Annotated in this window: 53 protein-coding genes (2 of these 53 only partly in view); 19 read left to right on the top strand and 34 right to left on the bottom strand. The window is 70.8% G+C overall.

The window, feature by feature from the left end:
* A protein-coding gene (locus DEJ47_RS36155; RefSeq protein ID WP_398339334.1) for an acyl-CoA carboxylase subunit beta crosses the window boundary here: on the bottom strand, positions 1–831 show its 5' portion. The gene continues 762 nt to the left of window position 1, outside the view; 831 of the gene's 1593 nt are visible here — the first part of the coding sequence; its start codon is at positions 829–831; its stop codon lies off the left edge, out of view.
* Positions 832–1714: 883 nt separating this feature from the next.
* Positions 1715–1927 carry an acyl-CoA carboxylase epsilon subunit gene (locus tag DEJ47_RS36150; protein ID WP_150163982.1) on the bottom strand — a complete coding sequence of 71 codons (213 nt, stop codon included), beginning with the start codon at positions 1925–1927 and terminating at the stop codon, positions 1715–1717.
* A gap of 1245 nt (positions 1928–3172) precedes the next feature.
* On the opposite strand from DEJ47_RS36150, the gene DEJ47_RS36145 reads away from it, so the two are divergent.
* Positions 3173–3793 carry a ScbR family autoregulator-binding transcription factor gene (locus DEJ47_RS36145; RefSeq protein ID WP_150163983.1) on the top strand — a complete coding sequence of 207 codons (621 nt, stop codon included), beginning with the start codon at positions 3173–3175 and terminating at the stop codon, positions 3791–3793.
* 52 nt (positions 3794–3845) lie between these two features.
* A protein-coding gene (locus tag DEJ47_RS36140; protein WP_150175327.1) for an IS5 family transposase occupies positions 3846–4765 on the top strand; the annotation gives its coding sequence in 2 pieces (ribosomal slippage) (positions 3846–4068 and positions 4068–4765; 921 coding nt in all).
* Here the strand turns inward: DEJ47_RS36140 and DEJ47_RS36135 are convergent.
* The 3 genes from DEJ47_RS36135 to DEJ47_RS36125 form a co-directional block, all read right to left on the bottom strand.
* Complete coding sequence (locus tag DEJ47_RS36135) at positions 4741–5136, bottom strand: hypothetical protein (RefSeq protein WP_223828655.1); 396 nt, start codon at positions 5134–5136, stop codon at positions 4741–4743. The genes DEJ47_RS36140 and DEJ47_RS36135 overlap by 25 nt on opposite strands.
* Before the next feature lie 1997 nt (positions 5137–7133).
* Complete coding sequence (locus DEJ47_RS36130; RefSeq protein WP_150163984.1) at positions 7134–7796, bottom strand: ScbR family autoregulator-binding transcription factor; 663 nt, start codon at positions 7794–7796, stop codon at positions 7134–7136.
* 436 nt (positions 7797–8232) lie between these two features.
* Positions 8233–9003, bottom strand: coding sequence for an HAD family hydrolase (locus DEJ47_RS36125; RefSeq protein WP_223828654.1), 771 nt, complete (start codon positions 9001–9003; stop codon positions 8233–8235).
* A 610-nt stretch (positions 9004–9613) separates the two neighbouring features.
* Between DEJ47_RS36125 and DEJ47_RS36120 the strand changes: the two genes are divergently transcribed.
* From DEJ47_RS36120 to DEJ47_RS36105, 4 genes are all read left to right on the top strand, one after another.
* Entirely contained in the window at positions 9614–10813 is a 1200-nt protein-coding gene (locus DEJ47_RS36120; RefSeq protein ID WP_150175326.1) for a ScbA/BarX family gamma-butyrolactone biosynthesis protein, read from the top strand.
* Positions 10814–11187: 374 nt separating this feature from the next.
* Positions 11188–11625: a VOC family protein gene (locus DEJ47_RS36115; protein ID WP_150175325.1), complete on the top strand. Its 438-nt coding sequence runs from the start codon at positions 11188–11190 to the stop codon at positions 11623–11625.
* A 222-nt stretch (positions 11626–11847) separates the two neighbouring features.
* Positions 11848–13014 (top strand): hypothetical protein, encoded by a 1167-nt coding sequence (locus DEJ47_RS36110; RefSeq protein WP_150175324.1) that lies wholly within the window; start codon positions 11848–11850, stop codon positions 13012–13014.
* A gap of 173 nt (positions 13015–13187) precedes the next feature.
* Positions 13188–13658: a DIP1984 family protein gene (locus DEJ47_RS36105; RefSeq protein ID WP_150175323.1), complete on the top strand. Its 471-nt coding sequence runs from the start codon at positions 13188–13190 to the stop codon at positions 13656–13658.
* A 279-nt stretch (positions 13659–13937) separates the two neighbouring features.
* Here DEJ47_RS36105 and DEJ47_RS36100 read toward each other — a convergent pair whose 3' ends face one another.
* Positions 13938–14504: a MarR family winged helix-turn-helix transcriptional regulator gene (locus tag DEJ47_RS36100; protein WP_150176115.1), complete on the bottom strand. Its 567-nt coding sequence runs from the start codon at positions 14502–14504 to the stop codon at positions 13938–13940.
* 280 nt (positions 14505–14784) lie between these two features.
* Between DEJ47_RS36100 and DEJ47_RS36095 the strand changes: the two genes are divergently transcribed.
* Together DEJ47_RS36095 and DEJ47_RS36090 are read left to right on the top strand one after the other, a co-directional pair.
* Positions 14785–15525 (top strand): SDR family NAD(P)-dependent oxidoreductase, encoded by a 741-nt coding sequence (locus DEJ47_RS36095; RefSeq protein ID WP_150175322.1) that lies wholly within the window; start codon positions 14785–14787, stop codon positions 15523–15525.
* A 204-nt stretch (positions 15526–15729) separates the two neighbouring features.
* Entirely contained in the window at positions 15730–16545 is an 816-nt protein-coding gene (locus DEJ47_RS36090) for an SAM-dependent methyltransferase (RefSeq protein ID WP_150175321.1), read from the top strand.
* 12 nt (positions 16546–16557) lie between these two features.
* Here the strand turns inward: DEJ47_RS36090 and DEJ47_RS36085 are convergent, their stop codons facing one another.
* The 10 genes from DEJ47_RS36085 to DEJ47_RS36040 form a co-directional block, all read right to left on the bottom strand.
* On the bottom strand, positions 16558–16983 hold the full coding sequence (locus DEJ47_RS36085) for a pyridoxamine 5'-phosphate oxidase family protein (RefSeq protein WP_150175320.1): 426 nt from the start codon (positions 16981–16983) through the stop codon (positions 16558–16560).
* Between the two features lie 699 nt (positions 16984–17682).
* Positions 17683–18102 carry an ATP-binding protein gene (locus DEJ47_RS36080; protein WP_150175319.1) on the bottom strand — a complete coding sequence of 140 codons (420 nt, stop codon included), beginning with the start codon at positions 18100–18102 and terminating at the stop codon, positions 17683–17685.
* Positions 18102–18983, bottom strand: coding sequence for an MEDS domain-containing protein (locus DEJ47_RS36075; protein WP_223828653.1), 882 nt, complete (start codon positions 18981–18983; stop codon positions 18102–18104). Before DEJ47_RS36075 ends, DEJ47_RS36080 begins: the two co-directional genes overlap by 1 nt.
* Positions 18984–19116: 133 nt before the next feature.
* The gene (locus DEJ47_RS36070; protein WP_150175318.1) at positions 19117–20157 is read right to left on the bottom strand and encodes a hemolysin family protein; all 1041 of its coding nucleotides are present in this window, start codon (positions 20155–20157) and stop codon (positions 19117–19119) included.
* Positions 20154–21524 (bottom strand): hemolysin family protein, encoded by a 1371-nt coding sequence (locus tag DEJ47_RS36065; RefSeq protein ID WP_150175317.1) that lies wholly within the window; start codon positions 21522–21524, stop codon positions 20154–20156. The genes DEJ47_RS36070 and DEJ47_RS36065 overlap by 4 nt, the downstream gene beginning before the upstream one ends.
* Before the next feature lie 92 nt (positions 21525–21616).
* The gene (locus DEJ47_RS36060) at positions 21617–22060 is read right to left on the bottom strand and encodes a GNAT family N-acetyltransferase (RefSeq protein WP_150175316.1); all 444 of its coding nucleotides are present in this window, start codon (positions 22058–22060) and stop codon (positions 21617–21619) included.
* Complete coding sequence (locus tag DEJ47_RS36055; RefSeq protein WP_150175315.1) at positions 22057–23265, bottom strand: acyltransferase family protein; 1209 nt, start codon at positions 23263–23265, stop codon at positions 22057–22059. Before DEJ47_RS36055 ends, DEJ47_RS36060 begins: the two co-directional genes overlap by 4 nt.
* A 311-nt stretch (positions 23266–23576) precedes the next feature.
* On the bottom strand, positions 23577–25031 hold the full coding sequence (argG, locus tag DEJ47_RS36050) for an argininosuccinate synthase (protein ID WP_150175314.1): 1455 nt from the start codon (positions 25029–25031) through the stop codon (positions 23577–23579).
* Between the two features lie 168 nt (positions 25032–25199).
* Entirely contained in the window at positions 25200–25559 is a 360-nt protein-coding gene (locus DEJ47_RS36045) for a hypothetical protein (RefSeq protein WP_202459302.1), read from the bottom strand.
* A gap of 153 nt (positions 25560–25712) precedes the next feature.
* The gene (locus tag DEJ47_RS36040; RefSeq protein ID WP_150175312.1) at positions 25713–26324 is read right to left on the bottom strand and encodes a hypothetical protein; all 612 of its coding nucleotides are present in this window, start codon (positions 26322–26324) and stop codon (positions 25713–25715) included.
* 270 nt (positions 26325–26594) lie between these two features.
* On the opposite strand from DEJ47_RS36040, the gene DEJ47_RS36035 reads away from it, so the two are divergent.
* Complete coding sequence (locus DEJ47_RS36035) at positions 26595–28598, top strand: hypothetical protein (RefSeq protein WP_150175311.1); 2004 nt, start codon at positions 26595–26597, stop codon at positions 28596–28598.
* Here the strand turns inward: DEJ47_RS36035 and DEJ47_RS36030 are convergent.
* The 5 genes from DEJ47_RS36030 to DEJ47_RS36010 all read right to left on the bottom strand — a co-directional run bounded on the left by DEJ47_RS36030 (position 28595) and on the right by DEJ47_RS36010 (position 33281).
* On the bottom strand, positions 28595–29962 hold the full coding sequence (locus DEJ47_RS36030) for an MFS transporter (RefSeq protein WP_150175310.1): 1368 nt from the start codon (positions 29960–29962) through the stop codon (positions 28595–28597). The genes DEJ47_RS36035 and DEJ47_RS36030 overlap by 4 nt on opposite strands.
* A 130-nt stretch (positions 29963–30092) precedes the next feature.
* Positions 30093–30386, bottom strand: a complete 294-nt coding sequence (locus tag DEJ47_RS36025) for an ArsR/SmtB family transcription factor (protein WP_362640673.1) — start codon at positions 30384–30386, stop codon at positions 30093–30095.
* The gene (locus DEJ47_RS37755) at positions 30296–30928 is read right to left on the bottom strand and encodes a peptidoglycan-binding domain-containing protein (protein ID WP_150175308.1); all 633 of its coding nucleotides are present in this window, start codon (positions 30926–30928) and stop codon (positions 30296–30298) included. Before DEJ47_RS37755 ends, DEJ47_RS36025 begins: the two co-directional genes overlap by 91 nt.
* A 259-nt stretch (positions 30929–31187) precedes the next feature.
* The gene (locus DEJ47_RS36015; protein WP_150175307.1) at positions 31188–32276 is read right to left on the bottom strand and encodes a methyltransferase; all 1089 of its coding nucleotides are present in this window, start codon (positions 32274–32276) and stop codon (positions 31188–31190) included.
* A 420-nt stretch (positions 32277–32696) separates the two neighbouring features.
* Positions 32697–33281 carry a TetR/AcrR family transcriptional regulator gene (locus DEJ47_RS36010; protein ID WP_150175306.1) on the bottom strand — a complete coding sequence of 195 codons (585 nt, stop codon included), beginning with the start codon at positions 33279–33281 and terminating at the stop codon, positions 32697–32699.
* Positions 33282–33647: 366 nt separating this feature from the next.
* Here DEJ47_RS36010 and DEJ47_RS36005 point away from each other — a divergent pair, with 366 nt between their 5' ends.
* Positions 33648–34649 (top strand): ABC transporter ATP-binding protein, encoded by a 1002-nt coding sequence (locus DEJ47_RS36005; protein WP_150175305.1) that lies wholly within the window; start codon positions 33648–33650, stop codon positions 34647–34649.
* On the opposite strand, the gene DEJ47_RS36000 is transcribed toward DEJ47_RS36005, so the two are convergent.
* The 7 genes from DEJ47_RS36000 to DEJ47_RS35970 form a co-directional block, all read right to left on the bottom strand.
* Positions 34624–35145 carry an SRPBCC family protein gene (locus tag DEJ47_RS36000; RefSeq protein ID WP_150175304.1) on the bottom strand — a complete coding sequence of 174 codons (522 nt, stop codon included), beginning with the start codon at positions 35143–35145 and terminating at the stop codon, positions 34624–34626. The two genes, DEJ47_RS36005 and DEJ47_RS36000, sit on opposite strands and share 26 nt — an antisense overlap.
* Before the next feature lie 30 nt (positions 35146–35175).
* Positions 35176–36405 (bottom strand): DegT/DnrJ/EryC1/StrS family aminotransferase, encoded by a 1230-nt coding sequence (locus tag DEJ47_RS35995; RefSeq protein ID WP_150175303.1) that lies wholly within the window; start codon positions 36403–36405, stop codon positions 35176–35178.
* A gap of 62 nt (positions 36406–36467) precedes the next feature.
* Entirely contained in the window at positions 36468–37565 is a 1098-nt protein-coding gene (locus tag DEJ47_RS35990; RefSeq protein ID WP_150175302.1) for a GNAT family N-acetyltransferase, read from the bottom strand.
* Positions 37566–37693: 128 nt separating this feature from the next.
* Positions 37694–38908: a serine hydrolase domain-containing protein gene (locus DEJ47_RS35985; RefSeq protein ID WP_150175301.1), complete on the bottom strand. Its 1215-nt coding sequence runs from the start codon at positions 38906–38908 to the stop codon at positions 37694–37696.
* 85 nt (positions 38909–38993) lie between these two features.
* Positions 38994–40493, bottom strand: coding sequence for a helix-turn-helix domain-containing protein (locus DEJ47_RS35980; protein WP_150175300.1), 1500 nt, complete (start codon positions 40491–40493; stop codon positions 38994–38996).
* Positions 40490–40795: a helix-turn-helix domain-containing protein gene (locus tag DEJ47_RS35975; RefSeq protein ID WP_150175299.1), complete on the bottom strand. Its 306-nt coding sequence runs from the start codon at positions 40793–40795 to the stop codon at positions 40490–40492. Before DEJ47_RS35975 ends, DEJ47_RS35980 begins: the two co-directional genes overlap by 4 nt.
* A 91-nt stretch (positions 40796–40886) precedes the next feature.
* Positions 40887–41753: a class I SAM-dependent methyltransferase gene (locus DEJ47_RS35970; RefSeq protein ID WP_150175298.1), complete on the bottom strand. Its 867-nt coding sequence runs from the start codon at positions 41751–41753 to the stop codon at positions 40887–40889.
* Between the two features lie 145 nt (positions 41754–41898).
* Between DEJ47_RS35970 and DEJ47_RS35965 the strand changes: the two genes are divergently transcribed.
* On the top strand, positions 41899–44844 hold the full coding sequence (locus DEJ47_RS35965) for a BTAD domain-containing putative transcriptional regulator (protein WP_150175297.1): 2946 nt from the start codon (positions 41899–41901) through the stop codon (positions 44842–44844).
* Positions 44845–45172: 328 nt separating this feature from the next.
* Here the strand turns inward: DEJ47_RS35965 and DEJ47_RS35960 are convergent, their stop codons facing one another.
* Positions 45173–45460 (bottom strand): hypothetical protein, encoded by a 288-nt coding sequence (locus DEJ47_RS35960; RefSeq protein ID WP_150175296.1) that lies wholly within the window; start codon positions 45458–45460, stop codon positions 45173–45175.
* 127 nt (positions 45461–45587) lie between these two features.
* Complete coding sequence (locus DEJ47_RS36690) at positions 45588–45761, bottom strand: hypothetical protein (RefSeq protein WP_165283338.1); 174 nt, start codon at positions 45759–45761, stop codon at positions 45588–45590.
* 274 nt (positions 45762–46035) lie between these two features.
* Between DEJ47_RS36690 and DEJ47_RS35955 the strand changes: the two genes are divergently transcribed.
* Positions 46036–46227, top strand: coding sequence for a DUF4236 domain-containing protein (locus DEJ47_RS35955; RefSeq protein ID WP_150175295.1), 192 nt, complete (start codon positions 46036–46038; stop codon positions 46225–46227).
* 183 nt (positions 46228–46410) lie between these two features.
* Positions 46411–47658, top strand: a complete 1248-nt coding sequence (gene thrS, locus DEJ47_RS35950) for a threonine--tRNA ligase (RefSeq protein ID WP_150175294.1) — start codon at positions 46411–46413, stop codon at positions 47656–47658.
* A 26-nt stretch (positions 47659–47684) separates the two neighbouring features.
* Here thrS and DEJ47_RS35945 read toward each other — a convergent pair whose 3' ends face one another.
* The gene (locus DEJ47_RS35945) at positions 47685–48299 is read right to left on the bottom strand and encodes a LysE/ArgO family amino acid transporter (RefSeq protein ID WP_150175293.1); all 615 of its coding nucleotides are present in this window, start codon (positions 48297–48299) and stop codon (positions 47685–47687) included.
* Positions 48300–48366: 67 nt separating this feature from the next.
* Between DEJ47_RS35945 and DEJ47_RS35940 the strand changes: the two genes are divergently transcribed.
* From DEJ47_RS35940 to DEJ47_RS35915, 6 genes are all read left to right on the top strand, one after another.
* Positions 48367–49284, top strand: coding sequence for a LysR family transcriptional regulator ArgP (locus DEJ47_RS35940; protein ID WP_150175292.1), 918 nt, complete (start codon positions 48367–48369; stop codon positions 49282–49284).
* 53 nt (positions 49285–49337) lie between these two features.
* Entirely contained in the window at positions 49338–49604 is a 267-nt protein-coding gene (locus DEJ47_RS35935; RefSeq protein WP_150175291.1) for a hypothetical protein, read from the top strand.
* 163 nt (positions 49605–49767) lie between these two features.
* Positions 49768–50574 (top strand): hypothetical protein, encoded by an 807-nt coding sequence (locus DEJ47_RS35930; RefSeq protein WP_150175290.1) that lies wholly within the window; start codon positions 49768–49770, stop codon positions 50572–50574.
* Positions 50571–51899 (top strand): APC family permease, encoded by a 1329-nt coding sequence (locus tag DEJ47_RS35925; RefSeq protein WP_150175289.1) that lies wholly within the window; start codon positions 50571–50573, stop codon positions 51897–51899. Before DEJ47_RS35930 ends, DEJ47_RS35925 begins: the two co-directional genes overlap by 4 nt.
* Positions 51896–52882, top strand: a complete 987-nt coding sequence (locus DEJ47_RS35920) for an ornithine carbamoyltransferase (protein ID WP_150175288.1) — start codon at positions 51896–51898, stop codon at positions 52880–52882. Before DEJ47_RS35925 ends, DEJ47_RS35920 begins: the two co-directional genes overlap by 4 nt.
* Positions 52879–53643: an SDR family NAD(P)-dependent oxidoreductase gene (locus tag DEJ47_RS35915; RefSeq protein ID WP_150175287.1), complete on the top strand. Its 765-nt coding sequence runs from the start codon at positions 52879–52881 to the stop codon at positions 53641–53643. Before DEJ47_RS35920 ends, DEJ47_RS35915 begins: the two co-directional genes overlap by 4 nt.
* Positions 53644–53652: 9 nt before the next feature.
* Here the strand turns inward: DEJ47_RS35915 and DEJ47_RS35910 are convergent, their stop codons facing one another.
* The 3 genes in view from DEJ47_RS35910 to DEJ47_RS35900 are tightly spaced (each overlapping or abutting the next) and all read right to left on the bottom strand, a layout consistent with a single transcriptional unit that may run on beyond the window.
* Complete coding sequence (locus tag DEJ47_RS35910) at positions 53653–54021, bottom strand: STAS domain-containing protein (protein WP_150175286.1); 369 nt, start codon at positions 54019–54021, stop codon at positions 53653–53655.
* Positions 54018–55112: a B12-binding domain-containing protein gene (locus DEJ47_RS35905; protein ID WP_150175285.1), complete on the bottom strand. Its 1095-nt coding sequence runs from the start codon at positions 55110–55112 to the stop codon at positions 54018–54020. The genes DEJ47_RS35910 and DEJ47_RS35905 overlap by 4 nt, the downstream gene beginning before the upstream one ends.
* A protein-coding gene (locus DEJ47_RS35900; RefSeq protein ID WP_161237604.1) for a PP2C family protein-serine/threonine phosphatase crosses the window boundary here: on the bottom strand, positions 55109–56658 show its 3' portion. The gene runs 91 nt beyond the window's last position; 1550 of the gene's 1641 nt are visible here — the last part of the coding sequence; its start codon lies off the right edge, out of view; it ends in the stop codon at positions 55109–55111. Before DEJ47_RS35900 ends, DEJ47_RS35905 begins: the two co-directional genes overlap by 4 nt.

Below are 56658 nucleotides of genomic sequence, written 5' to 3'. Positions count from 1 at the left end.
GGGGTCGGTGCAGGCGAGGGCGGGCGGGCCCTGGCGGTTGTTGGAGGGCAGCAGCGACAGGAGGTAGCGGACCTCGGCCAGGCAGGTCTCCTCGTCGTCGTAGGCGAAGTGGCACACCCCCGAGGTCTGGGCGTGCACGTCGGCGCCGCCCAGGCCGTTCTGGGTGATCTCCTCACCGGTCACCGCGCGCACCACGTCGGGGCCGGTGATGAACATCTGCGAGGTGTCGCGGACCATGAACACGAAGTCGGTCAGCGCCGGACTGTAGGCCGCGCCGCCCGCGCACGGGCCGAGCATCACGCTGATCTGCGGGATGACACCGGAGGCTTTGGCGTTGCGCTGGAAGATGCCGCCGTAACCGGCCAGCGCCGCCACGCCCTCCTGGATACGGGCGCCCGCGCCGTCGTTGAGGGAGACCAGCGGGGCACCGGCCGCGATGGCCATGTCCATGATCTTGTGGATCTTCGTGGCGTGCGCCTCGCCCAGCGCGCCGCCGAAGATGCGGAAGTCGTGCGCGTAGACGAAGACCGTGCGGCCCTCCACCGTGCCCCAGCCGGTGACGACACCGTCCGTGTAGGGCCTTTTCGCCTCCAGGCCGAACCCGGTGGCCCGGTGCCGGCGCAGCTGCTCCACCTCCTGGAAGGAATCCTCGTCCAGGAGCAGCCCGATGCGTTCCCGGGCGGTCAGCTTGCCCCGGGCGTGCTGAGCCGCGGTCGCCTTCTCGCCCGGCCCCTCCAGCGCCTGCGCGCGGATCGCGGCCAGCTCGGCCGTGCGGCCGCGCGCCTCGGCCGATGCCGCATCCCGTGCGGAGGGCTCCGTCACCGTCACCACGACGGTCCCCTTTCTCCTCGAATCGGCCCGGCCCCGCCCGCGGCGGGCCCGGCACCCGGCCGGACCGGACCGCAGCCACGGACCAGACCCACTGCAGCGGATCTCACATCCAGGACATGTCCCATCACCCCGCACCCCGCACCCCGCAAGGACCAAGCCCCCGGGACACCCGGATGCCGGATCCCCGGCCCCGGCACACCGGGACCCGAGGCCTGGGACCCGAGGCCTGGGGCCTGGGCCCCTGGTAGCAGGGACCGGGGCCCGCCCCTGCCGAGCCGGGGGCGGGCGGCCCGGCCCGGGAGCCGGTTTCCCCCGGCCCCCGGACCCAGCCCCCATTCCCCGGGGGGGCGGATGGCCCGTTCCCGGGCCCGCTCTGCTGCCGGACCCGACTCCATGCCGGGCCCGGCCCTGTCCCCGGGCCCGGCTCTCTTGACCGGCCCCGCCCTACTGCCGGACCCAGCTCTGACTGCCGGGCCCAACCCTGCTGCCCGGCCCCGCTGTTCCCGGGCCCGCTCTGCTGCCGGACCCGACTCCGGTGCCGGGCCCGGCACTCTTGCCGGGCCGCTCCCTTCCCGGGCCCGGCTGTGGACCGCTCTCTTCCCGGGCCCAACCCTGCTGCCCGGGCCGCGCTCTGTTTCCGGGTCTGTTTCCCGGCGCGGCTCTGGTGCCCGGCCCTGCTGCGGTGCCGGATCCAGCTGTGGTGCCGGGCCCCGGTGGTGTCTGGCCCCGAGGCCACTTCCCCGGTCCGGGCCCGGACACAACGCCGGTCCCGGTCCAGCTCCCGTTGCCGGTCTCCGGTCACGCGCCGGTCCGGGTTCGGGCACCCCCCGGCAAGGGGCAGGGCGCCGGGCGTCCGGACCGGGTGGCGACGTGTGCGTGTGTGTCAGCGCCAGCTGTGCGGTGCCCGGTAGGCCCGGGCGGGCTCCGGCGGACGCCAGGCCGCGACCCGGCGCGGTACGTGCGGTATCCGGTCCCCGCCCGGCGGCCGGCCGGCGGCCAGCGAGAACAGTGTCACGGCAACAGCGGCGAGCTCTTCGTCGCTGGCCTGCCCCCGCTCGATCCTGAGCAGGGCAGTCCTACGTTCGGCAGCGTCCACGACCCCACCTCCCCTTTAAGCGCCAACGGTCGACCGCCGGGCTCAAAACAGGCTCGGGTCTGCCTGGAGCTGCCCGCACAACAGCCCCCGACACCACCCACCCCAACCCCAGACCCCAACCCCAGCCCCCCCTCACGCCTCTGGCCCCGCCCCGGAACACCTACCGCAAGACAGCCCCGGGACCCGCCACACAGGGGCACCCGCAACACGACCAACCCGCACACCCGCGAATCCCCCGCAGCGACCCGCGGGCGGCCCCGCACGAGCAGACAACCACCACCCCGCCTCGCCCCCACCCACCCAGCCCCACCACAGCGCCACGGCGCCACCAGCCAGGAGCAGCCCGGACACACACCCCTGCCCGGACACACACCCCATCCGGGACACGACACAACGTCAGGCCCCCAGCGGCAGAAGGCTCCTGAGACACACCCCCGGCACACCACCGGCACAGCCCGCCCGACCCCCCTCTCCCAACACCGCCCCACACCCCCACCCCCGCCCAGCCCCACCCCACGGCCACCACGACACCGCGCCCCCGGCACTCAGGACCCGTCCCGCACCCGTATCCGCACGCAAGGCCCGCCACCCCAGCCCGCACAGCCCACCCACCCCCTCCCCCATCACCCCACCCCCTCCACACCCCGCCGCCTCCCCTCAACCGGCCGCCTCCCCGCCTCCCGAACCCCTCACCCCCGGCCCACACCCCGGCTCCACACCACTCCGCCCCCCCACCCCATCCCTGCCGCACCCAACAGGCCGCGCCACCCGGACCGTCCGGGCCGCGCCACCCGGGCCATGCACACCGTCCGGACCAGGCCCCCGCACCTCCCCCGCACAGGCCGGGCCCTCCAGGCAGTACGGACCGCCCCCGAAAACGCACCCGGGACCGCACCCGGGGGCGGCCTGACCGGGGCAGAGGTGACACACCGTTTCATTAAAAACCGCTCGTACGGTTTTTAACGGGGCTAATGTCACGGGCATGTTCCCCGCCACCGCCTCCCCGCCCCACCCGCCGGAGAGCCGGAACGGAACCCCCGCCTTCCGGCCAAAGCGGCCCCCACCGCCCCCGCCCCGCCCCCCGCACACCCGCCGAGGTGGCCACGGCACGGAGGCCGGCGGGGAGGCAAACGGAATGCGTCACACCGGACCGTCCCCGCAGCGGAGCACGGCCCGCCTCTGGATATCAAACCGGCAAGTTGGTTTTATACGCGGTCTGGACACGAATCGTGACGGGAGTCACCAGTGAGCAAGCAGGAACGGGCCACCCGTACCCGCAACGCCCTCATCCTCTCCGCCGCCCAGCTGTTCGAGCGGTCCGGCTACACACAGGCCAGCCTGGACGAGATCAGCTCCGGCGCCCGCGTCAGCCGCGGCGCACTGCACTTCCACTTCGAGAACAAAGCAGCCCTCGCCGACGCCGTGGAACAAGCCGCCGCCCACACCCTGCGCACCACCGCCCACACCCCACCCCCCGACCCCACCAGCGCAGTCCAGGCCCTGATGGACCTCTCCCACCGCATGGTCCACCTGCTCCACCACGACATCGTGGTCCGCGCCGGCTTCCGCCTCAACTGCGACACCGGCCCACGCACCCCCCTGGACCTGCGCCAGGAATGGCACACCTGCGTCCACCAGCTCACCACCCGCGCCGCCGACGAACACGCCCTGGCCCCCGGCATCAGCCCCGACAGCCTCGCCGCCACCATCGTCGCCACCACCACCGGCCTGGAAGTCCTCAGCCGCGCCAACCGCAGCTGGCTCTCCCCCTCCTCCCTCACCAGCTTCTGGCAACTCCTCCTCCCCACCGTAGCCAGCCCACCCACCCTCCCCACCCTCCAACCCAACCGCACCCCCACCCACTAGCAGCTGTCCGATGGTCGTGTGACACTCCTTCTAGGAACTCGTTCCGTGGGGCATGGGGCGGGGAGATCTTTCGGATGAGGAGTGGGCTCGGCTGGAGCCGCACTTGCCGACGAATCACGGGCGGGGTGAACGCTGGCAGTGTCACCGTCGGGTGATCAACGCGATTCCGTTCCGGCAGCGGACCGGTCTTCCCTGGCGCGACCTGCCTCCTTGCTTCGGTAGCTGGAAGACGGTCCACGATCGTCATCGCAGGTGGTCGGCGGACGGCACGTGGAGAGGATCCTGCGGGCCGTCCAGGCCGACACCGATGCCGAGGGCCGGATCGACTGGAGCACGGTCAGCGTCGATTCCACGACCTGTCGCGCTCATCAGCACGCGGCTGGTGCCCCCAAGCGGGCCCCGAAGATCCCGGGTCGGCGCAGGAGCCCGGCACGTCATCGTTCCGATGAGGCCCTGGGGCGCTCGCGAGGCGGACTCACAAGCAAGATCCACCTTGCCGGGGAAGGCGGGTGTCGCCCGCTCGGGTTTGTCGTCACGCCCGGCCAGTGGGGGAATGCACCGCAGATGATTCCCGTCCTGGAGGAGATCCGCGTGCCCAGGCAGGCTGGTGGACGACCACATACTCGGCCTGGCCATGTCGGGAGAGATAAGGCGTACTCATCACGAGGCATCCGTCGTCACCTGCGCAGACGTCAGATCAAGCACACGATCCCCGAGCCGAGAGATCAGCGGGCCAACCGCCGACGCCGCGGCAGCCAAGGCGGCCGGCCCACAGGGTTCGACCAGGCGATCCACCGCCGCCGGAACGAAGTTGAGCGGACCACCAACCGGCTCAAGAACTCCCGCACTGTCACCACGCGCTTCGACAAGCGGGCGTACGTCTTCCACGGGACGGTCACCGCGGCGGCGATCCGCCTATGGCTGCGTCCGGAGAGCAGGGCCCCGGCTCAGAGGTCCTTGGCACCCGGGTAGTGGTGGCGAAGTTCGCTGAGTACACGCTCGTCGTCTGCCCTGACGTCCCAGGAGGAACTATCGAACTCGGTCAGGACGAGCACCAGCTTGTCCCCGGCGAATCCCCGTGCTTCGGCATCGATCAACTGGAGGAAGGGGGTCGTCAGCGACAACAGAGTCAACGTGTCCATGCCGGTGTCGGCGGACCGCCTCTTCACCTCGACACAGCGAGGGTCGACGATCTCATCGAATTCGATGCGCCAGGTCAGGTCCAGGCCGTAACTGCCGAGCCGAACCAGCAGCTCAGCCAGCGTCACGTAATGCTTTCCGTGCCAGGCAGGAAACGTGATCCCGTACATCTCTGCCTTTGCTTCAGCTGTATCGCGTACCATGCGGCCCCCTTCGTTCAGCGAACAGCAGGGCACGCCCCTGATCAGCTCATACGACCCATCGGACAGCCCCCAACCCCCCACCCCACCCCAACCCACCCCACACCCCCAGACCGCCCCGCCCTGCACAATCCGGCGGACTACCACCCCCAACCCAGCCCCCAAGACACCGCCCCGCCCCCGCCCAACCCCACCTCTGCCCCACCCCGCCAACGAACCCGCCCCCGCCCGACACCCCGGGTTGCCCCGCCCCGCCCCGCCCCGGCCCCGCCCGGCCCTCGGGTTGTTCCGCATCCCGCGCTGGCCGGCCTCCAACCCGCCCCTGCCCCGATCGTGAGCAACCCCGCCCCGCCAGGCCCCCAAGCCCTCACCTCTGCCCGCTACCGGGCTGCCCCACTCCCACCACAGTCACAGATGGCCTCGCGTCCGAACCCCGCACAGCACCGCCCATGCCAGCCCCCCGATCATCCCGCCCACACCCAACCCGGCGCCCCCACCACCCGCACCCGGCACCGACCTGCCCGCCCCCTGAACCGCTCCCACCGGCACCCAGCCCTGCCATGGCGGACCGCTTCACCCCCCTTCCCGCGCCTATACCCGCCCCTGCCCCTGCGCCCCGTGTCTGCGCCTGTGCCTGTGTCTGCCCCTGTGCCCTATGTCTGTTCCTGCGCCTGTGTCTGTGCCTGTCCCGGTGCCCTGTGTCTTGGCTGGGGTTGCATTTGGTCCGGCGTAAGCGGGCTGGAACCAGACACAAACGAGACCACCCACAAAGAGCCGACAAAAAGGAACAACCAACCCCAAGGCCGCCAGACGCGAACCCACCCACAACCACAACAGAAACCCAACACCCCGAAACCAGCCAGAAGCGGGACGCCCCGGACGGAAACCCGGCACGACAGCACAGCCCCAACGGCCAAACACAGGACGAAACACACAACAACCCAAAAAACGGGCCGCGACAACAACCCCGAAGACCGGATAGCAACGAGACACAGAACAACCCCGAAACCCGGACAAGGCAAGACAACCCAGAGGAGCGGCCAGGGACGGAACAACCCGCCAGGCCGGACAGAAACAGAACCGGACCAAGGGCCGAACAAAGGCAGGACAACGCCCCAGGAACCGAACCGGGACGCAACAACCCGCCCACCCACACCAAACCGGACACCCCAGGGACCAGACAGCAGCTCAACCACCCGGAGAGAGCCCACAGGAACGGAACAGCCCCGGAAGCCAGACGCGAAACCAGCACCGAGACGCCGAACAACCCCAAAGCCCGGACAAGGCAAGACAACCCAAGCACCGAGCAAACCCAGGGCCAGGACGAAACGACGACCGCCCCGCACAGCCACCACCCAACAGGCCCGAACACAAGGCCTCAGACCTGTGCGCCGGCGTACCGGCCGCCCTCACCCCATGCACCCATACCGGAAAACCCCTGCCCGGCACACTCGGCGCCCAGCGCTACCCCACGAACCGGACCACAGCGACGACCTGCCCAACAGCTCCAACACCTGCAACGCACACCATGAATTTCACCGCCACATGCATCACGACGCCCCCTCACACACAGCCAAAGCAAAAAAGACCAGACACCCCACACCAACAAGACAACAACCACCACACACACAAACCCCAGACACAAACCCCCCCATAAAAAAAACCCTCGACCCCACCCCCACCCCCGACGACGACAAGGACAAGGACAAGGACAAGGGCAAGGACGAGGCGCACCAGCACACAAAACCAGAAACAAAAACAACCAACATCAACACACGAAACGCAGACACCCCACCTCAACCCACAAAAACATCAACCCACAAAAACAACACAGTCACCCCCACCCCCCACCCCGACCCTCACCCACACACCGCACACCGCACACCGCACACCGCACACCGCGACTAACCACAGCAAAACAACCCACACAACCCAAAAAACAACCCCCACACAACAAACCCCGCCCCCCGGCCACCAACCCCGCCCGCACCCCCCACCCCTCACCCCGACGACGACACCAACCCCGACTGCGGCACCGACACCGCCTCCGCATACAACCGCGCCCCCCGATCCGCCGCCACATCCAACCGCGCCAACACCGCCGGCACCGTAATCGCCGGAATCACATGCTCATACAAAACCGAAATCCGCCGCTCCACATCCGCCAAACCACACTCCAACTGCGAAAACAACTGCACCCCATGAAACGCAGACACAATCAACTCCGCCGTCTGCCGCGGCACCACATGCGACAACACCTCCCCCCGCTCCTTCGCCTCCGCCAACGTCTGCGCCGACAACTCAATCCACGCCGGCCACGCACTCCCATAATGCTCACGACCCTGCGGATCCGACGACAACACCGCCCCCGCCCTCACCACCGGATCCCGCGGCAACCGATACGCCAACAACAACCCCGCATCCACCCACTCCTGCACCTTCAACTCCTGCACCGGCCCCGCAAACGCCACCTGCGCCTGCAACACCCCCCGCGCCAACGCCTCCTTCGAATCAAAATGAAAATACAAAGCCCCCTTCGTCACCCCCGCCACCTGCAAAATATCCGACACCGTCGCCGCCGAATACCCACACTCCGCAAACACCACCGCCGCAGCCTCCAACACCGCCCGCCGCGTCCGAACAGCACGCTCCTGCCGCGCCACCCCACACCACCCCTCCACACACCCACACCAACAACAACACCAACCACACCAAAGCAGCCCCCACAAAAGAAACCGCCACCCCCGAACCCTACCCACACCACCCCCCACCACCCCCCAACCCACCCACGCCACACCCAACAACCCGGCAGCCTCACCAGATACGACCGCCCGATACTGCAGCAACAGCCCACGCGACGCTGGGCAATCGACGCAAGCAACACAAAGGGGGCCGCCTCCGCAAAAGACGACCCCCAGAACCCCAACTCACCTCACCTCACCGACCAGCCACACCAGCCACTGCCAGTCGGCCCAACGGCCATCGGTACCGCAGGCCCAGCCGCCAGCCCCTTCCTCCGCCGACGCCGCCAGCCAGCCAGCCCGCCCCCCAGCTCCCCGACGACAGACCGGGCGCCGCTATGACACCGCTACGGCACCGCTACACACCCCGCCCAGGCCAACTCCGCCCAGCCGCCGCCTCCGCATCCACCCGCAGCAGCAGCTCCTCATCGATCTCCCCCAGCGAGCGCACCACATGCCGTGCCCCTGCCCGCTCCATCAGTGGCCGCTGGAACCCGCTCTCGTAGTCACTGGGATGCCCGATGAACGCCACTCCCAGATCCCTCGCCGCCTCCGCGACCCGCGCCACGTCGTCGATGAACATGACCTGGTCCAGCCGCAGTCCGAATACGTCCTCGGTGATTTCTCGGATACCCGGCCGGAAGTCGTTCGTGCACACGTAGCCCGGCTCGTCGAACAGTCCCGCAAGCTCCAGGTCCCCCAGGTAGCGGTCGAAGTGCTTCCGCTCCAGCCCTCCGTAACACACCGTGGACGCGCCCAGTCCGCGCAGCCGTTCCAGCAACTCCCGCGCCCCGGGCAGCACCCGCACCGGGTGCTCCGCCACGTATCGCTCCCGCTCCTCGAAGTACGCCGCGAGCAAAGCCTCCGCGCTGCCCCCGAGTACCTCCGCGGCGGCCCGCGCCGCCACCATCTGCGACTGCGACAGCAGCGCTTGCTCCAACTCCGGCCCGTACACGCCGCCCCGCGACTCCACCAGGCGCCGGATCACCGGGCCGAAACTGTCGTTCAGCAGTACCCCGTCAATGTTTACCGCGATCAACCGCACATGGCTCAGCTTCTGCCCCTCAGCCGAACCCGTACCTGCAACTGCGCCCGCGCCCGCGCCGAGCGAACCCTCACGACCCGTCATCACAACAACCCCACCCTCACCATCAACAACGAACTCGACACGAATCAAACCTGTACAAGCCGCCGACCGGCCCAGCCGTCCCCGGTCCCAAACCGCAAACACAGCACAGCAGTCGGTGCAGTGCAGTGCACAACGCAACTCCGCACAGCGCAGCGGAAGTCAGGCAAACCGCCGACTTGAACCAACCACGCCACGTCTCTGGCCAGCCGACCACCCCAACAGCCGACGAGTCGTCGTCTGCCCGACCCCGCCCCGTCGACGGCGCGAAAGCATAACAAGGGAACCGGACGCCCTGTTTTCCATCGCAATAAACGGACTACGGAATTCCTCTTCACTTCCCTGCGCCCTGAAATCCGGGCCCCCGCCTCCGCCCCCGCCCACCCCGGACTATCCCCGTCCCCGACCCTCACCCCCTCCCACCAGGAACGCAACTACCCAGCGTCACGAAATCCCGAAACCTTACCCCCGCCCCGAAACCGCAGCAGCGGAATATCAGAATCCGAATAACGCTCCGTCCTGCCGCGTGTAATCACCATCAACCCTTGAAAAGGAAACCGGTGGGTATGTATGTTATGGCGTCACTTTCATTTCGCCTCCGGGGGAGAGGTTCATGAGCAGCAGTCTCGTACTGTCGAAAGACGCCCAGGTCACCCACACCACCAGCAGCGGCACGGCAACTCCAGACGTCACCACCGTCGGGGTTACGGCCGGCGCCGCCACCCCCGACATCGCGCAGAACTCCACGAATGGCAACACGACCGGCGCCAACACGACGAGCACCGACAGCGTGACCGGCACCGCGACTGGCTCCGTGAACGGCACCGCCGGCAACCCCGCAGGTGTCACGGATCGCCCCGCCGCTCCGACCGGCGCCACTCGTCGGAACGGTGCCGCCACAACGGCCCCCGTTCCGCCCCGCCTCACCACCACCGTCCCCGCCGAGTACGTGCACCGCGCCGCCCTCGCCGAGGTCTTCCTCACCGGATGCGAGAAGAGCGGTCCCGAGACCTACATCCTCACCGGTCAATGGCCCCGCGCCCACACGTTTTTCACCACCCTGGACGGCCGCCACGACCACCTCCAGGCCTGCGAGACGCTCCGTCAGACCGGCATCTATCTCGCCCACGCCGAGCACGGCATACCCCTCGGCCACCACTTCGTCATGCAAGACATGACCGTCACCACTCACCCCGAGCACCTCACCATTGGCAGCACCCCCACGAACCTCACCCTCCACACCACCCTCTCCCGGCCCGGCCGCAGTCCCCAGTTCACCATCACGCTCACCATCACCAACCCTGAAGGCCAGACCCTCTCCACCGGTCACGGCCACTTCACCTGCATTTCACCGGCTGCCTACCACCGCATGCGCACGGCCAGTAATCCCGACAACACCACTGACCCCACCACGCACACCCTCAAGGCGCTCGTCCACACCCCCACCGATCAGGACCCCTCCCTCTACGGCCGCGTTCACTCCCGGGACCTGGTGCTCACCCCCACCCACCAGCCCCTGACCTACCGGCTCAACCCCCACCCGGAGCACCCCGTCCTCTTCGACCACGACGGTGACCACCTCCCCGGCATGGTCCTCATAGAGGCCGCTCGGCAAGCCACGTATCCGCACCCCCCGACGACGCAGCTCACCCACACGCACACGGTCTTCCACCGCTACGTCGAACTCACCACCCCCACCACCGTCACGGTCACGCCCCCCACGCACACCCACAACACGACCACACACACCGTCACCACTCACCAGACCAATTCCCCCACCCACACCACCACTCTCATCCACACCCATCTCTGACCATGCGCCGATGCTCTCCATTCATCTGCAGTTACGTTCATCCACGGTTCAGCCGTTCAAGATGATCCGTAACTCGGGTGCCGGGAATTGATCAGTTCACTGGTGCAATTCCCGTGCCCTCGCCCGCGACGTCGAGGCGGATCATCGGCCAAGCATCGGTTCAATTGCAGAACAATCCAACATCGCCCGGCGGCGCTTCCCGGCGGCGCTTGCCGACCTCACTTGCCGACTCGGTAAAGAAGAGAGCGGGCCGACCTCCCGGTCGGCCCGCTCTCGCTTTCTCGTTCACACACTTCAACTGCGTTGTCCGTCGTCTGAGCGACGGTGATCGTGCCTGCTTGCCGCGCGCCACGAAGGTGGGGCAGGCTCGCTCCATGACTTCGGTTCTGCAAAATGTGGCGATCGACTGCGCCAACGCCTATGAACTCGCCCGGTTCTGGAGCGAGGTGACCGGTCGCCCGTTGCACCCGGAGGACCGGCCCGGCTCCAAGGAGACCCAGGTGATGCTGCCGGAGGGGCCGTTCCTGTACTTCAACGAGGTGGCCGAACCGAAGACCTCCAAGAACAGGCTCCACCTGTGCCTGCGTCCGGAGACATCTCGCGAGGCGGAGGTCGAACGGCTGCTGGGGCTCGGTGCCACGTTGGTCGCCGACCGCCGGGAACCGGACGGGTCGGGGTGGGCCGTGCTCGCGGATCCCGAGGGCAACGAGTTCTGCGTCCTGCGCAGCGAGTCCGATCGGGCCGCCTCGGCGACGACCACGACTTCCGGCAGTCGCACGTCCGTCGCACAGGAATCCTATACGTCCCCGTGACGGGGCCACCGGGCCGGAAGAGTGCCGGGCAGTCCACGGGCAGCTCCCTCCCCCTTCGTCCCCTCACCCCCTCACCCCCTCACCCCGCATTGGTCAGCCGTTGTCGGGCAGGAGAAACCGAGCAGCAGCACCTGAACCGTGACACAGCTCTCCCCGCCCCTCTTCCCTCGACAGGATCACGGACCATACTGGTCGGGCTCCGATCACCTACAGAACGAATCCATGGCCAAGAACAGCAGCTCCTCGACCACCGTCCCCGACACCGCGTGGCTGGGGCGCGGGCGCCATCTCGGGCCCGAGCCCGAGCAGGATGTCCGGCGCAACCTGATCGCCCTCAAGGCGGCCGGGGTGCTCGACGCCTTCCTGGATCTCGACCCCGCGGAGGCGGCCCGCTCCACCGTCCTGCATCCGCGGGACGAGTCCGCCGACCCGGGACCCTCGGCCCGCCGGATCTTCGAGGCCCGCTGGCACGTGACCGATGACGTCACGGTGCGCGCCCAGCTGACCACGTACGACTCCGACACCCGGCGCAAGGACGGTGACGGGGGTGTCACCTGGGTCCTCGCCGCCGAGGCGGAGCAGGTGTGGGACGCGCACTGGCCCTCGCCCGCCACCATGTTCTGGCCCGACAGCGATCAGGTTCCGTGGGACCACGACGTACCGTGCGACCTGCGGCTTCGAACCACGAATCACCTGCCCAAGGACGATGACGAGCTGCGCCACCTGCTGCGGGAGTGCACTCGCCGGAGCTGGTACATCCACGTCGTCGTGCACGAGGCGATGACACCGGACGCGAAGGGCCAGCAGCCGGTCTCGACGTTCCTGCCGCCGAGCCTGCGCCACCAGGTCGTCGAGCACCGGGGCACGCCGGAGCAGGCGCAGATCGCCGACTTCGCGATGAAGCGGGAATTGAGCGTACGCATGCCCCGCGGGGGCGCCGTCGTCCTTCCCACGGCTCCGCCGCACCCGGAGTACGACGCGGAGCGGTTCTCGGTGCGCACCGTCTTCCTGGACGGGTCGGAGCCGACCGAACTCCTCGACAGGGTCAAGGAGTTCGCCGCGCTCCCCCGCCCGCTGTCCGCCGAGGCCGAGCAGGCCCTCACGCGGCTGCGGCAGGGCTGGCACCTTCTCACCCCGGACGAGGAGCTGGCCCATGCCCAGGACATGGTCACCAAGTACGCCGAGGCCCTCGACGCCATGACGACCTCGCGCGACCTGTACCGGGAGGCGGCCGAGGCCGCGCAGGCCGCGTTGGCCGAGGTGACGGGTGGAGACGTGGCGCCCGTCACGACGACCGCGCCGGGTCAGGGCAAGACGGACGGGGGCGCGGCCTCGCCGCTGAGCGCCCTCACCAAGGCGTTCGGCCGCTTCCGGGAACCGAAGAAGTAGATAGAAGAGATAGAAGTAGAGAGAGGCAGTAGGAGTCGGCCGCGACCGGTGTATATCCCGTGCGCACCGAGGCCTGGAGATCCATATACTCGTTCGAACTCGGAGAGCAAGATCAGCGAGCTGAGCTGAACCAGGCCCAGCCAAGCCGAGCCGAGCCAGAACGGGGGATCGAGATGAAGCTTGCCGAAGCGCTGGCGGAGCGTGCTGAGGCGACACGTCGCGTCGAACAGTTGCGCTCGCGTGTCGTCGGCAGCGCGCGCTACCAGGAGGGCGAGACGCCGCCCGAGGATGCGGCCCAGTTGTTGGCCGACGCCGGCGAGGTGCTCGACGAGCTGGAGTCACTGATCCGGCGCATCAACCGGACCAACGCCGCCGCGGACCTGGGCGAGCACGGCACGCTCACCGACGCGCTCGCGCGCAGGGACGTGCTGCGCCTGCGCCACTCTCTGGTCACCGCGGCCGCGGACGCGGCGGCGGGCACGGGCGAACGGGGGTACGGACGGCAGCTGCGCTCCGAGCTGGTGATGCTCTCCGCCCTGCCCGTCGCGGAGCTGCGCGGCCAGGCGGACGCACTCGCCCGCGAGATCCGTGAGATCGACGTGCGGATCCAGCGCGCCAACTGGGAGGTCGACCTGCTGGACTGAGTCGGTTCGGCCGATCGCAGCATGATGATGGGGAGCAGGTAGCTGTTCCGGAAGCGTGCACACACCGAGGGCCGGCGGTTTCCGGCCCACGCCTGGCGCGTGAAGAGCAACGCGGGGGTTCGACTCCCCGATGACAGTGGAGCTCAGCACCGCGTACAGGTGACAGTGCACCATGCACAGCACATCACCACGTGCAGATCCGGGCAGTGAGGGCGGGTTCGGGGCACCCCCGTCATCGAAGACCTTCCTGCGAGCGGTCGGCCGTCCGGACACTGGATGTCAGAGCTGGCCCACCTGTGTGATCCGCTCGTCCCCGAGGCTCCGCTGCACGTCCTCCAGGAGGATGCCGAGGAGCTCGGTGAGCCGGGTCTGCTGCTCGGCGGTGAGGCCGCTGATCAAGTCGGCCTCCCTGCCCAGGACTTGGTCCACCGTCGCCTCCACGAGGGCGTGGCCCGCTTCGGTCAGGGTGACCTCGACCGTACGGGGCCTGCCCTCCCCGGGGCGGCGGGTGACCAGGCCTTCGCGTTCGGCTCGGGCCACACGCTGCGAGACGGCGCCCGCGGTGACCATGGAGAGCCGGCCCAGTTCGCGGGTCGTCAGGGTGTACGGCGTACCGCTGCGGCGCAACACGCTCAGCAGGTCCAGCGTCGCCGTGTCCACACCGGCCCGTGCGAGCACCCGCCTCCGGTCGTCGCCGAAGAGCTTCGCCAACTGCCAGATCGGCGTGACGATGCCGATCGACGTGGCGGGGGTGCCGGGGCGCTCGCGCTCCCAGGCGTTCGCGATGTCCCGCGCGGTGTACGCGGCAGTTCCGGCCGCCGCACGGTCACCGCCGCCGCCCTCCACTCCCTCAGCCGCCGCACGGCCACCACTGTCACCCCCGACACCGTCGACAGCCTCGCGGCCACCGCTGCCGCCCCCCGCTCCGCCGATCGCCTCGCGGCCACCGACCCCGCTTCCCGCTTCCCCGGCCCCCGCCGTCCCGCGCATCCTCTTCTCCACTCCCACGCCTGCCTTCCGCCTGCCTTCCAACCTCGGCCCCGGCCCCTTCGGGCACTCGCACCATCAATGGTACGTTTACGTTTAGATCTAAATTTAGTCCTCAATGGATGTTGGAGTTCAGCTTATGGCACGCGCACGCACCATCCTGATCACCGGCGGCGGCACCGGCATCGGCCGCGCCGTCGCCCGCCTCTTCGCGGAGCGCGGCGATTCCGTGTTCGTCACCGGGCGCCGCCGCGAACCCCTCGACCGCCTGGGCGCGGAGATCGGCGCGACCGGCGTGGTGTGCGACCACACCCGCCCCGAAGCGCTCACCGCACTCCTCGCCGAGCTCCCCGAGCGGGTCGACGTCCTCGTCAACAACGCCGGCGGCAACACCGACTTCGACGGCGACCGGGAGGGCGAGACGCCCGACCTCGTCGCGTACGCGGAGGCCTTCCGTGCCAACCTCGACGCGAACCTCGTCAGCGCCGCCCTGACCACCCGGGCCCTGGACGGACGGCTCGCGGACGGGGGCGCGGTCGTCCACATCGGGTCGATCGCCGCGTCCCGAGGTTCCGGCGCCGGTTCCTACGGGGCCGCCAAGGCCGGGCTCACCGCCTGGAACCTGGACCTCGCCCGCGCACTCGGGTCCCGCGGCATCACCGCCAACGTCGTGGCGCCCGGCTACATCGCGGACACCGAGTTCTTCCGGGACAGGCTCCCCGACGAGCGGCGTGAGCAGCTCGTGGCGGCGACCGTCACGGGTCGCGCCGGTTCGCCCGTGGACATCGCGGAGACGGTCGCTTTCCTCGCCTCCCCCGGCGCACGCCACATCACCGGCCAGGTGCTGCACGTCAACGGGGGTGCATACATGAGCAGTTGAGCGCACGCCCCCGGTCGGACGACAGGAACCCGACGGAGCTCGGCTGGAACCCGAGAGAGCTCACGGAATCCGACGGAGCTCGACGGGTGCGTCAGGCTCCGTCGGCGTACACAGATCCCGTGGACTTGTGTGCGGAACGGCGCCGTTGCAGCGTAAGTTGTGCGTTGAACAGTCCACGCCACGGTTGAAAGACGGACGGTACCCATGACCGACCACGCCATGACGCCCGGTCCTGGGGCGCACCAGAAGATCGACACCTCGGTGCCGCACTCGGCCCGGATCTGGAACTACTGGCTGGGAGGGAAGGACAACTACCCCGTCGACGAGGCGGCCGGTGACGCGTACAGCGCCGTCTTCCCCGGCATCGTCACCGTGGCCCGCAGCAGCCGCGCCTTCCTGCGCCGCAACATCACGCACCTGGTGACCGAGGCGGGCATCCGGCAGTTCCTGGACATCGGGACCGGACTGCCGACGGTGGACAACACGCACGAGGTCGCCCAGCGGCTCGCCCCGGACGCCAGGATCGTGTACGTGGACCACGACCCGATGGTCCTCACGCACGCCCGCGCCCTGCTCACCTCCACCCCCGAGGGCGCGACCGCCTACGTCGACGCCGAGCTCTCCGACCCCGACCGGATCCTGGCGGCCGCCGCGGAGACACTGGACCTCACCCGTCCCACGGCCCTGATCCTCAGCAACATCCTGGGGCACATCGGCGACTACGACCAGGCGCGCGCGATCGTCGCCCGGCTCATGGACGGTCTGCCGTCCGGCAGCTACCTCTCGATCAACGACGGCTCACGCGGTATCGACGCCGCCTACGAACGGGCCCAGGACGCCTACAACGAGACCGGCGCCGTCCCGTACTTCCTGCGGCCCGTCGACAAGATCGCGGCGTTCTTCGACGGACTCGAGCTCCTGGAGCCGGGCGTCGTGTCGGTCCCCTTCTGGCGCCCCGAGGCCGGGGCGCCCGCCGCGGAACCCATTGGTGAACACGGCGGGCTCGCCCGCAAGCCCTGACCCCCTCGGCCCTCAGACGGTTCCGAGGTCCGACGAGTACCAGTGCTCGGGACGCAGGTAGTAGACGGCCTGCTCGCCGTGGTCCTTGGAGGCGAACTCCACGTACGGCTCGACCTTCTCGGGCGCGAGATAGCGCGCCGAGATCTCGCGCAGCTGCTCGACGGTCGCCTCCTCGGTGCGGACGACCGGGCCCTCCACGGAGACGTAGCGGATGGTCGGCTCCAAGCGGTCGACCATCAGCGAGAAGCGCCCCGCCGCGGCGATCAGCCGACCCTTCTTGGAGTGGCGGCCCGTCATCACCCAGAGCTCGCCGCCCGGCTCGTACTGGTACCAGATCGGCAGGGTGAGCGGCGCCCTGCCGTCCTCCGCCGCCACGGCCAGCGCCCCGATGTGCGGCTCGGCCAGGAACAGTTCGCGTTCTTCGACGCTCAGGGGCATAAGGGTCTCCTTCTCGAACCGCCCGGGATGGCGGCAGGGCGGTGGGGTAATCGAAGTGGTGACGGCGACGGTGGGGCGGTGACGGTGGCAACTGCCATCAACTCGCCTGCCGCAGCGTGTGATCTGTTTCCCCCGTAAGCCGCTTCCGTAGGACCCACCCGCCACCCGATTGACTCGTTCGGGTGGTGACGGCGACACCCGTACGGGCTGTCTGACCCGTACCCGCACAACCCCCTTCCCTCGTGGTCACGTTCGACCCTCGGCACGTCGCCGAGCGGGCCTTCTTCGAAGTCGGCCCCGGGATGCCGGAATCGGCGCTCAAGGGAAACGAGCCGCACAAGCGCCTGCCGTCACCCGGTTCCGCGAGTAATTCCATCCCGGCATCACGCAGGACCCGGCGAACGTCGTCCGAGTCGGCCCGGCCTCCGACCGCCGCTCCCCTGACCGTCCCCAGCTCGCGCCGACCCGAGCCGCGTGAACAAGCAGGACAAAACAGGTAGGCGTGACAAGCTGGGCACGCGGAACAGGCGGGTGTGTGTCAGCGGTTAGGAGACCAAGCTGGTCTGCGACATCGAAGTGCAGGCGGGTCGAGTGCGCCCTGACCGTGCAGGTGCTGACGACAGCGGACGCGGAGGCGCGCGGGCGACGCCTCGCCACGGTCTCACAGGGTTGGGCTGCCCGGCCGCGGGCTGACGGCCCTCAGCGGGGCAGACGCATGGCGAGGGTGACGACGGCGCCGATGGTGCCGGCCGAGACCTTCAGGTACTCGGTGATGTGGCGGGCGAGCCACAGACCGCGTCCCTCGCCGGGGTCGCCGATGCCGGGGGCGAGCGGAGGGATGACGTCCGCGGTGAAGCCAGGGCCGGAGTCGTGGATGTGGCACTCCAGGTGGCCGTCGACGCGCCGCAGTGTCAGCGTGCCGCCGCCGCCCGCGTGAGTGATGGCGTTCGTGGCCACCGCGTCGATGGCCACGATGAAATCGCTCCGCTCTGGTTCGGGCAGTCCTTCACGGTCGGCGTACTGGTCGACGAGCATGCGCAGGCGCGGCAGGTCCTCCTGGGTGAAGGGGCATTCCAGCAGGAGGGTGGCAGACTGTTCAGCGGGCCCGGGGGACGTCATCAGCGGGTCACCTCGCTGAGCAGGAGGTTGGGCATGTTCTCCGCACCCGCCATGCGCAGTATGCGGACGCCCGTGGGATGGCACAGGGCGCGGATCCCGTGGTCCTCGGACGCCGCGGCCAGTCGCAGCAGGTCCACGGCGCAGGCGGCGCTGAGGAAAATGAGTTGGGACATGTCCAGTGTCAGCCGCCGCTCGTCGGCCGTGCGCAGGAGTCCTTCGCGTACGGCGGAGAGGAACTGTTCGCGGGTGGCGACGTCCGCCTCGCCCGCCAGGTACACGGTGCCGGGCGTCTGTTCCACGTGGAGTTCGCCGAGGCGGGACAGCAGTCGGCAGGGGTGGGCCCGGTGCATGGCGGTCAGGACGTCGGGGGCGAACGAGCGGCTGTCGTATGCGCAGATCTCGGTGTAGGGGCGGTCGGTGAACAGGTGCTGGGCGTGCGATTCGCGGTGCATCATCACCGCGATGTCGGCGTCGAGGTCCGCCACCCAGTGCATGTCGATGTAGGTGCGCAGGCCGCGGTAGCCCTCCTCCAGAGCACGGCCGGTCTCCTCCTCGATGCGCTGCCACTGGCGCTCGGGGGTGAAGTGCGGGGCGGGGTGGATGAGTGCGCGCATGCTGCTGACCACCAGCTGGCCCCGCTCGCGGGCGGCTCCCAGGAGGGGGCCCGGCGCGTCGAGGCTGTTCCACACTTCGCTCTCGTCCGTCCGGGGCGAGGAGAAGACCATGACTTTCTCGTGCCGGGCGAGTCCCGTCCACGTGAACGTGGTGACCACCTCGCGGCCCGCGTCGTCGTCCGCGTAGCTGACGAACGCGTGATCGCCGGACCGGAGTTGCTGCACCGGCATCGTGCCGACAGATGCCGCGCCGTCAGCAGCGGCCATCGTTCACCCCCCAAGTCTTCGAATGGACCGCCAGGGAACACCTTCCGCGGCACGGGCAGCCACAATAGAGACGTCTTCGCTGCTCGGGGCCACCGCCGCGCACAATGATCGGAAGTGACCGGCACTACGCGCATTACTGCCGTGTTCCGATCGGCGGCGGTGCGGCATGCGTCAGGCGGGCCAGCAGGTCGTCGAGCGTGACCATGCCGGTGAGGCGGCCCGTGTCGTCGCTGACGACGGCCAGAGATGCGCGGTGTCTGCGCAGCTGTTCGATGGCATGACCGAGGGTGTCCTTGGCGGCGAGTTCCGGTACCGGGCGTGCCAGTTCGCGCGCGGTGACCTCGGTGCGGTCACGTGCGCGGGCGATCAGTGCGTCGCGGGCGTGCACCGAGCCGACGACCAGGGGGCCTTCGAACACGAGGAGGCGGCTGCGGTCGTGCGCGGCGGCCGTGGAGAGGATGTCGTCGATGCCCGCCGCTGCCGGGACCGAGGTGATCTGTGCGGCCGGCGTCTGGAGGTCGCCGACCGGTGAGTCCGGCTCGGTGAGGGAGTTGGTGATCAGCTCCGAGTCGTGTTCGCTGATGAGGCCGAGGCGCGCGGACTCCGTGACGAGATGGGTGAGCTGCTCGCGGTCGTGGACGGGGGCGAGCTCGTCGCGCGGGGTGACGCGGCAGAGCCGTACCAGAGTGTTGCTGACCTTGTTGAGCCCTCCGATGAGCGGGCGGACGACCTTGACGACCGCGCGGAACGCCGGTGAGAGGAGCATGGCCGAGCGCTCCGGGTGGGCGATGGCCCACGACTTGGGCGCCATCTCGCCGACGACCATGTGCAGGAAGACGACGACGATCATCGCGAAGGCGAAGGACACGCCGTAGCTGACGCCGCTGGGCAGGCCCCAGCGGTGCAGCAGAGGGTCGAGCTCGTGCGAGATCGCGGGCTTGGAGATGGAACCGAGGCCCAGGGTGCAGACGGTGATGCCGAGTTGCGCGCCGGCCAGCATCAGGGACAGCTCGCGCATGCCGGCGAGCGCGGCCTTGGCGCCGCGCCGTCCGTCCGACGCGGCCTTCTCCATGCGGTGCCGTCTGGCGGCGACGAGCGCGAACTCGGCGGCCACGAAGAAGCCGCTGCCGATCAGCAGCAGGACGGTCAGGAAGAGCGCCATCGGGAAGCTCATGCGCGCGGCTCCTCGTCGTGCGGCCGTTCCCTGTCCGGGAGGGGAACGTCGGGGTGGGCCTCGGGGAGCCGCTCCAGGCGCACCTGTTCCGCGACGTGCCGCTCCAGCGTGCGTACGTCGATCACGACGGCGTCCCCGTCGTCGAGCCGCACGATGAGTCTGTCGCCGACGGACGGGAAGCGGCCGAGCCGGTCGACGACGAATCCGGAGACGGTGTCGTAGTCGTCCTCCTCGGGCAGTTCGATCCCGGTGGCCTCGGCGACCTCGTCGAGTCGGCGTCCGGCGTCCACCAGCCAGCCCCGGCGGTCGGCGACGGCCAGTTCGACGACGGTGTCGCTCTCGTCGGCGATGTCGCCGACGAGTTCCTCGGCGATGTCCTCGTACGTGACGATGCCCGCCACGCCTCCGTGCTCGTCCAGGACGACGGCGAACTCGTCGTCGCGCAGCCGCATCTGCTCGACGGCGTCGGGCAGTTCGAGCGTGTCCGGCAGGAGCAGTGGCCGCCGGGCGACCGCACCCGCGGTCGTACCGGACAGGCTGCCCGCGGTGAGCCGCGTCAGCTCGCGGACACCGAGCACGCCGCCGATGTCGTCCGGGTGATCGCCGAGCACGGGATAGTTCGAGTGGCCGTGCGCGGCGACGAGTTCGATGGCGTCGGCGGCGCTCGCCTCCTTGCGGACGAAGACGGCGTCGGCGCGCGGCACCATGACTTCGTCGAGAGTACGGTCGGAGAACTCCAGGGCGTGGTCGAGGAGCGTCGCGGTGTCCTCGGGAAGCTCCCCCTGTTCGTGGGACTCGCCGATGAGGTGGCCGAGCTCCTCCAGGGTCGCGCCGTGGTGCAGTTCCTCGACGGGTTCGATCCCGACGCGGCGCAGCAGGCGGTCGGCGGCGCTGTCGAAGATCCGCACGATGGGTCCGACGACCTTCAGATACGCGAGGGTGGAGGCGGCCAGGGACTTGGCGAGGCGTTCGGGCACGGCGAGCGCGAGGTTCTTGGGGGCCAGCTCGCCCAGGACCATCTGGACGACGGTGGCCAGGACGAAGGCGAGGACGACGGAGATGCCGCCGACGGCGCCTTCGGGGATGCCGATGCCGGTCAGTGCGGGCCTGAGCAGGGCGGACACGGAGGGTTCCGCGATGAAGCCGACGACCAGGCCGGTCACGGTGATGCCGAGCTGCGCGCCGGACAGCATGAAGGAGAGCCGTGCGAGGACCTTCAGGGCGCGGGCCGCCCGCTTGTCGCCCGCCGCCGCCTCGCGGGCCAGGGCGAGGCGGTCCGCCGAGACGTACGCGAATTCCTGCGCCACGAAGTAGCCGGTGCCGGCGGTGAGGACGAAGACGGCCAGCAGGCCGAGGGCGGCGCTCATCGGCGCGTCGGTGGGGAGAGCGGTGGGGGGTCCGTCGGCGGGATGAGCGTCGGGGGGTCCGTCGGTGAGGCGGACAATGCGGTGCTCCTCGTTCAGGGTGTTTCAGGACAACGGTCCTGCTCGTCCTGGGGTTCCCTGATCACTTTCCGCCGCCACGGCGCGGCGTGCCACCCGATGTGGGCGTTCATGTGCGGGCACCGCGTGCCGTCGGGCGGGAAGGCGGTTCCCGTCTCGTCCTCCATCGTGGCGAAGAAGCGGCGTCCGGCGGAGGACTGGCGTGAGGTGGACCAGGTGTACCCGGCGCCCGCGGTGACGGCGAGGTGCAGGGCGTGCCGTCCGATGCCCTGGCCCTGCCAGTGGGCGGCGACGGCGACGTTGCCGATGTATCCGAGCCGACAGGGGTGGCAGACCTGGAATTCGAGGGTGCCGACCTCTCGGTCGTCGCGGTCGCGGACGACGACGGCCCGGCGTCCCGCGGGCAGCGTCTCGACGACGCTCTCGTAGTGGACCGCGGGAGGCCGGGCCGGAGGATTCACTCGGCCGGTTCCTTCTGTTTCTGTTCTTGCTGCTTCTGTTCTTGCTGTCTCTGACCTTCCACCTGTGCCAGCCCCTTCCCTCGGGCGAGGGCGGTCGCGTCCTGTCTGAAGGCCCAGGTCATCCTGGGCTCCATGGCGAAGCGGAACACGCGCTGCACCGGCGGCGTGCAAAGGAGCGTGATCACTGTTCCGGCGAGGAGGGTGACGGTGATCTCGCCGAGCGGGCGGTGGACCCAGTCGGCGTCGTACCAGTCCCAGAAGCGGGATCCCTTGGCGAGGAAGCCGTGCAACAGGTAGCCGTACAGCGTTCCGGCGCCCAGTGCCGTGAACCACAGCTTCCGTCCCGGCACCCACGCGAAGAAGCAGGCGACGAGAATCAGCGAGCAGCCGAAGAGCGCGATGGTCATGACGGCGCCCGACCAGCCGGGCGCGGCCAGTTCCTGTGCGCTGTCGCGACGGTAGAACCATGCCGCGTTCATGCGCGGTGCCGCCCAGTAGGCGAAGGCCAGGGCCGCGGCGAAGACTGGCAGGGCCAGGATCCGCGCCTCGCGGCGCCGCACCATCTGGAAGTGGGCCGGTTTCAGGACGAGGCCGAGGACGAAGAAGGGCAGGAACTGCAGGACGCGCTGCAGGTCGAGGTCGTCTCCGATGTCGGGCGACACGGACGCCAGGACGGCGATGGCGAGCGCGATGGGCAGCGGCCATCGCACGAGCTTCCACAGGGGCGTCGTCAGGCGCCAGATGAAGAGTGCGGCCAGGAACCAGGTCAGGTACCAGGGGTCGAGCAGGCTGATGGGGTAGTCGGGGTCGTCGCCCGCCCACCGTTTGAAGAAGGTGTACGCGACTTCGAAGATCACGTAGGGCACGGCGATCCCCGTGACCAGGCGACGGATCCGTTGGGCACTCGCGTCGAAGCTGCGGGAGAAGTAGCCGGAGATGACGATGAACGCCGGCATGTGGAAGGTGTAGACGGTGATGTACAGCGCGGCGGCTGCCCTGCTGTCGCCGCGCAGCGGTTCCCACGCGTGTCCCATGGCGACGAGGACGATCGCCAGGTACTTGGCGTTGTCGAAGAACGAGTCCCGCTGCTTGGACCGTCCCGCCGCGTGCGCACCCGGGTTCGCGGTGGTGAGCGGGCGCAGTGTGGGTCGTTGGGGAGGCAGCGCCAACGCGTGAGGGCCCGTCGGCCGTGCTGTCTCGCTCAAGATGCCTCCCACGGTGAACCTGGGCCTGCGAAATCGCGTCTTGCTCCGAATGCGGGTGATGCGTCGTCGCAGAACATCTCCGGCACCCTAGCCATACTTCTACAGTCGCGTAAAACCCCACTGGTCGTGGGCTTCACCACGTGGATCGGGCGTCCCTCGGGACAGGTGCCGTACGCCGACTGACCCCGGTTACCCACAAAGACGTCAACGAATCAGAAGCGCCGCCGAAACGGATGAGGCCGGTACGACACCTCCTGGTGTCGTACCGGCCTCATGTGCCGTCAGTGACGGCTGCCCCGCTCGTGCGGGGGTCAGTCCGTGCCGAACTCCATCGCGGCGCGGTCGAGCGCGGCGTCCTCGGTGGAGACCTGACCGCGCGACGCGATGGCCTCGGCGCCGCCTTCCGGCATCTCCGGCATGCTGCCGATCAGTCCGGTGGCGGCCGCCTGGGCGGCGCCGATGGACGGGTTGGCGGTGCCGATCAGGCCGAGGCCCGCGTACTGCTCCAGCTTGGCGCGCGAGTCGGCGATGTCGAGGTTGCGCATGGTGAGCTGGCCGATGCGGTCCACCGGGCCGAACGCGGAGTCCTCGGTGCGCTCCATGGACAGCTTGTCCGGGTGGTAGCTGAAGGCCGGCCCCGTGGTGTCGAGGATCGAGTAGTCCTCGCCGCGCCGCAGCCGCAGCGTCACTTCGCCGGTGACGGCCGCGCCCACCCAGCGCTGCAGCGACTCGCGCACCATGAGGGCCTGCGGGTCCAGCCAGCGGCCCTCGTACATGAGCCGGCCGAGACGCCGTCCTTCGTTGTGGTACTGGGCGAGGGTGTCCTCGTTGTGGATCGCGTTGACGAGGCGCTCGTACGCGGCGTGCAGCAGGGCCATGCCGGGCGCCTCGTAGATCCCGCGGCTCTTGGCCTCGATGATCCGGTTCTCGATCTGGTCGGACATGCCCATGCCGTGGCGTCCGCCGATGGCGTTGGCCTCCATCACCAGGTCGACGGCGGAGGCGAACTCCTTGCCGTTGATGGTGACCGGGCGGCCTTGGTCGAAGCCGATCGTCACGTCCTCGGCGGCGATCTCGACCTCGGGGTCCCAGAACCGCACGCCCATGATGGGCTCCACGGTCTCCACGCCGGTGTCCAGGTGCTCCAGCGTCTTGGCCTCGTGGGTGGCGCCCCAAATGTTGGCGTCGGTGGAGTACGCCTTCTCCGTGCTGTCGCGGTAGGGCAGCTCGTGGGCGAGGAGCCACTCGGACATCTCCTTGCGGCCACCGAGTTCGGTGACGAAGTCGGCGTCCAGCCAGGGCTTGTAGATCCGCAGCTGCGGGTTGGCGAGCAGGCCGTACCGGTAGAACCGCTCGATGTCGTTGCCCTTGAAGGTGGAGCCGTCGCCCCAGATCTGGACGTCGTCCTCGAGCATCGCGCGGACCAGGAGGGTGCCGGTGACGGCGCGGCCGAGCGGCGTGGTGTTGAAGTACGCGCGACCGCCGGAGCGGATGTGGAACGCGCCGCAGGTCAGCGCGGCAAGGCCCTCTTCCACCAGCGCGGCGCGGCAGTCGACCAGGCGGGCGATCTCCGCGCCGTAGGTCTTGGCGCGGCCGGGCACCGAGGCGATGTCGGGCTCGTCGTACTGCCCGATGTCGGCGGTGTAGGTGCACGGGACGGCGCCCTTGTCGCGCATCCACGCGACCGCGACGGAGGTGTCGAGACCGCCCGAGAAGGCGATGCCGACGCGCTCGCCGGCGGGGAGGGAGGTGAGGACCTTAGACATAGGAAGAGTATGCATCATCTCGCATGGTCATGCAAAGGTGGGTGTGCATGACCCCCGACCGGTGCCGTGCGAAGGACAGGCGGTGTACGGGGGTCAGACGGTGTACCGGGGAGGGCAGACGGCGTACGGGGGGCAGGCGGCGTACGGGGGGCAGGCGGCGTACGAGGCTCAGGCCGCGCCGTCGAACGGCGTGATGCGGCGGTACGCGGCCCGGGCGTACCACACCCGGGCCGTCGCCGTTCCGATGAGGGCCGCGGTCAGCAGGCACGCCACCCAGCCGGGGTCCCGGTGCCCGGCCCAGGAGAGCTCCCCGGTGGGGTGGGCGGCGAAGACGTTCAGCAGGGCCCAGCAGAGCAGGGCCGTGCCGGGCGCCGCGACGAACCGGCCGAGTGTTCCGACGAGGGCGGCCAGTACGGAGAGTGCCGCGAGGGCGAGGCCCGTGCGGTCGAGTGCGCCGAGCAGGTCGAACGCGATGACCAGTACCAGGGAGCCCGAGCAGGCCGTCGTCCACACGAACGGCGTCGCCATGGGTTCAGGGACGGCTCTTGCACCCTTGGCGATGTACCGCCACTCCACCACCGTCGTTCCTCCCCACCGCCGGGTGCCGGGCGCCACACCGGCCCCCGGCCTCACCCCGGTCGGCCGATTGTCCCACCCCGTGCCGGGAAAGCCGAGGTCGGATCAGTAGAGCTTGTTCACGGCGGTGGCGGTCGTCTTCTTGAAGTCGGCCGCCTGAGCGTTCGCGAAGTTGCCCATCTGGCCCCACCGCACGAGCGTCACCGTGTTGCCGTCGCGGCCCACCGAGAACATGTTGATGTCGGAGGCGCCCCAGGTGGCGGTGGTGTGGACGCCGTAGACGTGGGCGCCTTCCTCGGCGTTCACCTTTCCGTAGTACTTCTGCTCGGCGGTGATGTCGGGGTACTGCTTCATGACGGACTCCGCGCACCCGTCGAGGTTCTTCTTCAGGAGGGCGGCGAAGTCCTTGGCCCGCTGCTCGCTGCGCTCGACGACGGTCACCTGGAGCGCGGTGGTGTCGAGGTCGGTGTGGTAGGCGCGGTGCACCGAGATCGACGGCAGGGCCTCGCCGACGCACATCGGCAGCGGGTCGGGCTGGCCCGCCGTCACAGGCCCGGCGGTCCAGGAGGACGAGGCGTGCGGGGGCAGTTCGCCCGGCGACAGGAACCGGGGGGTGCCGGCCGCGGCGGCCGGTACGGTGCTCGCGGCCACGCCGGCGGCCGCCAGCGCGACTCCCACGGCGAGCAGTCCCTTGTTCGCGCGCTTGTTCATCTCCATCGTGTTCCCCCATCGGATGTGGTTGGGCGTGCTGGTCCGGGGACCTCGTGCGCGTCATCAGAAACCGCTCCCTCGATCCCACGCTCCATACGACCCGCGACCCCTCGCCCTCGTTGCCCTCCGCCGCGTCACAGCTCTGTCCCCGGTGTCACCGAACGGCAACAGCACGGATCTCCCCTGCTCACGGGCAGCCTGTGACCATCGCACGATTCACTCGTTTGACGGAGGTCAGGACGTAACACCGTCAGCCTTCGGAAGGTCCCTCGATCGATGAGCACATCGCAACGGCGCCGGGCCAAGGCATTCGAGCCCGTGGCCCTCGACCATGCCGAGGCCGTCATCGTCGACCAGTACACCCGTCTCGTACGCCTCGCGTACCTCACCCTGCCCGGCAGACTCAACCGGCACCGACGTGTGCTTGCCGCGCATTCTCTGGTACAGCGCGCCCTGCCGGGCTTCCGGGTGCGGCATACGACGGCACGGGTTCCGTTGCCGCGTACCGGGAGTGCGGACGGCGGCGGAGGCGGGCCGCGGGGGACGGAGCCCGCCAGGACAGGTACGGCATACATGACCGCGCGCGTGCTGAGCGCCGCGCTGGCCCACGAGCGGCGGCCGCGCGGGTGGCCGGACCGGCTGCCGCCGCCCCGCCAACTGCGTCCGGCGCTGCCGGTGGTGTGGGGGCTGCGGCTGTTCCCCCGCGCGGGCGGAACGGAGGAGATCGCACTCGCGCAGATCCTCTCCGAACTCCCCGCGCCCGCGCGCGCCGCGTTCGTGCTGTGCAGGCTGGACGGTCTGGCGCATCCCGAGGTCGTGGACCTGCTCACCGCCGCCGACGTACCCGATCCGGAGGCAGCGCTCCGCGCCGCACGCCGCGTCGAGGAGACGGTCGGTGAGGCGGCGGGCGAGCTGCTGCGCTCGCAGGAGTTCGACGCGTGTTCCGTGCAGACCCGCCCCACCGACCTGCTCCGCCGCCGGCGCCGCTTCCGGCTCGTCTGGTGCGCGGCGGGCATCACCGTGATCAGCTGCGCGGCGCTGCTGACGATCGGCCCCTTCCCGGTCCCGGGCGACAAGCAGGCACGACAGACCGGCGGGCGCCCCGCGATCAGCGCCGACGCGTTGCTCCGCACTGCCCCCGACGTGTGGGCCGACACCTCGCGGGTGGATTTCAGCGCCTGGCCCGCCCGCGGCTCCCGCACCGACGACCGCGAGCTGCTCACCCGCGCCCTCTCCGCCTGGACCGCTCCCCCACCCGGCACCCGTGTCGGCGCAGCCCGGGAGACGTCCACCGAACCCCCGCCCAAGGAAACCCAGTTGCTGTACGCCGATGTCGTGGGCGGCGAGGCGGTCGTCCTGTTCCACGACGGCAGGCGCGTCGTCCGTTACGTGGAACCGGCGTCCTCGTCCGCGCCCGCGTCCCTTGACTTCTCGCGCGCCGACGACTCCGACGTGACCACGGCGGCGGCACTCGCCGTCAGCCGCAAGGACGGCAGGATCCGCTACCTCACCGCACCGTGGATCGCGGAGGCCCGCACGCGCGACCTGTTGCGCCCCAACTCCCCCGGCCGCCCTCTCGACATGTCCGGCCAAGGACTCACCGCGGCCGTCGACGCCCCGTCGGCCGCGGCCCCGTGCGACAGTCTGCCCGTGCTCCAACTGCGCTCGTCCGCCCGCATCGTGGAGAAGCACGCGTTCCTCGTCACCGACCTCGGCGACCTCGCCCCGGCGCACCTCAGCCACACTCCGCTGCCCGGCACCGGCGCACCGGCCCGCCAGCCGCGCGAGGCCACCAGCGGCACGGCGCTGCGGAGCTGGGCCCGTGGCGCGTGCCGCCTCTCCGAACTGCGCGGGCGCGGCGTGCGGGCCGTCAACCAGTGGGACTTCGCCAAGCAGGAGCTGCCGGAGGACGGCGGCCGTGCCGTGTGGTCGTGCACGCGCGCCTCGACCTGGCGCGGTCCGGGAAGCGTGCTGCTCCAGTTCCGTACGTCCGCCGAGTCCGCGACGGCTCCGGCGGAGGTCGTCGGGCGGGCCCGTTCGACGGCCGCCTGCAGCCGCTTCGGCCAGCATGTCGTGGCGAGTACGCGGTGGACGGCCGGCTCCGGGCACCGGTACCTCCTGGCCGCCGGCAGCCGCGACGTCACCCGGATCACGGTCACCGGGGAGGTCGACGCGGAGCGGCGTGGCCGCACCCTGGCCGTCCGGGCTCCGGAGGACGCGCGCGTGACGGTGCGGGCACGTCTGGCGGACGGCGAGGAGCTGGGAGAAGTGGGGCGCTAGTACGATCCGGCGCGTCCCGGGGCGTGGGCGGGGGCCGGCCACTTCGGGTGGCGGACGTCGATGACGTAGTCGTGGGCGTGCCGCCAGCCGTGGGGGCCCGCGTGCGCGTCGGCGAGGTGCGGGTCGTCGGCGGGCAGGGCGGTGTGGACGTGTGCCAGGCGGGACGGGTCGTGGGTCGGCCAGAGCAGCGCGGCCCCGGTCGCCGCGACGAGTGCGAGGCCGGTGAGCGTCGCCGCCGCCGCGGTCGTCCCCGCGGCGGCGGCCAGCCATCCCGCGAGGGGGTACGTGAGCAGCCAGCAGCCGTGGCTGAGCGCGAACCGGGCGGCGAACGCGGCCGGCAGGTCCGCGGGCGCGGCCGAGCGGCGGATCAGCCCGCCGGCGGGGGTCAGGACCAGGGACGAGCCCGCGCCGAGGAGCGCCCAGGCGGCCAGCAGTCCGCCCCAGGACCGGGTGCCGTGCCCGAGGCCGAGGGTGAGCGAGGCCAGGACGGCGCCCAGCAGGAATCCGGCGGGCAGCATGACCCCGCGATCGCCGAAGCGCTCCAGGGCGCGGGGCAGGAGCAGGGCGGCCACCATCGAGCCGGCCCCGAACGCGCCCAGGGCCAGGGCCACTTCGTCCGCCCCGAGACTCAGGTGCTCCCTGACGAGCACCACCGTGTCGACGACGACCAGGGCTCCCGCGGCTGCCGCGACGAGGTCCAGGGCGAGCAGGGCGCGCAGCCGGGGCGTGGCCCAGTGGAGGCGTACGCCGAACGTCGCCCGTGCGTGGACGCCGCCGCCGCGCTCGACCGGGCGCGGCGCGGGCAGTGCGACCGACACGACCAGGGCCGCTGACGCGAGGAAACCGAGGGCCGTTCCGGCGAAAAGCCAGCTGTACGTGACCGTCGTGAGCAGTGCGGCGGCGAGGACCGGGCTGAGCAGGCTCTCGAGTTCGTACGCGAGCCGGGAGAGCGACAGGGCGCGCAGGTGGTCGCGCTCGGCGGGCAGGATCTCGGGGAGCGTCGCCTGGAAGGTGGGCGTGAACGCGGCCGACGCGGCCTGGAGCAGGAAGATGAGGACGTACACCTGCCAGACCTGGTTGACGAACGGCAGGACGAGCGCGGTCCCCGCGCGGACACCGTCCATCGACACCAGCAGGGCGCGGCGGGGCACACGGTCGGCGAAGGCGCCGATCAACGGGGCGAGGCCCACGTAGGCCACCATTTTGATCGCCAGCGCGCTGCCGAGGACAGCGGAGGCGTCCGCTCCCGCGAGGTCGTACGCGAGGAGGCTCAGGGCCACGGTGGCGAGCCCTGTGCCGGTGAGGGCGACCAGTTGGGCGGTGAACAGGCGGCGATAGGTGCGGTTCCGCAGCACTGAGCGCATGACGGTGTCCCCTGGGTCGACGGCCCGGACACTTTCACGGTAGACGACGTGTGCGCAGATGCGCACATGTTGACGGGAGCGATTCGGCGAGAGCGTTCTCGTGTGCCCGAGCGCTGGGCGCGTCGAGGTGCTACGCGTGCCAGGGCGCTCCTGTGACCTGATGGTCGGCGTGGCTCAGCGCCTCGGTGACCAGCCGTCGCAGATGGCCGTCGCGCAGTGAATACACCATCCGGCGCCCGTCCTTACGGGCCTGGACCAGCCCTGCGAGCCGCAGCTTGGCCAGATGCTGACTGACGGCGGGCCGCGCCGCCTCGCTCTCGGAGGCCAGCTCGGTCACGTCCGCCTCTCCCCCGGCCAGCAGCCACAGCAGGTGGAGCCGGGTGGGATCGGCGAGCAGCGCGAACACGGTGGTGGCGGTCTCCAACTGCTCCCTGCCCGGGCTGCGTTGGTGCCCATGATGTGCAGGTGAGGTTTCCGTGCGCTCCGGCATGGCCCCATCGTATGGCCGTACGACCGGACGGCACCGGAACGGTGTCGCTGTTCCAGTGCCGTGTTTGCGCGGTGTGGCCTCAGCCCCGCAGGCGTGCCCAGGTCTTGGGACCGACCTTGCCGTCGTCGTCGAGGTTCCAGGAACGTCTTCACGGCCTTGAGGGTGTCGCCGCCGAACGAGCCGTCGACTCCGTGGCGCCCGATGTTGTAGCCGCGGTACTGGAGGATCGCCTGGATCTCCTTGACCTTGTTGCCGCGGTCTCCGTAGTCGGCGTACGTATTGTTCACGTCGTAACCGCAGTAGTAGCCGAAGTTCGAGTAGTAGGCGCAGGCGGCCAGAGCGGTGGTGGGCGCGGCTGACGGGGTCGTTGCCTGGGACGGGGTCGAGGCCGACGCGGTGGCGGCGATTCCGGTCACCGCTGTCCCGGCGAGGAGGCCCGCGGCCAGCAAGGTCGCGGCGGTGCGCTGGATGGGCATGTGATCTCCCTGGTGAAGGGGCGGCGTCGGGCCGCCTCGGATGGGAATGCCCGGGCGCTGTCCACGGTAGGGAAACGGCCGCGCGGATACGTCAACCGGCGGTGTGATGGCCGCGTGCACCCCTGGTTTGCGGGGCTGCTCTCACGGTTTGCGGGGTGGTCAACCCTCGCTGTAGGGGGCGGCGGTTCTCTCCATCGCGCGTGGTACGCCGACGTACGACCGTACGCGGTTGCTGGTGCCGCTGGTGCCGCCGGTGCCGCTACAGGCTCGTCGCCTCGATCACGCACATCGGGCCGTTCGTCGCCACCACGCGGTCCAGGCGGAACCCCGCGCCCGACAGCAGGGACCGCCAGTCCGCGCGGCTGCGTTCGCGGCCGTTCAGCATGCCCATCATCGTCAGGTCGAGCAGGGCGGCGACCTCCGGGGCGGCACCCTCGCCGACGACGGTCTCCACGAGGAAGAGGCGGGCCCTGGAACCGGCGGCCCGGCGTATGCGGTCCAGGATGACGGCGCACTGGTCGTCGTTCCAGTCGTGGAGGATGAAGCACGCCAGGTAGGCGTCCGCGCCGGGCGGCACACTCTCGAAGAAGTCGCCGCCCCAGGTGCCGACCCGGTCGGTCACGCCGGCCGCGCGCAGCACGGGCTCGGCGCCCGCCACGACGTGCGGCAGGTCGAACACGGTGCCCCAGAGCCACTCGTGGCGCCGGGCGAGCGCGGCGAGCGCCGTGCCGTCGGCGCCGCCGATGTCGACCAGGTGGTGGACCTTCCTCAGGTCCAGGCTGTCGAGGGCGTCCTGGCGTAGCGCGAGCAGGTTGCCCATGGCGGCGCTGAAGCCCTCGACCCGCTCCGGTTCCTCCGCGATCCAGTCGAAGAGCGGCTTGCCCAACTCCCGTTCGGCGGCGGGCACTCCGTCGTGGAGCGTGGACCAGAGGCCGGCGAAGGGTGCGTAATGGGTGTCCATCCACATGAGGGCCACGTCGCGCAGTGAGTCGTCGGTGTCGCTGCACAGCGTGTGCCCCAGCGGGCCGAGGCCCACGGTGTCCTGGTCGGCGTCGAACGCGAAGACGTGCTCGGCGGCGAGGGTGCGTACCAACCGCCGCAGCAGGTCGGTACGGACACCGGTGGCCGAGGCCGCTTCGGCGACCGGCCTCGGTCCGGCGGCCAGCACGTCGGCCACGCCCGCGCGGGCGACGACGTACAGGGCCTGGGAGACCTGGAAGCCCGCGAGGAGGCGGAGCATCGCGACGGCCGGGGCGCGCCCGCCGCAAGCGGAGGTGGAACCGGCGGGGGCGGGACCGGCGGTGGCCGAAGTGACGGAGGCGGAAGTGGAGGGTCCGTTCAATGACATGATCGAAGGCCTACCCCCGCCTCCGAGCGTGCACCACCACCCCCCGCGCGCTCTGGCCGAAAGCCCCCGCGCCGCCGGACCGCACGGCCCGTGGCGCCCGCAGCCCCGGCGTGCCGGTTCAGGCCTTCGGCTCGGGCGCCCCGTAGGCGGTGGCGGGTGCGGGAACCGTGGCGGGTTCGCTGCGGTCGGCCGCGGTACGTACGGGATGGGCGCGGCGACGGCCGCGGCCGTCAGGGTCACGCCGCAGCCGAAGCCGCGCCGCGGGCGGTGTTCTGCCGCTCGGTGGGCAGTCCGCGAGCTGCGCCGCCTCTTCGGGAGCAGTCGGCCGGGACCTTACTGCCCCGGCCGACTCGACCGTGACATCGAACGGCTCGACGGGCGTCCTTGGCCGCGCGATCGAGTGGCCCCGGCCAGGGGCCGTCAGCGGTGCCGGGCGATCAGCATGCGGGCCATGTCCTTGGACCGCAGGGCCGCGTCGCGGTCGCCCTCCGCCGCCGAGATGATCGACCCCTTCATCAGGATGTGCCAGGACCGGGCGAATCCGTCGGAGTCGCGCAGCCCCGCCTCTTCGGCCATGCCGCGGACAAGAGAGCGGATGTTCTCCAGGTACTGGATGCTCGCCCGCCCCAGCGGATGCTTCCAGCCCATCTCCAGCAGTACGTTGATGAACGTACAGGCGTCGTAGTCATCGCCCCGGAACCACTCGTCGAAGACGTCGAAAATGGCCAGCAGCCTGCCCTCCGGGGTTCCGCCGCGGTTCCGGGCACCCGCGACGACCCGCCCCAGGGTCCACTGCTGTTCCCTGCGGGCCAGGAACGCGAGGACGAGCTGGTCCTTCGAGGGAAAGTGCCGGTAGAGGGTCGCCTTGGCCACTCCCGAACGCGCGACGACCTCCTCGATGCCGACAGCACGGATTCCGCGTTGCGAAAAAAGCTCGTACGCGGTCCTCAGTATCCGTTCGCGAGGCGCCAACTGATCCCTCGCAGGCGGCGATTGACTGTCCATCACCGACCAGAATAGTCCTGGACACGGACGCCGCCCGCTGCCATGGTCGAGGCAGAGACGCACGAGACAGACCGGTCTTTCTGGTCCCTGCCGATCACGGCTTTCCGCCCCCAGCACCACAGGCCCCCTATCACCACCACAGGTCCCGGTGTGTTCACCAACCGGCAGGGCAGCCGACGCGGGAGATCCCGGCCACCTGCCCGCCACCGGGAACCGCCCCGACGGGTGGGGCCGCACGCTCCCTGGCGCGCCCCTCCCGCCAGGTGAGGCCGCCCCACCCGTCGGACGCGCGACGCGATCCCCGCCGGAAGCGGTTGAAACCGCCGTGCAACCGCGCTGAATGCGCCTTGCTCCACTCTCGGCCGCATGACGACAAGAGCCCGATCCGTGGCGCCGAAAGCCACCACGACCGCACCCACCGACACCCGCCCACCGGCACTCGCCATCACCGCCCACGGACTGCGCAAGGCATACGGCGCCAAGACCGTCCTCGACGGTGTCGACCTCGTCGTGCCGAGCGGAACCGTCTTCTCCCTGCTCGGGCCGAACGGCGCCGGGAAGACCACCGCCGTCAGGATTCTCTCCACCCTCGTCTCCCCCGGCCCCGGCTCCGGCGAGATGCGTGTCGGCGGGTTCGACCTCGTCGGCCAACCGCAGGCGGTCCGTGGCGCGATCGGTGTCACCGGGCAGTTCAGCGCGATCGACGGCCTTCTCACCGGGGAGGAGAACCTGCGGCTCATGGCGGATCTGCACCACCTGCCGCACCGCGAGGGCCGTCGCGTCGCCGCCGGGCTGCTGGAGCGGTTCGACCTCGTGGAGGCCGCCAGGAAGCCCGCCGCCGACTACTCCGGCGGCATGCGGCGACGGCTCGACATCGCCATGACGCTGATCGGCGAGCCGCGGATCATCTTCCTCGACGAACCGACCACCGGCCTGGATCCGCGCTCCCGGCACACCATGTGGGGTGTCGTCAGGGAGTTGGTCGCCGAGGGCGCCACCGTCTTCCTCACCACGCAGTACCTGGAAGAGGCCGACCAGCTCGCCGACCGCATCGCCGTCCTGCACGACGGGAAGATCGCCGCCGAGGGGAGCGCCGACGCGTTGAAGCGGCTCGTGCCGGGCGGGCACGTGCGGGTGCGGTTCGACGATCCGGGCGCGTACCGATCGGCCGCCGCCGCCCTGCGCCACGCCGACACCGACGACGAGGCACTGTCGCTGCGGGTCCCCTGCGACGGCAGTCAGCGCGAGTTGCGCTCCGTCCTGGACCGGATGCACTCAGCGGGTGTGGAAGCGGACGGGACTTGGGAGAGGAGGGTCAGGTCGACGGTCATCCCGTTTCACTTCATCCCTCTTCCAGTTCCCGCTTGAGGTTGCGCAGGGTCCGGTCGATGTTGCCCGCCTGGAACACCGCGAAGGTCTGGCCCCGCGTGGCGATCCGGTCGAAGGTGTTCGCCACGGAGTCCGGCCACGAGCGCCGGTCGTCCGTCCAGGTCTCGGTCACGCGTGTCACGGCGCCCGTCGCCTCCGCAGACGCCTCCACCTCCACGAAGCGGTACTCCCAGGTGGCGATGGGGGCGCTCAGGCGGGGGCGCTTCAGGCCGATCGCGTGCACGCGGAAGGCGAAGCGGCTGCCCGGGTCCGACGCGGTCACCGTGCAGCGAGTGGTCCAGCGGAAGGCTCCGCGCTTGTTGTGCCCGACGAAGACCAGGCCCGGCGTGGCCGGTTCGTCCGGGCCGGGTACGGTCGCACCGAGGTTCTCCGGGCTCCAGCGGCCCATCCGGGCGGGGCGGCTGACCTGCGCGTAGACCTCCGACGGGGATGCCTGGACCAGGATGCTGCGGGACACGGTGAACGTGCGGGCCATGGGGAGTGCTCCGTTCCTCGGCCCCCGACCTTACCCGCCAGTAGATCGTGCGTGAAGCGCCAGACCGTCGCGGGAGCCCGGGGGCGGCTGCGCCGGTGCCGCTCGTTCCGTCGTCAGTGCCCTGGTGATCCTCCGGGCCAGGAGCGGGTCGGCCGGCAGGGTGTGTGCGGCGAACCAGCGGGCGGCCGACGGGTCGGGGGACGGCTCCACGAACTCGGCGCCCGCGTAGTCGTCGAGCGGCGGATCGTAGATGTATCCGGCGACCACTCCGTGCCGCACGAGACGGTCCACCAACTGGTCGCGGTCCTGGACCAGGAGCGGTACGCGGAACAGCGGTGGCGGACCGCCGTCTCCGGGCCGGGGCCGGAGCGCCCGGGTCGCCCAGCCGGTGCCCGACAGGAGCGACGAGCCCGCTCTGCGCCGAGCGAGGTCGGCGTCGAGCCGGGCGGTGCGCAGCGCCAACTGGCCGCGGACCAGCGCCCCGTGACGCGAGCGGTAGCCGTGCAGATCGACACGGACCCACGGGTCGTACGCGGCGAGACTCGGCGCCTCGGACGCGCGGCGCGCGAGACGGGGCGCGTGGAGGTCCATCCGGAACGTGTCGCGCTCCAGCATCCCGAGGTGCTGCAGGGTGCGCCAGGCCGGGCGCACGAGGTGCAGGCCCCGCACGGCGGAACGCGCCAGGGGGCGCAGAGTGGCGGACAGGTCCGCGCGTAGGCTGCGCGGCAGCAGGAGTGCGTCGCGCAGCCGTTCCAGGTCGCGGCGGGCGCGCTCGTTTTCGACGGCGAGGAAGCCGCCGGCCGTCGCCGCCACGTGCTTGGAGAGGCTGAACGCCGCCGCCGTCCCGAACGTCCCGATCGGCTGCCCGTCCACCCGCGTGCCGATCGCGTGGGCGGCGTCCTCGAACAGCGGTATGCCCAACTGGTCGCAGCGGCGGCGGAGTTCGACGACGCGGTCGGGGATGCCGTACAGGTTCGTGGTGAGGACGGCGTCCACGTTCCGCCAGGTCCGCTCCGGGACGGCTGCCGGGTCGATGTTGCCGTCCCAGACGGAGACGGGGGCCTGTACCGGGCGCAGTCCCGCCGCGAGGACCACGAAGAGGATCACGTCGTCGTTGACGGGTGACATGAGGACGCGCGCGCCGGGCCGGCACCAGTGCCGCAGTGCAAGGTAGAGCGCGAGCCGCGCCGAGGGCGTGTAGACGCAGGGGCGGCCCAGCCGCCGCTCCATCGTCGTGGCGAGCCCCGTTCCGTACGGCATTCCCACCTCTTCCGTACCCGCCGGTACCGCTTCCGTACGTCTGTCGCACCGGGCCGCCGCTCTCAGCGCCCGGCACCTCCGCGTGACGTGCGCAGCGTGCCGATGGTCTTCAGGAGCCGGTCGGCCGGTTCCCTGAGCCGGGGGTGGGCCAGGACCGTGTTGCGCAGGCCCCGCACGGGTCTGCGCCACAGCCGGTGCGCCGCGGCCACCGGGTGCGGGCGGGTCGCGAACCCCTCGCCGACGCGCAGTTCACGGGTCTTGAGCCAGTCCTTGTACTCCTTGTCGCCCCGTCCCATGTCCATGATCCGCACGCCGTCCCGGCCCGCGGCCTCCGCCATCCGGAGATGCATGACGAGGCCCGGCGAGTAGTAGCCGAGTTCCGGGTCGTACGCGGTGAACCAGGCGGCGGACACGGTGCGCGACGTCGGCCCGAAGTGCGCGGCCACCGGCCGGTCACCCGCGTACACCACGGAGAGCACGCCGGTGAAGTGGTCCTCGCGGACCTGGAAGAGATCGTGCACCAGGTCGACTATCCAGGGCCGCGCGAAGCGGTCCATGCGGCCCGTCCTGCGGTACTGGGCGGACTTCCAGCGCATGAGGGTGCGCAGGAGCTCGGGGTCGCGCTCGTCGTGGACGAACCGCATCGCGCCGACGTCGCGGCCGAGGCGGCGCTCCTTCTTCAACGTCGTCTTGGCCAGGCCCGGATAGGCGCCGCGCAGCCACTCCGCGTAGCTCTCCTCCTCACCGACCTTCAGATCGAGGACGGGGGAGGCGAAGGTGCCGGTGACATACGGGCCGAATGGTTTCTGCTCCTCGACGAGGTGGTCGAACTCGAAGACGGAGAGCCCGCAGGCCCGCAGCAGCTGACGACTGTTCCAGGTGACTCCGGGCCGGTGCACGAGAGCCTGGCAGTCGGAGAGGCCGAGGCCGATGGCGCGGCCCACGCCGAAGGCGTTGCGCTCGAAGGGCAGGAAGCCGACGGCTTCCCCCTTCTCGCGCAACACCGCCACGTGGGTCCCGCCCCGGTGCCGGGCGACACCCATCGCGAACTCCGGTGCCAGGAAGGGGTTGGCGAACTGGGGCGACTCGTCCATCGCCCGGTGCCAGGCCACGCGCAGCGATGCGCTGAGTCCGTCGAGCCGGTGGATCGTGATGTCCATCTCAGGCCGACCGCCCTTCCGCGAGCTGACCGCTCGCCCGCCCTGCGAGGCTCAAAGGTCGCGAAAGCGTACGCATGTGTCAAGAGCGCCGACCACGAGCGTGCCGAGAGGCACGGGCCGGCGCCGGGTCACCCGCAGTACTCGGCGTCGAGGATCGCGCCCATCGACTCGCCGTCCCAGTCCGCGTTGTAGCTGTACGACAGTTGGTGCCGGGCGTCCTCCGTGCTGTACGCCATGGAGAGCCAGCCGACCATGCCGCCGGCATGGCCCCAGAGCGTGGTGCCGCAACTGGTCCTGATCCGTGAGAGGCCGAGTCCGTAGGCCATGTCCGGCGCGCCGGGCACGGCCACCGTGGTCTTCATCGCCTTGAGCTGCTTCGGCGGCAGGAGCCTGCCCCGCAGCAGCGCGTCGTAGAAACGGTTGAGGTCACCGGTGGTGGAGATGATGTCCCCGTCGGCCCATCCCTGCGAGCCGTTCATCTCGGTGATGTCGTCGATCCGGTCGGGGTCGGACGGGAAGAGTTTCGCGTAGCCGCGGCTGCTGGGCTCGGGCAGATGGATGCCGTTGCCGGGGTTGACGGTGTTCTTGAGCTTCAGCGGCTCGATGATCCGGTCGCGGACCTCCGCCTCGTACGTCCTGCCCCCGGTCCTCTCGATGATCAGCCCGGCCAGGATGTAGTTGGTGTTGGAGTACGAGTGCTTGGCACCGGGCTCGAACAACGGCTTGTGGGAGAGGGCGACGGCCACGTGTTTCCGGGGCGGCAGGGTGTCGTACCGGTGCGTGAGGTAGCCGTCGCCTTCCAGATACGTCTTGCTGTACTCCTCGTCGGCGAGGTAGTCGAACAGCCCGCTGGTGTGGTTGAGGAGCTGTCTCACGGTGATTCTTCGGCCGTCGTTCCCATTGCCGCGCACGAGCCCGGGGAGGTGCCGTTCGACGCTGTCGTCGAGGTCGAGCTTTCCCTCCGCTTCCATCTGGAGGAGAACGGTCGCCACGAACGACTTGGTGATGCTGCCGACGCGGAACCGGTCGTGCTTGCCGCGCGGCGCGCCGGATTCGAGGTCGCCGACGCCCACCGCCGACGACCAGACGCCGCGCGCGTCGCGTGCCTGCGCCGCGACACCGGGGGTGCCGGCGCGCACGGCCGCTTCCATGGCGCGTCGGGTGGCCCGGTGGTGTCTGTCCGTGGAGGCCCCGGGGTGCTCGTCCGCGGACACCCGGTCCGCCCCGGTCCGGTCCGTCCCTCGGTCCGTCTCGGCTCGGGCCGGGGCGACGAACGCGGTCGCCGCGACCGCTGCCGCCACGATGCCCACCACACCGGTCTTCGTGCGCTTGCGTAACGCCATGCCAACTCCTCGCAGGTGTCCTGGGGGGCTCTGTCGCCCCCCCCAGACACAAGACCTCCGCGAAGGGCAGCGGGTTGACAGGCTCTCAGTCCCGGCCGACGGTGTACCGGTCCTTGACCTTCACCTCGGCGACCGAGCGCCCCTCGGGGAAGACGCTCTGCCAGTCGCCGATCACGTGGAGCTCGTCGGTGCCCATCGCACGGACGACGGTGAGGCCCTCGTCGTACGCCTTGTAGGCCTTCATCCAGAGGTTGGAGAACGCCTGCGAGCGGATCAGGTGCATCCAGTCCGGGCGGTACAGCTCGCGGTTGTAGTTGGACTCCCCCATTGTGGCGACGAACTTGGAGTACATCGCCTTCACGTACTCCAGCGTCACCTCGTCGTCCTCGCCGATCGCCCGGTCACGGGCGTCCTTGAGGGCGATGCGGAACTTCTCCAGAAGCCCTTCCGTGGCGCCCGAGGTGTACGACTCGTGGATCGTGGGCGGGTCGCACAGGCCGTACTTCGGCGACGACAGGCGCAGGAGCAGGCGCAGCGTGGGCTCGGTGATCCAGAGCGGACCCGGCTCGTCACGGTTGCCGATCGGGTTCGGCAGTACGCCTTCGTGCTCCCAGGCGGGCGGCGTGACGAGGTGGACGCCGGCGCGGCGCCGGTCGTGGCCGAAGCCGGTGGAGTGCTCCAGCTGACCGATCGGGAGGTGCGTCTTGAGCGCGGAGAGATAGGCGCCGTTGATGTCGAGGGCGGTCACCTCGTGCGCGCCCGGCGGGAGTTCGGCCCGGGTCCACTTGGGGCGGGCCTCCCAGATCTGGTCCGGGCCCCGCGAGGTCTGCTTGCGGAGGATGTCGGGGATCCAGGGGTGCGCCACGATGTCGTAGCGACCGCCCTTGCGGGTCTCGTCGAGCAGGGCCATCGCATCGGGAATGGCCCGCTTCACCAGGGCGGCGGTGGCGGCTTCCAGGTCGCCCTCGTGGGCGGCGAGCGCGTCCTGCACGGCGCGGCTGATGGCGTCGGGAGTGTTCGGGCCTTCGGCTGCGGCGGTCGTGGCGCGGCGGCCGGTGCGGACGAGCTTCACGGGGGTGCGGGCCGGGGTGGGGGTCGGTGTGGATGCGGGTGCGGGTGCGGGTGGTGCCGACGTGGCTGCGGGGGCTTGGCTCGCGGCCGTGGTGCCGCACTTGGCCGGGTCCAGGTGCTGCGTGAAGCCTTCGAGCTGCTCGGTCGCGGGCTCCCCGCACAGGACGCATGGCTCGGAAACGGGTTCGGGCGCGGATGGGGGGCCGGGCGGGGGTTCGGATGCGACGACCGGCTTCGGTTCGGCCTGCGGCTGCGGCTGCGGCTGCGGCTGCGGGTCGAGCTTCGTTCGGGCCGACTCCAGGAAGTACGCGTACTTCTCCCGTACCGCCCCCGTCGGCTCCCGTCCCGACTCCCAGCCGCCGACCGTGGTCGGGCTGACGCCGATGGCGCGCGCCACCTGCGCCTGGGACAGGTTGAGTGCCTCGCGCAGGGCGCGGCGCTCCTCTGCGGGGGGCAGCTGCGCCTCGGGCCCCGACACGGCGAGGAGTGCGTCGATCGCGTCGAAGTCGCTCACGGACGGACCCCCTTCGGCTCGTCGGCCGCGGCACGTCGCCTCGGGACGGAACGGCGGTGGCCGGCGGGGAGTGCGTCGCACGCGCGCGTGGGACCGGCGAGGAGGTCGAGTACGTCGATGCCGTAGTACGCGGCGATCGCGTCGCAGTCGTCCAGGCTCCACGCGGCGGTACCCGACTGACGGCGTGACACCTGCGTCTGGTCGACACCAAGTACGGCGGCGAGGCTCGCCTGTGTGTCGCCGGTGAGCCGCATCAACGCGGCCACGGCCGCCCGCAGTCGCTCGCTGGAAGACATCCCCATGACCGCACCCTATCCAAGCCTGCGCGTTATCCGCACATGGCACGCGGATTACGCATGCGCCGAGGTCGGCGCGTCGGCATGTCGGGCACGTTCAGGACGCGTCGTTTCGCAGGGTGCGCCAGATGAACACCTCGGTGCTCGGGCCGCGTTCGGAGAATCGGTCCGCGGCGGACGCCGCACGCAGCAGCGTCCGCAGGTCCGTCTCGAAACGGTCGCGTCGGTCGCCGAACAGGTGCGGTGCGGAGCTCGACATCGAGAACACCTCCGCCACGACATCGTCGACCGACCGTTCCAGGACCTGCCCGCCCGGGACGACGAGACGCTGCGGCCCGGCGAATCCGGCACGTTTGAGCACCTCGCGCTCCCCTCCGGCGGTGCCGTGCGGAAGTACGCCGCGGCCTGCTCGGCGCACCGGTCCCAGGTACGTCCTGACGAGGTCGTCGACGGCAGCGCGGGGCGGTGCCGGATGCGGCAGGTCTTCGTCGGGCCGCCCCGCCTCGCCCCCCGCCTCGGGTTTCAGGTCAGAGATGTGCACCAGCGCCCCGCCCGGTCGGAGCATCCTCTTGACGGTCGTCGCCACCAGCACCTGGTCCATCCAGTGGAAGGACTGCCCGAAGGTGGCCGCGGAGAACGTGCCGAGTCCGGCGGGCAGGTCTTCCGCCCTCGCACACACCCAGTGCGTGCGTCCGGCCACTTCCCGCCCGGTGGCGTCCCGCTCCGCCTCGGCGATCATCCCGACGTCCGGGTCCACGCCCACGACCTCGCGGAACAGCGGGGCCAGCGTCAGCGCGAGGGTTCCCGGGCCGCATCCCACGTCGATGAGGCGTCCCGTGCCGTCCGGCTCCAGGGCTTCGGCGAGTGCCATGGCCAGCCCCGGCGCGTACGGAAGACGTCCGCGCGCGTAGTGGGCCGCCGCGCCCCGGAAAAGCGTCTCGTCCCACCGCCAGTCAGCCGCCACACCCGCTCACCGTCTCTTCCGCTTCGTATCGCGCTCCCCCGTCACGCGGGGCCGCACCCAGAACGTACTCTTTTCGCTCATCCGGATCTTTGCCCGCAAGGTGTCATCAAGGCGCCGTCAAGGTGTCCGCAAGAGGAGTTCATCAGTGGAGTTTCGGCTGCTCGGAGCGGTTTCCGTCGCCACTGAGGTCGGCGTGCTGCCCCTCGGCCCCGCAAAGCGGCGCAGCCTGCTCGCCGCGCTGCTGCTCCGACCGAACCATCCGGTCCCGGTCGACCAGCTCACTGCCGCGCTGTGGGACCACGAGCCGCCCGCGCGGGCACGCGGCGTCATCCAGGGCCATGTGTCGCGGCTGCGGGTCCTGCTCAACAGCGCCGAAGCCGACATGTTCGGCGTCGAACTGCTCACCCAGGGCACCGCGTACGTCCTGCGCATGCCGGAGTCGTTGTTGGACGCCCACCGGTTCGAGGAACTGGTGACGCTGGCCCGCGGTCAGCGGGCGCCCGGCGACGCGGTGGCGATGTACCAGGAGGCGCTGTCTCTGTGGCAGGGCCCCGCACTGACCGGCGCGTATCCGAGTCAGCCGCTGCAGGCCGCGGCGCAGGCGCTGGAGGAACTCCGGCTCGCCTCCGTGGAGTCGCTGGCGACGGCCTACTCGCGGATGGGGGAGCACGCCCGTGCCGCCGCGGTCCTGCGTGCGGAGGCGAGCGTTCACCCGCTGCGCGAGTCGCTGGCCGCCTCGCTCGTGCGGGAGCTGCAGCGGGCGGGGCGCCGCTCGGAGGCCCTCGACTGGTTCCACCGCACGCGGCGGCTGCTCGCCGACGAGCTGGGGGTCGATCCCGGCCGGGAGCTGGCCGACGCGTACACGGACGTGCTGCGTGGGGACGATGAGGCGGACGGGGCGGCGCGACGGTCCGGCGCGCCCGCTGTCCCGGCCTCCGGACGAACGTCATCCTTAACCGCAGCTTCAGCCTCGCCCTCACCTTCGGTCACAGCCGCCCCACCGGGATCGGCCTCGGCCTCGTCTTCCGTCACAGCCGCAGCTTCAGCCTCGACCTCAGCACCAGCCACACCTCCCTCGATCCCCGCCTCAGCCTCGGCCGCACCCCCGGCCTCGCCCCTCCCGCCGACAGCCGTCACGCCCCCCGCACCTCCGGCCCCACCGATACCGGCACCGTCCTCCACGGTCGACCTCCTCCCCCGCATGCCCCGCGGCTTCCACGGTCGTGCCGCCGAGCTCACCGCCCTCTCCCGGGCCGCCGCCGGCGAAGCGCCCGTCTGTCTGGTCACCGGCCCCGCGGGCGTCGGCAAGACGGCGTTCGTGGCGCACTGGGCGCACCGCAACCGCGAGCAGTTCCCCGGCGGGCTGCTCTACGCCGACCTGCGCGGCTTCAGCGACACGGGTGAGCCGGCCCTCCTCGAAGTGCTGCGGGAGTTCCTGCTCGCGCTGGGTGTCGCGCCGCGCCGCATACCCGAGTCGGCGCGCGGTGCCTCCGCGCTGTTCCGTTCGCTCTGCGCCGACCGCAGGATCCTCGTCGTACTCGACAACGCGCGGGCGTCCGAGCAGGTCAGAGAGTTGCTGCCGGGCGGCGCCGAGTGCGTCACCGTGGTGACGAGCCGGTACCGGCTGCGTGGGCTCATCGCCTCCGACGCGGCGCGGCCCGTCCCCCTGGACGTACTCGAACCGGAGGACAGCACCGCGCTGCTCGCCGCGGTGCTCGGCCAGGAGCGGGTGCTCGCCGAAGAGGTGGCCGCCCGCCGCCTCGCGGAGCTGTGCGGTGGGCTGCCGCTCGCGCTGCGGGTCGCGGCGGCCCGTCTCGCGGACCAGCCGGACTGGCCGTTGAGTTCCATGAGCGCGGAACTGTCCGACGAGTCACGCCGGTTGAGCCTCCTGGACGTGGAGGACACGGGCGTCCGCGCGGCATTGCGGCTGACGGTGCGGCGGCTGCCGGACGACGCCGCGCACCACTTCGCGCACCTCGGTCAGCACCCGGGCACACATGTCGACCGGTACGCGGCGGCGGCTCTCGCGGGGACGGACCCGGAGACGGCGGCCGCCGCGCTGGACAAGCTCACCGCGGCGCACCTCGTGATCCGGACCGCGCCGGACCGCTGGACGCTGCACGATCTCGTACGGCTGTACGCGCGCGGTCTGGAGGCCGGGCCCGACGCGCTGGTGCGCGGCCTCGACCACAGCGTGGCCACGGCGCTCGCCGCCGCCGACGCGGCCGAACCGGGCGACGAGTCGTGCTTCACGCTGCCCACGGACTTCCGTCCGCCGCAGGCCACGAGGGAGTTCACCGACCGCGAGCAGGCGATGGCCTGGTACGCGGCCGAGCGCGACGATTTGGCGCTGGCTGCGGCTGCCGCGCGTGCCGCCGGGCTGCACGGCAGGACGTGGCGGATCGTCCTCGCGCTGTGGCCGCAGATCGTCTGGCGGGTGCGGGACGACTGGACCCCGTTGTTGCGTACGGCACTTGAGGCGGCGCAGGCCGACGGGGACGCGCGGGCCGAGTCGCGGGTGCGTGCGCTGCTGGGGTGGGTCCTGACGGAGGAGGGCCGGACGTCGGAGGCGCTGGCTCATCTGGAGGCGGCACCCGTGCTCGCCGCGCGGGCGGGCGACCGGCGGGGCGAGGCGACGGCGCTGATCAACCTGTCGCTCGCGCAGTCCGAACTCGGCAGTCCCGAGGAGGCCGCCGAGGGCTGCGCGCTGGCCGCGGAGCTGGCGCACAGCGTGGGCGACCGGAACACGGAGCGCCTCGCGCTCTACCACCTCGCCCGGCACCGTCTCGACGCACGGGAGTGGCAGCCCGCCTTCGAGACGGCGGTCGCCGCGCTCGACCTCGACGCCCCTTCGGAGGCGTCGCCTGCGGCACGGGTGCTGCTGCGGATCGTCATCGGTGAGGCGCTGCTCGGCATGGGCGACGAGGCCGAGGGCATCCGCCGCCTGGAAGCCGCCGCGCGTGAGGCGGAGTCGTCCGGCTACGACGACGGCGCGGTCCGCGCGCTCGGAGCGCTGCTCAGGGTGTCGGCGGACACGGGGCTGCAGGCGCGGTACGACACGGCGATGGTGCGGCTGATGGCACGTACGTGAGGGGGCGGCTCGCACGTGAAGGTCGGCGTGCACGCGAGGGGGTGGGTCGCACATGACGTAGCGGCGCGCACGCGACAGGGTCAGCGCTTACGTGACGTAGCGGGGCGCACGTAAAGGCTCGGCACGCACATGACGTGGCGGTGTGCACATGAAGGGTCGGCGCGCCCATGACGTAGCGACGCGCAGGTAAAGGAGCGGCACGTACATGACTGAGCGACGCGCACGTACAGGGTCGGCGCTCACGTGACGTGGCGGTGCGCACGTACCGTGGCGGCGCGCACGATCCGCTCGTCCGGCCGGAGCCGCCCGGCGGTGCCGCCCAGGCGTCCTACTCCCCCGCGGTCCCGGGCGATGCCCCCCGCTCCCCCCGATCCGCGTGCTCGGTGAGTTGCTCGTTCACCTCGCGGGCCTGCTCGGCGAGGCGGCGGGCGCGTTCCTCGGCGCGGTCCGCGCGTGCGTTGATGCGGGCGATGTCGTCCTCGATGACCTTCAGGGCCATCTCGGTCGCGGCGTCCGCGTCCCGCGGCGCGAGATCGCCGGGGAGCGCCTCCAGCGCCGTCTTGACCGCGGGGATGCCGCCGCGTTCGTGGATGTCTTTCCAGAACTCGTAGTCCATCGCGCCATCTTGTCCGATGGGGCGGCGCCGACGCGAACGGCGGCCGGAACGTCCGGTGGCGGAGGGCCCCGAGTGCCCGTCCCCGCCCTCACCCGCCCGTGCCGCGCCCCTGCCGGGCGCCCGCGCCTCAGGACGCGGGCGCCGCGGACGTGCCGGCCCGCGCGGGCGTGCTGAAGTCCAGCAGGTCCTCGGCCGTCTGCTGGGTCTCCTCCGCGACCTTGCGGGCGGTGGCGACGACATCGCCGTGTTCCTGGACGAGCGTGTGGTAGATCGGCGCCTGGGTGGCGTCATTGGCCGGCATGACCTGCGGCTCCTTGTTCGGTGACGGTGTCGGACTGGTCCGCCGTGGGCGGCCGACCCGCGACCTTACGCGAACTCGGTACCTCGATGGGACCCGACCCCGATCATGAGACGCCTGCTTGTGACCACCTTCACACGCGCGGGGCGAAGGGGGTCGGTGAGGGCCCGTACCGTGACCGTCCGGACGCGGGCCCCTGACACAGGTGAGCGACGGACGTATCCGGGTACTCGGAGAACCCGCAGACGGATTCGCACACGGGCCCAAGGAGGCGTCCATGCCGCTCACGTTCCGCAAGAGTCTCCGGATCCTTCCCGGGGTGCGGCTGAACATCAACAAGCGTTCCTGGTCCCTGACCACGGGTGGCCGGCACGGCCCCCGGCGCACCCACAGCAGTACCGGCCGCCGCACGACGTCGATGGACCTGCCGGGACCCTTCGGCTGGCGCCGTACGACGAAGCGGCGGTAAAAGCGCGTGCCGTGAAGGGGCGTCCACTGTTACGGTCCCCGGCATGAACAAGCGCGCTGCGATGACGACGACGCCGGAGAGTGTCCCGGCGCGCTGACCGATGTCTGAGTCCGAAGCCCCGGGGCGGGTGCCCCGGGGCTTCGGCTTGTGGTCACTCGCCCCACGTCCGCGAGGAGACCACCTGTGAACACCGCCGCCGACCACCCTCAGGACCACGACCACCGCAGACTCGGCCGTGAACTCGGCCTGTTCGGCACCGATCCGCTGATCGGGGCGGGACTGCCGTACTGGCTGCCGGACGGGGCCGCCGTGCGGCACGCCCTGGAGGAGTACGTCCGCGACGCCGAGCGGCGCGCGGGCTACCGGCACGTGTACTCACCCGTGCTCGGCAAGCGGGAGTTGTACGAGATCTCGGGGCACTGGTCGCACTACAGCGACGACATGTTCCCGCCGATGGAGCTGGGCGGCGAGCAGGTGGTGCTGCGGCCGAGCCTGTGTCCGCACCACGCGCTGATGTACCGCTCCCGCACCCGCAGCTACCGCGAACTGCCACTGCGCATGGCCGAGACCGGCGGCATGTACCGCGCCGAACTCTCCGGTGTGCTGGGTGGGTTGACCCGTGTTCGCGCCATCCACCTCAACGACGCGCACGTCTTCTGCACCCTGGACCAGGTCGCCGACGAGGCACGGGCCGCGTTGGGGATGATCCGTCGGGCGTACGAGGCGCTCGGGATCCGGCCCGCCCGTTTCCGGCTCTCCCTTCCGGGGCCCGGCGGCAAGTACGTCGCCGATCCCGAGAAGTGGCGGCGGTCCACCGCCCTGCTCACCGAGGTGCTGGACAGCTCCGGGCTGTCCTATGAGGCCGCCGAGGGCGAGGCCGCGTTCTACGGTCCGAAGATCGACGTGCAGGTCGTGGACGCGGCGGGCCGCGAGTCCACCCTCTCCACCGTTCAGGTCGACTTCCACCAGCCCGAGCGGTTCGATCTGCGCTACATCGGCGCGGACGGCGCCGGACACCGCCCGGTGATGGTCCACCGCAGCATCATCGGCAGCGTGGAGAGAGCGGTCGCGCACCTCGTCGAAGAGCACGGCGGGGCGTTCCCCGCCTGGCTCGCACCCGTCCAGCTGGCGGTACTGCCGGTGTCCGAGACCCAACTTCCGGGCGCCGAGCGCCTGTTGCGCAGGTGCGCGGACACCGGTCTGCGGGCCGAGCTCGCCGGGCCCGAGCTCGGCAGCCTGGGTGCGCGCGTGCGAGCCGCGCGTCTCGTGCCCTACCAGGCCGTCATCGGCGCGCAGGAGGATGCCGAGGGCCTGGTGGCGTTGCGGCTGCGCGACGGGCGGCGCCTCGACCCGATGCCGGGCGCCGACGCCCTGGCCCGCATCGACGCCCTCGTCGGGGCGCACCGCACCGAGCTGTGGGACACCGAGTAGCGCTTCGAAGGCAGGGCGGCCGGCTCTCAGAGCGCGCCTATGAGCAGGGTCAGACCCATGACCGTCATCGTCGCGGCGATCAGGAAGTCCAGTGCGCGCCAGGAGGCGGGGCGCGCGAAGAAGCCGCTGAGCAGCCGCGCGCCGTAACCGAGCGCGGCGAACCAGCAGACGCTGCCGAGCATCGCGCCCGCCCCGAAGGCCCAGCGCAGCGCGTCGTGGCCGGCGGCGACGGAGCCGAGGAGGAGGACGGTGTCGAGGTAGACGTGCGGGTTGAGCCAGGTCATGGCCAGGCAGGCGAGCAGTGCGCCGCGCCGTGACCCGGCCGTCGCGCCCGTCGCCGTCATGGCGGTGGGGCGCAGGGCGCGGCGTGCGGCGAGCACGGCGTACGAGAGGAGGAAGCCTCCGCCTATGAGGCCGACGAGGGTCAGCGCGGGCGGCCAGGCCGTGACCACCGTGCCGACACCGGCCACGCCCGCCGCGATGAGCACCATGTCGGAGAGCGCGCAGATGGCGACCACGCTGAGCACCGACTGGCGTCGGATGCCCTGGCGCAGGACGAAGGCGTTCTGTGAGCCGATGGCGACGATGAGCGAGAGTCCGGTGCCGAATCCGGCAGCGGCGGCGGTCAGTGCTGTTCCCATGACTTCGACGTTAAGGATCTTCGATGGCCTAAGTACAGGTAATGATTCTGATGTAGCTTAAGCAATCATGAAGTCATCGCTGTCCGAGCTGCCCCTCGAACACGTGCGGACCCTTCTCGCCGTCGTCGACGAGGGCACCTTCGACGCCGCGGCGGCCGCGCTGCATGTCACGCCCCCGGCGGTCAGCCAGCGCGTGAAGGCGCTGGAGCGCCGGACCGGCCGCGTCCTGCTGATGCGGACGAAGCCGGTGCGGCCCACCGAGTCGGGGCAGGTCGTGGTGCGCTTCGCCCGGCAGCTGGCCCGCCTGGAGCGCGACGCGCGCGCCGAGCTCGGCATCAGCGACACGGGAGAGGCCGCCGTGCTGCCGGTCGCGGTGAACGCCGACTCCCTCGCCACGTGGTTCCTGTCCGCACTGGCCCGGATCCCGGACGAGCTGAGCACCTGTTTCGAGCTGCGCCGCGAGGACGAGGACCATACGACGTCGTTGCTGCGCGAGGGCTCGGTGATGGCGGCGGTCACGTCGTCGCCGGACGCGGTGTCGGGCTGTACGGTGCGGCGGCTGGGCCGGATGCGGTACCTGCCGGTGGCCTCGCCCGGTTTCGTGGCGCGGCGGCTCGGGGACTGGCCGCGCGTGCCGCTGGGGGCCGTCCTCGCGGACGCGCCCGTGATCTTCTTCGACCGCCGGGACTCCCTGCAGGACGACTTCGCGCGCAAGGTGACGGGAGGGCGTGGCGCGAGCCGTCTGCGGCACTACGTCCCCTCGTCGCGCGGTTTCGTCGAGGCGATCGAGGCAGGTCTGGGGTGGGGTGTGGTGCCGCAGGCGCAGGCCGAGCCGCTGCTGCGCGCGGGCACGCTGGTCCTGCTCGATGCCGACCGGGTGGTGGACGTACCGCTGTTCTGGCAGCAGTGGAAGCTGGACTCTCCCGCGCTGGCCGCGATGGCGGACGCGGTGGTGGCCGCGGCCGGGACGGCGCTCGATCAGTGACATGGGGCGAACAGAACGTGCGGCGCCCGTGAGTCCTGTCTAGCGTCACTCGCATGAACACTGATCCGCAGAGTTACGAGCTTCTGCTGGTGCCCGAGTTCACCGAGGGCGACGGAACGGCGGAGGGCGGCACCGCCGGGGCGCTGCGTTCGGCGCTCGTGGTGGCCACCGGCAAGACCGGCGCCTCCGGCTGCCCGCGGTACGTGGGCGACGGCATGGAGGCCGACATCGACCCGGAGACCCGGGCCGTCGAAGCGGTGCTCGTCGACGGGGCCGAACTGGATTACGGCCTTTCGGTACGGGTCGCCCCGGCGGGGTGACAAAAAGAACCGCCGCGTAAAAGTGTCACCGGCGTCAAGGTATGCGGAAAGCCGCAATGCAAATCATGCACTCTGGCTTGAACGCATCGCTTTTTCTCGGGACCACAGGCCGAGCGGGTACGGTCGTCGCAAAACCTCGTACCGACCACGTGGGGAGCTGGTCATGCGACCGGGCGAGCGGATCGGGGGCCTCGTTCAGTCCCTCTCGGAACATCTCGTCACCAACGTAGAGCAACGCGATCTGGAGGGCGCGCGCAGCGATTTCCTCCTGAACGGATTCACGAAATTACCCTTCTTGGTGCCCGACCGAGTCAAATCGGCGGTCGCCGAGGAAATAGAAGATCTCGTCGCCGAACATGGCGTGCGGCGTAAAATGAGCTTCAAGGAAACCGGCGGCACGCCACGGCTGATGCGCAATGTGCGCCACAAGGAAATCAGCGAACACGGGACGGTGATCCCGCGGTTGTACGCGTCCACGGAGCTGCTCGACGCCTTGACGCGGGTCGCCGGTGAGCCGGTGCTCCCCTGCCCCTACGAGCCGGAGCGGTACGTGATCACCGAGCTGGAGCAGTCCGGTGACACGCACGGGTGGCACTGGGACGACTACAGCTTCGCGCTCGTTTGGGTGGTCGCCTGTCCGCCCGCCGAGTACGGCGGATTCGTGCAGTGCGTGCCCCGCACGTACTGGAACAAGCAGGATCCGCAGCTGCACCGCCAGTTCATCTCGCAGCCCATCCACTCCTTCGAACTGCGGCCCGGCGACCTGTACTTGATGCGGACCGACACCACCCTGCACCGCGTCTACCCGCTCACCGGCGGGCGGCGCCTCATCATCAACATGGGCTACGCCTCCCGCGCCGACCTGCACAAGCCGATCAGCCACGAGACCATGGACGGGCTCTGGAACGGCTCCCGCGAGGACCAGACTGGGCGGATGGACCACACAGATCAGGCGGAGCAGACCGTATGACCCCAGTGGAGGGGGCCACGGCGGCGACGCCCGGGCCCCCTCGACTGGTCCGTCAGTTGGGCACTTCGGGGCTCGTCGCGCACTACGTCACCTCCGTGATGGGCGCGGGCGTCCTGCTGATCCCCGCCCTCGCCTGGGCGGAGGCAGGACCGTTGTCCCTCGTGGCGTGGGGAGTGCTGATCCTCTACAGCTGTCCCTTCGCACTCGTCTTCGCGAAGATGTCCGTGCGGCATCCCACGAGCAAGGGCGTCGCGCAGTTCGTGGAAGCGGCGTTCGGCGCGCGTGCGGGCAGGATCGCGGCCGTCTTCCTGCTTCTCACCCTGCTCGCGGGCAATCCCGTGCTGGGGCTCGCGGCCGGCCGCTACCTGCTCGCGGCCATCGATCCCGCCGCCTCCAACCGGGCCTCGCTCCTCGCGGGCGCCGCCGTGATCGTGTTCTGCGTCGCGCTCAACCTGTGGGGAATCAGGGTGAGTACACGCGCGCAGATGGTGGTGCTCGGTTCCGTGGTGCTGCTGCTCGCCGTCGTCATCTGCCTGGCCCTGCCCCAAGGGGACTACGAACGCCTCACCCCGTTCGCCCCGCACGGCTGGGGTTCCCTCGGCAGTACGTTGCTCATCTGCTTCTTCGGGTTCATCGGCTGGGAGAACGCGGCCCCGGTCGCCGAAGAGGTGAAGGATCCCGAACGCACCTTTCCCAAAGGGATTCTCTACGCCGTCAGCGGTGTGGGGCTCCTGTATTTCGCCATGGCGTTCACCGTCTCCGTGGCCCTGCCCGAGGCGTCCGCGGGCCAGTCCGACCTGACGGCGTTCGTACGCCTCCTTCAGGTGGCCACGGGCACCGGACTCGAGAGCACCGGGTATCTCGTCGCGGGCGTCCTGCTGCTGCTCACCACCAACGCCTGGTGCCTCGGCACCTCCCGCGTCGTCTTCGCACTCGCCCGGGACGGCCTGCTTCCGGCCCGGCTCAGCCGCCTCTCCCGGCAGGGCAGGGTCCCGGCGCGCGCCGTCCTCGCGCTCCTGCCCGGCTACGCCGTGTCGGTGCTGCTGCTCCTGGCCACCGACTCCAGCGAGACAACCCTGATCAAGGCCTCCTCGGCCACCTACCTGCTCATCTTCCTCATGGCCTTCCTCGCCGCCGCCCGCCTCCTCCCCCGGGGCGGCGCCGCCCGCCTGAACCTGCTGCTCATCGCGACGACCGTCGCGATGCTGCCGTTCTTCGGCGTCAGCGTCGTCATCGCGCTCGCGATGCTGCTCCTCTCCGTCATCGCCGAACGCCGACTGCGGAAGCACGTCCCCTCGTCCACCGACACAGGAGTACTCACGTGACCGCGCGACACATCCTGCGGATACAGGACCTCTCAGCCAAGGAAATGTGCTCCCTGCTCGACCTCGCCGAAGCGATGAAACGCGGCGACGACTCCCGCGCCCACCTGGCAGGCCGCTGCATAGGCCTGCTCTTCAACGTGCCGTCCACCAGGACCCGTGTCTCGTTCCAGGTCGCCGCCTCCCAACTCGGCGCCGACAGCTACCCGTACGGGGTGGAGGAACTGCGGCTCGCCAACCGCGAGTCGATCGAGGACACCATCGGCGTGCTCAACCGCTACCTCGACGCCCTCGTGGTCCGCTGGTACGACATGAACGACTACGGCGCCGGACACCGCAGGCTGCGCGCGATGGCCGAACAGGCCACGATCCCCGTCATCAACGCGCTGGACGACGAGGAGCACCCCTGCCAGGTCCTCGCCGACCTCATGACACTGCGCGAACTGTACGGCGCGGAGGTTCCGTCCCGACGGATCGTGTACGCCTGGTCCTACTCCCCGCGGCAGAAGACCCCCGGCGTCCTGCACTCCTCCATGATGGCCGCGGCTCTCCTCGGCCACCGCGTCACCGTCGCCCACCCGCCCGGCTTCGCCCCCGAGGAGCGCGTGACCCGCGCCGCCCGTGACATCGCCGCCCGCACCGGCGCGCGCGTCGACCTCACCGAGGACCTGGAGGACGCCGTCCGGGACTGCGCCGCCGTCTACACCCTCAGCTGGAAGTCCCCCACCCTCGCCGGGCAGGAGGAGATCCAGGCGCGGACGCGGCTCGCGGACCGGTGGCGGATCACCGAACCGCTGATGCGACTGGCCGGCGACGACGCGGTGTTCCTCGACTGCATGCCCACCAACCGGGGCGAGGAGGTCGACGCCGACGTCAAGGACGGACCGCGGTCGCGGATCTTCCAGCAGGCGGAGAACCGCCTGCACACCCAGAAGGCCCTGCTCACCCAGCTGTTCGACGGCACACTCACGGGTGGCGGGCGATGAGGGCGGGGCGGTCCGGCGCCCGGGTGGCGCTGGTCACCGGGGGCGGTGGAGGCATCGGCAGCGCCGTCGCGCGACGGCTCGCCGACGAGGGCGCGGCCGTCGCGGTCGTGGACCGGGACGACGCGGCGGAGACCGTGGCCCGTGGCATCCGCGCCGACGGCGGGCACGCCGAGGCGTTCCTGTGCGACGTCTCCGACGAGGAGGAGGTACTTGCCCTCGTGAAGGAGGTCGTGGGCAGGCTCGGCGGCATCACCGACGTGTGCTGCGTGGCGGGGAGCATCAGGCGCGGCACGGTGCAGGACCTGTCCCTGGAGGACTGGCACCGGTCGTTCGCGGACAACGTGGACTCGGTGTTCCTCGTGTGCCGTGCGGTGCTTCCGCTGATGGAGCGTGCGGGGCACGGCAGCATCGTCACGGTGGCCTCCGGGTGGGGGCTGCGCGCCGGGGAGAAGGCGGCCGCGTACTGCACGGCGAAGGCCGGTGTGGTGATGCTGACGCAGGCGATGGCGCTGGACCACAGTCCGGCGGGCATCCGGGTCAACTGCGTCGCCCCGGGCGACACGCGCACGCCGATGCTGGCCCGCGAGGCACGGCAGCTGGGCCAGTCCGACGCGGAGTTCCTCGCCGAGGCCGCGGACCGGCCGCTCGGCCGGATCGGGACGCCCGAGGACATCGCGGCCGCGGTCGCGTTCCTCGCGGGCCCCGACGCCGACTTCGTCACGGGAAGCGTGCTCTCCGTCGACGGCGGGGGAAGCATCTGACGCGGCCCCTCAGCGGGCGCCGTCGGGGGCGGGGTCCGCATCGGGGGCCGCCGCTCCCGTGAAGTATTCGAGCGTGCCGGTGAGGTCGAGGAGCCGCTCCAGGTTCGGGGGCCGGTCGTCCAGGTGCAGCCGCGTCCCGGTCTCCGCGGTGCGGCGCCCGACCATCAGCAGGATGGACAGGCCCATGGAGTCGACGTTGGCGACGCCCGCGCAGTGCAGGTGCATGTCCTGGAGTCCGGGCCGGGCGGCGAGTTGCTCGGTGACCTCGGCGAGGAGGTACTCGGCGTTGTCGTAGTCGAGGTCGCCGGTGATCTCTATGCGGACGGTGTCCGCGGTGCCCGCGGTGGCCAGGCGGAGGGCGGGGGGCAGTGTGGTCATACGGGCGGTCCAGGCGCGGTGGGGTGATCGGTGGTGAGGGCTTCGAGGCCGCGTCGGAGGATGCGGGTCGCCCGTGGGAAGTCTTTCAGCTCGTGCAGGAAGAGGTCGAGGGCCGGGGGGAGGGAGCCCGCGGGCACCCCTCGGGCCTCCAGGATCCGGGCGGTCCAGGAGACGAACCAGCTGAAGAGGGCCTCGTCCCCGAGGTAGAGGGCGGTGGCGAGGAACTCGACGATGTGCGCGAGGTCCTCCGCCGTGCGTTCGCGCTGCGTTTCGTCGTAGCCGCGCATCGCGGGAAACGCGTCCTCCAGGGCGCCGAAGACGGCGCGCACCAGGGCGTCGCCACTGCGGGTGACCAGCGTGTATTCCTGGTCGGCCAGGTGCGGCAGGTCGTCCATCTGCTGGTGGTCGGTCTGCGGGCGCGGGAGTCGGCCCGCGGCGAGGCGGTCGGCGGCGGTCGGGGCGTCGGGCGCCCAGGCGTCGGCTCCGAGGAGGCGGGCGTAGCGGCCGCCGGGTCCGAACGCGGCACCGCCGACCAGGACGGGGACACCGACGGCCTGGCATGCGGTGATCGCCGCGTGTGCGGTGGGGAGCCTGGTGGCGATCGAACCGGACAGCGCGACGGCGTCGGCTCGGGTGGTGTGCAGGTGGGAGATGAGGTGCGGTACGGGGACCTGTGCGCCCAGGTAGTCGACGCGCCAGCCGCGCAGTTTGAGCACTTCGGCGAGGAGCCGGGCGGGCAGGGCGTGCCATTCGCCGTCGACGCACGCGACCGTGATGCGGCCTCTGTCGGCGGTTCTTCGGGCGGCGGGGTGGAGGGCCAGGGCCGCGACGGCGCGTTCGTTGATGGCGGTGGCGGCGTGCTCCTGGGCGACGCTGAGGCGGTTCGCGGCCCATTCCTCGCCGACTCTGCTCTGCACGGCGGCGATCACGTCGACGAGAACGGACTCCGGGTCGGCGCCGTGGTCCAGCGCGCGCAGAAGGAGGTCGGTGGCCGCGCGCTCGTCGCCGACCGACACGGCTGCCCACAACCCGTCGGCGAGTTCCGAGGGCGGTGCCGCGGTCCGGGGGCGGGGCGGGGTACTGGTACTCATGCGGTGCGCCTGCCCAGAGTGCGCCCGTTCATCGCGCTCAGGTGGTGAGCGCGGGGTGCGGAAATGGCGACGACGGCCATGTCGTCGTGGCGACGGTTCCCGAGCCACTGGGAGGCCAGCATGTGGACATGGTCCACGATGCCCTCCGAGGGCATTCCGGCACATCCGGCCAGGGCGCGCTTGAGGCGCCCCTCGCCGAACTGCGCGTCGCCCATCGGACCGCCCTGGGCCTCGGTGATGCCGTCGGTGTAGAGGATGCACGTCTCCCCCGGCGCGAGCGTGACCGCCGTGGTGCGGGCGGGAACGTTCGGCATGGCTCCGACCAGGGTGCCGCGGGTGTCGGCCTCCTCGACCGTGCCGTTCGCGCGGATGATCAGCGGGGGCGGGTGGCCAGCGCTGGTCAGCCGCAGGTGCACCTCGTCGTCCCTGCGGACGGCGGAGGCCAGGACCAGCGTGGCGAAGCGGGTGTGGTGGGAGTTGAGCAACGCGGTGTTGAGGAGGGTGAGCATCCGCTGGTGGTCGTCCGCCATCGGCAGCAGAGCGTGGAGGGTGTTGCGGATCTTGCCGGTGAGAACGGCTGCCTCAAGGCCCTTTCCGCAGACGTCGCCCAGCGTCACGAGTGAGGGCTCACCCTCGACGGCGGCCGGGTGCACGTCGTAGAAGTCCCCGCCGATGCGCTCGTGGTCGGCCGAGGGGCGGTAACGGCCGGCGAAGTCCACTCCGGAGATCTGTTCCAGGGCCGGGGGCAGCAGTTCCCGCATGAGCACTTCGGTGATGGCCGTCTGCTCCGCGTAGAGCCGGGCGGCCGACATGGCGGCGCCGGACCGTGCGGCGAAGAGGCGGGCGAAGACCTCCTCCTTCTCGGTGAAGCCGACACCGCCTTCCTTGCGCAGCAGGACCAGGGCGCCGGCCGGAACGCCGTGGCCGGGCAGCGGGGTGATCACTATGGCGCCGATGGGGCCGAAGCCTTCGGGGATCATCCACTCCGGCGCGGCCGACGGGTCGATCCACCGGGAGGGCACCGGCGGGAAGCCGCGCAGGGCCTCGCCGAGGCCGGGGACCTCATCGGGGTCGACCGCCTGTTCCGACGTGGTGGGGGTGCCGCCGCGCAGGCAGGTCACCACGGGCAGGCGGTGGCCGCGTGCCGGTGCGATGGCGAGCGCCGCGTCGGCGAGGTTCTCGGCGGCCATCTGCGCGGTGACGTCCATGCAGCGCCCGAGGTTGAGGGAGGAGAGCAGCGTGCTGGACGCCTTGGCCAGGAAGGCGGTCCGCTCTCTCTCCATGTGCAGGGCTTCTCGGGCGAGCTGCTGGTCCGTCTGGTCGACGAGCCACCAGGCGACGGTGCCGTCGTCCCGCACGCTGGGGTGCGCTTCGAAACGGCGTCCTTCGATCGCTCCGGAGAGCGGGGCGTCCGATTCCTGTGCGGCTCGGGGTCCTGGCAGGCGTGTCGCTTCGTGGGCGGCGGACAGCCAGGTCGGGACCACGGCGTCGAGGCGCGCCCCGGGACGGGCGGCGGGCAGCAGCGCCTGCGCGGCGGCGTTGCACT

Source organism: Streptomyces venezuelae (genome assembly GCF_008642355.1).
GTDB classification, from domain to species: Bacteria; Actinomycetota; Actinomycetes; order Streptomycetales; family Streptomycetaceae; genus Streptomyces; species Streptomyces venezuelae_B.
Note: the sequence above shows the minus strand (reverse complement) of the source record. Positions and strands in the feature narration are given on the sequence as shown.

What these genes read in the sequence shown, in the direction of transcription:
- DEJ47_RS36015 (WP_150175307.1), bottom strand. Translation starts at nt 32,276, where the DNA reads ATGTCATTGAACGGACCCTCCACTTCCGCCTCCGTCACTTCGGCCACC.
- DEJ47_RS35960 (WP_150175296.1), bottom strand. Translation starts at nt 45,460, where the DNA reads ATGGACTACGAGTTCTGGAAAGACATCCACGAACGCGGCGGCATCCCC.
- DEJ47_RS35905 (WP_150175285.1), bottom strand. Translation starts at nt 55,112, where the DNA reads ATGAGTACCAGTACCCCGCCCCGCCCCCGGACCGCGGCACCGCCCTCG.
- DEJ47_RS35985 (WP_150175301.1), bottom strand. Translation starts at nt 38,908, where the DNA reads ATGGCGTTACGCAAGCGCACGAAGACCGGTGTGGTGGGCATCGTGGCG.
- DEJ47_RS36105 (WP_150175323.1), top strand. Translation starts at nt 13,188, where the DNA reads ATGAAGCTTGCCGAAGCGCTGGCGGAGCGTGCTGAGGCGACACGTCGC.
- DEJ47_RS36005 (WP_150175305.1), top strand. Translation starts at nt 33,648, where the DNA reads ATGACGACAAGAGCCCGATCCGTGGCGCCGAAAGCCACCACGACCGCA.
- DEJ47_RS35940 (WP_150175292.1), top strand. Translation starts at nt 48,367, where the DNA reads ATGAAGTCATCGCTGTCCGAGCTGCCCCTCGAACACGTGCGGACCCTT.
- DEJ47_RS36125 (WP_223828654.1), bottom strand. Translation starts at nt 9,003, where the DNA reads ATGACGGGTCGTGAGGGTTCGCTCGGCGCGGGCGCGGGCGCAGTTGCA.
- DEJ47_RS36070 (WP_150175318.1), bottom strand. Translation starts at nt 20,157, where the DNA reads ATGAGCTTCCCGATGGCGCTCTTCCTGACCGTCCTGCTGCTGATCGGC.
- DEJ47_RS36035 (WP_150175311.1), top strand. Translation starts at nt 26,595, where the DNA reads ATGAGCACATCGCAACGGCGCCGGGCCAAGGCATTCGAGCCCGTGGCC.
- DEJ47_RS37755 (WP_150175308.1), bottom strand. Translation starts at nt 30,928, where the DNA reads ATGCCCATCCAGCGCACCGCCGCGACCTTGCTGGCCGCGGGCCTCCTC.
- DEJ47_RS36115 (WP_150175325.1), top strand. Translation starts at nt 11,188, where the DNA reads ATGACTTCGGTTCTGCAAAATGTGGCGATCGACTGCGCCAACGCCTAT.
- DEJ47_RS36000 (WP_150175304.1), bottom strand. Translation starts at nt 35,145, where the DNA reads ATGGCCCGCACGTTCACCGTGTCCCGCAGCATCCTGGTCCAGGCATCC.
- DEJ47_RS36120 (WP_150175326.1), top strand. Translation starts at nt 9,614, where the DNA reads ATGAGCAGCAGTCTCGTACTGTCGAAAGACGCCCAGGTCACCCACACC.
- DEJ47_RS36090 (WP_150175321.1), top strand. Translation starts at nt 15,730, where the DNA reads ATGACCGACCACGCCATGACGCCCGGTCCTGGGGCGCACCAGAAGATC.
- DEJ47_RS36085 (WP_150175320.1), bottom strand. Translation starts at nt 16,983, where the DNA reads ATGCCCCTGAGCGTCGAAGAACGCGAACTGTTCCTGGCCGAGCCGCAC.
- DEJ47_RS35955 (WP_150175295.1), top strand. Translation starts at nt 46,036, where the DNA reads ATGCCGCTCACGTTCCGCAAGAGTCTCCGGATCCTTCCCGGGGTGCGG.
- DEJ47_RS36135 (WP_223828655.1), bottom strand. Translation starts at nt 5,136, where the DNA reads ATGGTACGCGATACAGCTGAAGCAAAGGCAGAGATGTACGGGATCACG.
- DEJ47_RS35935 (WP_150175291.1), top strand. Translation starts at nt 49,338, where the DNA reads ATGAACACTGATCCGCAGAGTTACGAGCTTCTGCTGGTGCCCGAGTTC.
- DEJ47_RS36690 (WP_165283338.1), bottom strand. Translation starts at nt 45,761, where the DNA reads ATGCCGGCCAATGACGCCACCCAGGCGCCGATCTACCACACGCTCGTC.
- DEJ47_RS36080 (WP_150175319.1), bottom strand. Translation starts at nt 18,102, where the DNA reads ATGACGTCCCCCGGGCCCGCTGAACAGTCTGCCACCCTCCTGCTGGAA.
- DEJ47_RS36010 (WP_150175306.1), bottom strand. Translation starts at nt 33,281, where the DNA reads ATGGACAGTCAATCGCCGCCTGCGAGGGATCAGTTGGCGCCTCGCGAA.
- DEJ47_RS36075 (WP_223828653.1), bottom strand. Translation starts at nt 18,983, where the DNA reads ATGGCCGCTGCTGACGGCGCGGCATCTGTCGGCACGATGCCGGTGCAG.
- argG (WP_150175314.1), bottom strand. Translation starts at nt 25,031, where the DNA reads ATGTCTAAGGTCCTCACCTCCCTCCCCGCCGGCGAGCGCGTCGGCATC.
- DEJ47_RS35945 (WP_150175293.1), bottom strand. Translation starts at nt 48,299, where the DNA reads ATGGGAACAGCACTGACCGCCGCCGCTGCCGGATTCGGCACCGGACTC.
- DEJ47_RS36065 (WP_150175317.1), bottom strand. Translation starts at nt 21,524, where the DNA reads ATGAGCGCCGCCCTCGGCCTGCTGGCCGTCTTCGTCCTCACCGCCGGC.
- DEJ47_RS36040 (WP_150175312.1), bottom strand. Translation starts at nt 26,324, where the DNA reads ATGGAGATGAACAAGCGCGCGAACAAGGGACTGCTCGCCGTGGGAGTC.
- DEJ47_RS36110 (WP_150175324.1), top strand. Translation starts at nt 11,848, where the DNA reads ATGGCCAAGAACAGCAGCTCCTCGACCACCGTCCCCGACACCGCGTGG.
- DEJ47_RS35915 (WP_150175287.1), top strand. Translation starts at nt 52,879, where the DNA reads ATGAGGGCGGGGCGGTCCGGCGCCCGGGTGGCGCTGGTCACCGGGGGC.
- DEJ47_RS35990 (WP_150175302.1), bottom strand. Translation starts at nt 37,565, where the DNA reads ATGGACATCACGATCCACCGGCTCGACGGACTCAGCGCATCGCTGCGC.
- DEJ47_RS35995 (WP_150175303.1), bottom strand. Translation starts at nt 36,405, where the DNA reads ATGCCGTACGGAACGGGGCTCGCCACGACGATGGAGCGGCGGCTGGGC.
- DEJ47_RS36045 (WP_202459302.1), bottom strand. Translation starts at nt 25,559, where the DNA reads ATGGCGACGCCGTTCGTGTGGACGACGGCCTGCTCGGGCTCCCTGGTA.
- DEJ47_RS36095 (WP_150175322.1), top strand. Translation starts at nt 14,785, where the DNA reads ATGGCACGCGCACGCACCATCCTGATCACCGGCGGCGGCACCGGCATC.
- DEJ47_RS35975 (WP_150175299.1), bottom strand. Translation starts at nt 40,795, where the DNA reads ATGGGGATGTCTTCCAGCGAGCGACTGCGGGCGGCCGTGGCCGCGTTG.
- DEJ47_RS35925 (WP_150175289.1), top strand. Translation starts at nt 50,571, where the DNA reads ATGACCCCAGTGGAGGGGGCCACGGCGGCGACGCCCGGGCCCCCTCGA.
- DEJ47_RS36030 (WP_150175310.1), bottom strand. Translation starts at nt 29,962, where the DNA reads ATGCGCTCAGTGCTGCGGAACCGCACCTATCGCCGCCTGTTCACCGCC.
- DEJ47_RS35910 (WP_150175286.1), bottom strand. Translation starts at nt 54,021, where the DNA reads ATGACCACACTGCCCCCCGCCCTCCGCCTGGCCACCGCGGGCACCGCG.
- DEJ47_RS35930 (WP_150175290.1), top strand. Translation starts at nt 49,768, where the DNA reads ATGCGACCGGGCGAGCGGATCGGGGGCCTCGTTCAGTCCCTCTCGGAA.